General features: G+C 63.5%; 51 protein-coding genes (2 of these 51 only partly in view). 30 read left to right on the top strand and 21 right to left on the bottom strand.

What is annotated here, in order from left to right; all coding sequences use genetic code 11:
* From LI72_RS15975 to LI72_RS15920, 13 genes are all read left to right on the top strand, one after another.
* Positions 1-947 carry the 3' portion of a conjugal transfer protein TraG gene (locus tag LI72_RS15975; RefSeq protein ID WP_033926897.1) on the top strand. The gene continues 1,087 nt to the left of window position 1, outside the view, so 947 of the gene's 2,034 nt are visible here — the last part of the coding sequence; the start codon falls outside the window, past its left edge; it ends in the stop codon at positions 945-947.
* Complete coding sequence (locus LI72_RS15970; RefSeq protein ID WP_033926896.1) at positions 944-1,327, top strand: hypothetical protein; 384 nt, start codon at positions 944-946, stop codon at positions 1,325-1,327. The genes LI72_RS15975 and LI72_RS15970 overlap by 4 nt, the downstream gene beginning before the upstream one ends.
* 277 nt (positions 1,328-1,604) lie before the next feature.
* Positions 1,605-2,582, top strand: a complete 978-nt coding sequence (gene trbB / locus LI72_RS15965) for a P-type conjugative transfer ATPase TrbB (protein ID WP_052130020.1) — start codon at positions 1,605-1,607, stop codon at positions 2,580-2,582.
* Positions 2,583-2,584: 2 nt separating this feature from the next.
* Entirely contained in the window at positions 2,585-2,917 is a 333-nt protein-coding gene (locus LI72_RS15960; RefSeq protein WP_033926980.1) for a TrbC/VirB2 family protein, read from the top strand.
* Positions 2,917-3,192, top strand: a complete 276-nt coding sequence (locus LI72_RS15955; protein WP_033926895.1) for a VirB3 family type IV secretion system protein — start codon at positions 2,917-2,919, stop codon at positions 3,190-3,192. Before LI72_RS15960 ends, LI72_RS15955 begins: the two co-directional genes overlap by 1 nt.
* Before the next feature lie 5 nt (positions 3,193-3,197).
* Positions 3,198-5,642, top strand: coding sequence for a conjugal transfer protein TrbE (gene trbE / locus LI72_RS15950; RefSeq protein ID WP_033926894.1), 2,445 nt, complete (start codon positions 3,198-3,200; stop codon positions 5,640-5,642).
* 23 nt (positions 5,643-5,665) lie between these two features.
* Positions 5,666-6,436, top strand: coding sequence for a P-type conjugative transfer protein TrbJ (gene trbJ, locus LI72_RS15945; RefSeq protein WP_052130018.1), 771 nt, complete (start codon positions 5,666-5,668; stop codon positions 6,434-6,436).
* 5 nt (positions 6,437-6,441) lie between these two features.
* Positions 6,442-7,758: a P-type conjugative transfer protein TrbL gene (trbL, locus tag LI72_RS15940; RefSeq protein ID WP_033926893.1), complete on the top strand. Its 1,317-nt coding sequence runs from the start codon at positions 6,442-6,444 to the stop codon at positions 7,756-7,758.
* 2 nt (positions 7,759-7,760) lie between these two features.
* Positions 7,761-8,444, top strand: a complete 684-nt coding sequence (gene trbF, locus LI72_RS15935) for a conjugal transfer protein TrbF (protein WP_033926892.1) — start codon at positions 7,761-7,763, stop codon at positions 8,442-8,444.
* A complete protein-coding gene (trbG, locus tag LI72_RS15930; protein ID WP_443018128.1) occupies positions 8,441-9,415 on the top strand; it encodes a P-type conjugative transfer protein TrbG in 975 nt (324 codons plus the stop codon). Before trbF ends, trbG begins: the two co-directional genes overlap by 4 nt.
* Positions 9,412-10,599: a TrbI/VirB10 family protein gene (locus tag LI72_RS15925; RefSeq protein WP_033926891.1), complete on the top strand. Its 1,188-nt coding sequence runs from the start codon at positions 9,412-9,414 to the stop codon at positions 10,597-10,599. Before trbG ends, LI72_RS15925 begins: the two co-directional genes overlap by 4 nt.
* Positions 10,596-10,829, top strand: a complete 234-nt coding sequence (locus tag LI72_RS19685) for a DUF2274 domain-containing protein (protein ID WP_081985120.1) — start codon at positions 10,596-10,598, stop codon at positions 10,827-10,829. The genes LI72_RS15925 and LI72_RS19685 overlap by 4 nt, the downstream gene beginning before the upstream one ends.
* Positions 10,830-10,917: 88 nt before the next feature.
* Complete coding sequence (locus tag LI72_RS15920) at positions 10,918-11,637, top strand: thermonuclease family protein (RefSeq protein WP_052130016.1); 720 nt, start codon at positions 10,918-10,920, stop codon at positions 11,635-11,637.
* On the opposite strand, the gene LI72_RS15915 is transcribed toward LI72_RS15920, so the two are convergent.
* Positions 11,627-12,700 carry a LysR family transcriptional regulator gene (locus LI72_RS15915; RefSeq protein ID WP_197051937.1) on the bottom strand — a complete coding sequence of 358 codons (1,074 nt, stop codon included), beginning with the start codon at positions 12,698-12,700 and terminating at the stop codon, positions 11,627-11,629. The genes LI72_RS15920 and LI72_RS15915 overlap by 11 nt on opposite strands.
* 795 nt (positions 12,701-13,495) lie before the next feature.
* On the opposite strand from LI72_RS15915, the gene LI72_RS20350 reads away from it, so the two are divergent.
* The 4 genes from LI72_RS20350 to LI72_RS15895 all read left to right on the top strand — a co-directional run bounded on the left by LI72_RS20350 (position 13,496) and on the right by LI72_RS15895 (position 20,722).
* Positions 13,496-14,017, top strand: a complete 522-nt coding sequence (locus LI72_RS20350) for an RNA polymerase sigma factor (RefSeq protein WP_052130014.1) — start codon at positions 13,496-13,498, stop codon at positions 14,015-14,017.
* Positions 14,014-14,997 (top strand): FecR family protein, encoded by a 984-nt coding sequence (locus tag LI72_RS15905; RefSeq protein WP_081985111.1) that lies wholly within the window; start codon positions 14,014-14,016, stop codon positions 14,995-14,997. Before LI72_RS20350 ends, LI72_RS15905 begins: the two co-directional genes overlap by 4 nt.
* A gap of 133 nt (positions 14,998-15,130) precedes the next feature.
* Entirely contained in the window at positions 15,131-18,208 is a 3,078-nt protein-coding gene (locus LI72_RS15900) for a TonB-dependent receptor (RefSeq protein ID WP_081985108.1), read from the top strand.
* A gap of 51 nt (positions 18,209-18,259) precedes the next feature.
* Positions 18,260-20,722, top strand: a complete 2,463-nt coding sequence (locus LI72_RS15895; RefSeq protein ID WP_033926888.1) for an alpha/beta hydrolase family protein — start codon at positions 18,260-18,262, stop codon at positions 20,720-20,722.
* 465 nt (positions 20,723-21,187) lie between these two features.
* On the opposite strand, the gene LI72_RS15890 is transcribed toward LI72_RS15895, so the two are convergent.
* From LI72_RS15890 to LI72_RS15880, 3 genes are all read right to left on the bottom strand, one after another.
* Complete coding sequence (locus LI72_RS15890) at positions 21,188-21,889, bottom strand: RES family NAD+ phosphorylase (RefSeq protein ID WP_052130012.1); 702 nt, start codon at positions 21,887-21,889, stop codon at positions 21,188-21,190.
* Entirely contained in the window at positions 21,876-22,313 is a 438-nt protein-coding gene (locus LI72_RS15885; RefSeq protein ID WP_052130010.1) for an antitoxin Xre-like helix-turn-helix domain-containing protein, read from the bottom strand. Before LI72_RS15885 ends, LI72_RS15890 begins: the two co-directional genes overlap by 14 nt.
* 208 nt (positions 22,314-22,521) lie before the next feature.
* Positions 22,522-23,034 (bottom strand): helix-turn-helix domain-containing protein, encoded by a 513-nt coding sequence (locus LI72_RS15880; protein ID WP_156139655.1) that lies wholly within the window; start codon positions 23,032-23,034, stop codon positions 22,522-22,524.
* A 263-nt stretch (positions 23,035-23,297) separates the two neighbouring features.
* Between LI72_RS15880 and LI72_RS15875 the strand changes: the two genes are divergently transcribed.
* From LI72_RS15875 to LI72_RS15865, 3 genes are all read left to right on the top strand, one after another.
* The gene (locus LI72_RS15875) at positions 23,298-23,951 is read left to right on the top strand and encodes a GntR family transcriptional regulator (RefSeq protein ID WP_081985105.1); all 654 of its coding nucleotides are present in this window, start codon (positions 23,298-23,300) and stop codon (positions 23,949-23,951) included.
* Positions 23,952-24,187: 236 nt separating this feature from the next.
* A complete protein-coding gene (locus tag LI72_RS19170) occupies positions 24,188-24,832 on the top strand; it encodes a lasso peptide biosynthesis B2 protein (protein WP_052130006.1) in 645 nt (214 codons plus the stop codon).
* Positions 24,833-24,890: 58 nt separating this feature from the next.
* On the top strand, positions 24,891-26,585 hold the full coding sequence (locus tag LI72_RS15865) for an asparagine synthase-related protein (RefSeq protein WP_033926886.1): 1,695 nt from the start codon (positions 24,891-24,893) through the stop codon (positions 26,583-26,585).
* Positions 26,586-26,653: 68 nt separating this feature from the next.
* On the opposite strand, the gene glmU is transcribed toward LI72_RS15865, so the two are convergent.
* From glmU to trmB, 3 genes are all read right to left on the bottom strand, one after another.
* A complete protein-coding gene (glmU, locus tag LI72_RS15860; RefSeq protein ID WP_033926885.1) occupies positions 26,654-28,012 on the bottom strand; it encodes a bifunctional UDP-N-acetylglucosamine diphosphorylase/glucosamine-1-phosphate N-acetyltransferase GlmU in 1,359 nt (452 codons plus the stop codon).
* 293 nt (positions 28,013-28,305) lie between these two features.
* The gene (locus LI72_RS15855) at positions 28,306-29,511 is read right to left on the bottom strand and encodes a tyrosine-type recombinase/integrase (protein WP_033926884.1); all 1,206 of its coding nucleotides are present in this window, start codon (positions 29,509-29,511) and stop codon (positions 28,306-28,308) included.
* Between the two features lie 140 nt (positions 29,512-29,651).
* The gene (trmB, locus tag LI72_RS15850; RefSeq protein WP_033926883.1) at positions 29,652-30,347 is read right to left on the bottom strand and encodes a tRNA (guanine(46)-N(7))-methyltransferase TrmB; all 696 of its coding nucleotides are present in this window, start codon (positions 30,345-30,347) and stop codon (positions 29,652-29,654) included.
* A gap of 147 nt (positions 30,348-30,494) precedes the next feature.
* On the opposite strand from trmB, the gene LI72_RS15845 reads away from it, so the two are divergent.
* From LI72_RS15845 to LI72_RS15830, 4 genes are all read left to right on the top strand, one after another.
* Entirely contained in the window at positions 30,495-32,216 is a 1,722-nt protein-coding gene (locus LI72_RS15845) for a long-chain-fatty-acid--CoA ligase (protein WP_231562497.1), read from the top strand.
* Between the two features lie 107 nt (positions 32,217-32,323).
* On the top strand, positions 32,324-32,722 hold the full coding sequence (locus LI72_RS15840) for a hypothetical protein (RefSeq protein WP_052130004.1): 399 nt from the start codon (positions 32,324-32,326) through the stop codon (positions 32,720-32,722).
* Between the two features lie 50 nt (positions 32,723-32,772).
* On the top strand, positions 32,773-34,119 hold the full coding sequence (locus LI72_RS15835) for a TldD/PmbA family protein (RefSeq protein ID WP_033926882.1): 1,347 nt from the start codon (positions 32,773-32,775) through the stop codon (positions 34,117-34,119).
* A gap of 5 nt (positions 34,120-34,124) precedes the next feature.
* Positions 34,125-35,597 carry a DUF4403 family protein gene (locus LI72_RS15830; protein ID WP_033926881.1) on the top strand — a complete coding sequence of 491 codons (1,473 nt, stop codon included), beginning with the start codon at positions 34,125-34,127 and terminating at the stop codon, positions 35,595-35,597.
* A 41-nt stretch (positions 35,598-35,638) separates the two neighbouring features.
* On the opposite strand, the gene fghA is transcribed toward LI72_RS15830, so the two are convergent.
* Positions 35,639-36,490 carry an S-formylglutathione hydrolase gene (gene fghA / locus LI72_RS15825; protein ID WP_033926880.1) on the bottom strand — a complete coding sequence of 284 codons (852 nt, stop codon included), beginning with the start codon at positions 36,488-36,490 and terminating at the stop codon, positions 35,639-35,641.
* Positions 36,490-37,602, bottom strand: a complete 1,113-nt coding sequence (locus LI72_RS15820; protein WP_033926879.1) for an S-(hydroxymethyl)glutathione dehydrogenase/class III alcohol dehydrogenase — start codon at positions 37,600-37,602, stop codon at positions 36,490-36,492. Before LI72_RS15820 ends, fghA begins: the two co-directional genes overlap by 1 nt.
* 224 nt (positions 37,603-37,826) lie before the next feature.
* On the opposite strand from LI72_RS15820, the gene LI72_RS15815 reads away from it, so the two are divergent.
* The gene (locus LI72_RS15815; RefSeq protein ID WP_156139649.1) at positions 37,827-39,851 is read left to right on the top strand and encodes a GAF domain-containing hybrid sensor histidine kinase/response regulator; all 2,025 of its coding nucleotides are present in this window, start codon (positions 37,827-37,829) and stop codon (positions 39,849-39,851) included.
* Between the two features lie 17 nt (positions 39,852-39,868).
* Here LI72_RS15815 and LI72_RS15810 read toward each other — a convergent pair whose 3' ends face one another.
* The 3 genes from LI72_RS15810 to LI72_RS15800 all read right to left on the bottom strand — a co-directional run bounded on the left by LI72_RS15810 (position 39,869) and on the right by LI72_RS15800 (position 45,454).
* The gene (locus LI72_RS15810; RefSeq protein WP_033926878.1) at positions 39,869-42,133 is read right to left on the bottom strand and encodes an NADP-dependent malic enzyme; all 2,265 of its coding nucleotides are present in this window, start codon (positions 42,131-42,133) and stop codon (positions 39,869-39,871) included.
* Positions 42,134-42,303: 170 nt separating this feature from the next.
* Positions 42,304-44,172 (bottom strand): alpha/beta fold hydrolase, encoded by a 1,869-nt coding sequence (locus tag LI72_RS15805; RefSeq protein WP_156139648.1) that lies wholly within the window; start codon positions 44,170-44,172, stop codon positions 42,304-42,306.
* Between the two features lie 94 nt (positions 44,173-44,266).
* Entirely contained in the window at positions 44,267-45,454 is a 1,188-nt protein-coding gene (locus LI72_RS15800; protein WP_033926876.1) for a hypothetical protein, read from the bottom strand.
* Positions 45,455-45,584: 130 nt separating this feature from the next.
* Here LI72_RS15800 and LI72_RS15795 point away from each other — a divergent pair, with 130 nt between their 5' ends.
* The 3 genes from LI72_RS15795 to LI72_RS15785 all read left to right on the top strand — a co-directional run bounded on the left by LI72_RS15795 (position 45,585) and on the right by LI72_RS15785 (position 48,088).
* Entirely contained in the window at positions 45,585-46,361 is a 777-nt protein-coding gene (locus LI72_RS15795; protein ID WP_156139647.1) for an enoyl-CoA hydratase, read from the top strand.
* 116 nt (positions 46,362-46,477) lie between these two features.
* Positions 46,478-47,632 (top strand): acyl-CoA dehydrogenase family protein, encoded by a 1,155-nt coding sequence (locus LI72_RS15790; RefSeq protein WP_033926875.1) that lies wholly within the window; start codon positions 46,478-46,480, stop codon positions 47,630-47,632.
* A 21-nt stretch (positions 47,633-47,653) separates the two neighbouring features.
* Positions 47,654-48,088 carry an acyl-CoA thioesterase gene (locus LI72_RS15785; RefSeq protein WP_033926874.1) on the top strand — a complete coding sequence of 145 codons (435 nt, stop codon included), beginning with the start codon at positions 47,654-47,656 and terminating at the stop codon, positions 48,086-48,088.
* 16 nt (positions 48,089-48,104) lie between these two features.
* Here LI72_RS15785 and LI72_RS15780 read toward each other — a convergent pair whose 3' ends face one another.
* Together LI72_RS15780 and LI72_RS15775 are read right to left on the bottom strand one after the other, a co-directional pair.
* Entirely contained in the window at positions 48,105-48,686 is a 582-nt protein-coding gene (locus LI72_RS15780; protein WP_033926873.1) for a YqaA family protein, read from the bottom strand.
* Between the two features lie 169 nt (positions 48,687-48,855).
* Positions 48,856-49,224 (bottom strand): PRC-barrel domain-containing protein, encoded by a 369-nt coding sequence (locus LI72_RS15775; protein WP_033926872.1) that lies wholly within the window; start codon positions 49,222-49,224, stop codon positions 48,856-48,858.
* Between the two features lie 257 nt (positions 49,225-49,481).
* On the opposite strand from LI72_RS15775, the gene LI72_RS15770 reads away from it, so the two are divergent.
* A complete protein-coding gene (locus LI72_RS15770; protein WP_156139646.1) occupies positions 49,482-51,308 on the top strand; it encodes a cyclic nucleotide-binding and patatin-like phospholipase domain-containing protein in 1,827 nt (608 codons plus the stop codon).
* Here the strand turns inward: LI72_RS15770 and LI72_RS15765 are convergent.
* The 7 genes from LI72_RS15765 to LI72_RS15735 all read right to left on the bottom strand — a co-directional run bounded on the left by LI72_RS15765 (position 51,296) and on the right by LI72_RS15735 (position 56,011).
* Positions 51,296-51,682 (bottom strand): YidH family protein, encoded by a 387-nt coding sequence (locus LI72_RS15765; protein ID WP_033926870.1) that lies wholly within the window; start codon positions 51,680-51,682, stop codon positions 51,296-51,298. The two genes, LI72_RS15770 and LI72_RS15765, sit on opposite strands and share 13 nt — an antisense overlap.
* Positions 51,683-51,767: 85 nt before the next feature.
* Complete coding sequence (locus LI72_RS15760) at positions 51,768-52,070, bottom strand: SemiSWEET family sugar transporter (protein ID WP_033926869.1); 303 nt, start codon at positions 52,068-52,070, stop codon at positions 51,768-51,770.
* Positions 52,067-53,122, bottom strand: a complete 1,056-nt coding sequence (locus LI72_RS15755; protein WP_033926868.1) for a mechanosensitive ion channel family protein — start codon at positions 53,120-53,122, stop codon at positions 52,067-52,069. Before LI72_RS15755 ends, LI72_RS15760 begins: the two co-directional genes overlap by 4 nt.
* A gap of 30 nt (positions 53,123-53,152) precedes the next feature.
* Entirely contained in the window at positions 53,153-53,749 is a 597-nt protein-coding gene (locus LI72_RS15750) for a Crp/Fnr family transcriptional regulator (RefSeq protein ID WP_052130001.1), read from the bottom strand.
* Positions 53,750-53,948: 199 nt separating this feature from the next.
* A complete protein-coding gene (locus tag LI72_RS20345) occupies positions 53,949-54,635 on the bottom strand; it encodes a hypothetical protein (RefSeq protein WP_052129999.1) in 687 nt (228 codons plus the stop codon).
* Positions 54,636-54,798: 163 nt separating this feature from the next.
* Positions 54,799-55,650, bottom strand: a complete 852-nt coding sequence (locus LI72_RS15740) for an SDR family oxidoreductase (RefSeq protein ID WP_033926867.1) — start codon at positions 55,648-55,650, stop codon at positions 54,799-54,801.
* A 145-nt stretch (positions 55,651-55,795) separates the two neighbouring features.
* Positions 55,796-56,011: a hypothetical protein gene (locus LI72_RS15735; protein WP_156139645.1), complete on the bottom strand. Its 216-nt coding sequence runs from the start codon at positions 56,009-56,011 to the stop codon at positions 55,796-55,798.
* A gap of 232 nt (positions 56,012-56,243) precedes the next feature.
* Between LI72_RS15735 and glf the strand changes: the two genes are divergently transcribed.
* Positions 56,244-57,000 carry the 5' portion of a UDP-galactopyranose mutase gene (glf, locus tag LI72_RS15730; protein ID WP_052129997.1) on the top strand. 1,583 nt of this gene lie beyond the right edge of the window, so the window shows 757 of its 2,340 coding nt (coding positions 1-757); it begins with the start codon at positions 56,244-56,246; its stop codon lies off the right edge, out of view.

Raw genomic sequence — 57,000 nt, 5'->3', positions numbered from 1 at the left:
ATCTTGTGGTTCCGCCCTCGGACATCAGCCGCACCAAGCCGCTCATCCGCCTCATCCTCAATCAGGTCGGGCGCCGATTGACCGAAGAACTGGACTCCAACCGCAGAAGGCACCGTTTGCTGCTGATGCTCGACGAGTTTCCGGCACTGGGCCGGCTCGACTTCTTCGAAAGTGCCCTCGCCTTCATGGCCGGATATGGGCTCAAGGCTTTCCTGATTGCACAATCCCTCAACCAGATTGAAAAGGCCTATGGCCAGAACAATGCCATCCTCGACAACTGCCATGTGAGGGTCTGCTTTGCCACCAATGACGAAAGAACCGCCAAGCGTGTTTCGGATTCGCTGGGGACCGCTACCGAACTTCGAACCATGAAAAACTACGCCGGTCACAGGCTGGCACCGTGGCTCGGGCACCTGATGATATCCCGTACCGATACGGCCAGGCCGTTGCTGACGCCCGGTGAAATCATGCAGCTGCCCGATGATGAAGAGATCATCATGGTGGCAGGCCGTCACCCCATCCGCGCCAAAAAGGTGCGCTACTATCTCGACTCCAGACTCAACATGCGGATTTTGCCGCCTCCGCAGGAAAAACGGGTGGAAGATCGTCGCGGCTCGGGTCATGACTGGTCCATCGAACCACCAGCGGTCCGGTCCGCGCCGCCAGAACCAGTCGCTACACCTGCAACACCTGAGCCACAATCCGAACCAGACCCACGAACCGATGCAGTGCCGACACAGAGCGGGCAGAATGACGGCGGTCATCAGCACGAAATGTCGCTGGACGAACCGTCGCCACCTGACATTTCGCCCGAGCAGCAGGAATTTGAACACGCACAAGACATACCCTCGCCCAATGACGCCAACCTGACGCACAGGCGGTTCTCGCAGCAGAGCTTGTCGTCGCGCCAGGCCGCCATGGACCCGGCAGATGGGATCGACATGTGAAACGCACCCGCCACACCATCCGTCTGCGCCCTGACCTCGCCCGCCAGCTCGCCGAGTTTGCGACCCACAAGCGGGTGTCCCAGGCCGCCGTTGTGGAGGCAGCGCTCGCCGCTTTCCTGTCGCCCGAGGGGCCCGAGCGGCTCGAGGCTGCATTCAGCCGCAGGCTCGATCGGCTCTCGAAGCAGATCGACAGGCTTGGATACCATGTAGAGGTCGGTAACGAATCGCTCGCCGTGTTCGTCCTGACCTGGCTCACATCCAACCCTGCGCTGCCGCCAGAGGAGCGACCAGCTGCGCAGGCTCAGGCGCAAAAGCGCTTTGCGGCATTCATTGAAGCTGTCGGGCGAAGGATGGAAAAAGACCACTCCGCGTCCCCCTGATCATCGCGGCCATCCGCCACCTCTGCGGATTCCAGCCGGCTCGTTCGCAGCAGAAAGTCGAAGCGACTCGGACGCGCATCCTGACGAGCCCAAGCGAAATACCGGTCCGCACAGGTCCGGCTGAACGCGCTCTCCCGTCAAAGCCCCACGCCCTTTGTGTCCATCCCTACGCCAGCGTTCGCGCCCGACAATTTGCTGTTGCCGGGCGACCGATAGCTGTCCTCTTAGTTCGCCTCGACGTTCTTCCAGCCGGCTGCTGGGCATTTTCGAGGTGGCGATGAGTGTGGTTCCCATCCTTTCAGTGTCAGGCGAGCGGGGCGCCCGCATGCTGCGCACTGCGCTCGGACCGCATATCGGCGCATGGCTCGATGATGCAGGCGTCATCGAGATCATGCTCAACCCCGATGGCCGCCTCTGGATAGACACGCATGATGGCGGGCTTTCAGATACCGGCGTTTGCATGAACGCCGAGACCGGCGAGCGGATCATCCGTCTGGTCGCCCATCATTCCGGAGACGAAGTCCACGCCGCTTCACCGCTCGTCTCCGCCGAACTGCCGATAACAGGCGAACGATTTGAAGGGCTGCTGCCGCCGGTGGTCACGGCGGCAAGCTTTGCCATCCGGAAACAGGCCGCGCGGGTGTTCAGCCTCACGGAATATGCCCAAGTGGGCATCATGTCGGATGAGGCTGCAGCGATCCTTGCAATGTGCGCTGCACAGCGCGACAACATTCTCGTTGCCGGGGGGACCTCATCTGGCAAAACCACCCTTGCCAATGCGCTGCTCGCTGAGATCGCCAGGACGCAGCACAGGGTCGTGCTCATCGAAGACACCCGCGAACTGCAGTGTGCCGCACCCAACATGGTTGCGTTGCGTTCCCGGCCCGATGTGGCGTCGCTGCGCGATCTAGTGCGTTCGGCGCTCAGGCTGCGGCCAGACAGGATACCGATAGGGGAGGTCCGCGGCGCCGAGGCTCTCGACCTCATAAAGGCCTGGGGTACCGGGCATCCGGGCGGTATCGGAACCATCCATGCGGGATCAGCCTTGGGCGCGCTGCGACGGCTGGAGCAGCTTGTCCAGGAAACCGTGGTGACCGTTCCCAGGTCCCTGATCGCCGAAACCATCAACATCATTGCTGTTCTGTCCCGCGGCAGCGCCGGGCGCAGGCTGACGGAGCTCGTGGCCGTCGCGGGTCTGGATTCCGCCGGAGACTACCGCCTGATCTCTCTTTTGACCTCAACCCAAGGAGAATGACCATGACGTCTACCCATTTGCATGCCCGCCGCAGCGCCACCGTCTGTCTGTCGGCAACCGTTTGCGCGCTGCTCATTGTCTTGCCCGCTCAGGCCGCAGGCTCGTCCATGCCCTGGGAAGCGCCACTCCAGGCCATTCTCGAATCGATCCAGGGGCCTGTCGCGAAGATCATCGCCGTCATGATCATCATTGCAACGGGGCTGGCACTCGCCTTCGGAGACACGTCGGGTGGTGCCCGCAGAATGATCCAGATCGTTTTCGGGCTCTCGATTGCCTTTGCTGCATCGTCCTTCTTCCTCTCCTTCTTTTCCTTCGGCGGCGGAGCTGTGGTGTGATGACCGAACTGTCACCTGCCATCGCGAACCTATTTGCAGCACCCGTGCATCGCGCTCTGAGCGAACCGATGCTGCTGGGCGGAGCCCCCAGGGGACTGGCCATCGCCAATGCGACCCTGGCTGGCGCGATCGGGCTGGGCCTGCGCCTCTGGATAGCCGGCCTGCTGTTTCTGGCGCTTGGCCATCTGGCGTCTGTCTGGGCAGCGCGACACGACCCGCAGTTTGTCGATGTCGCCAGGCGCCATATCCGTTTTCCCGCCTATTTTGGAGTCTGATCGCGATGATGTCGCTGCGCGAATACCGCCAAAAGGCCGCTCGGCTCGCCGATTTCCTGCCATGGGCAGCCCTGATCGCGCCAGGTGTGGTGCTCAACAAGGACGGCAGCCTCCAGCGATCTGCCCGCTTCAGGGGGCCCGATCTGGACAGCGCAACCCCAGCCGAACTGATTGCCGCGTCGGGCCGCATGAACAGTGCTCTCCGGCGGCTGGGGTCGGGATGGGCGCTGTTCGTCGAGGCTGTGCGCAGCCCCGCTCTCGATTATCCGCCAGGCATATTTCCGGATCCTGCATCCGCTCTGGTCGACCAGGAACGTGCCGCACAGTTTGCCGAGCGGGGCTCCCATTTCGAAAGCCGCTACTATCTGACCTTTGTCTGGATGCCGCCGGCCGAGGATACCGCGCGTGCCGAAGGCTGGCTGTACGAGAACAAAAGTCGCAGTGGCAGCGATCCACGCCAGATGCTTGCGCTCTTCACCGACCGCACCAGCCGTTTGCTCAATCTGATCGAAGGATCGATGCCCGAGGCTGCCTGGCTCGATGACGGCGAGACACTGACCTATCTTCACAGCTGCATTTCCACCCGGCAACAAAAGGTCCGGGTTCCCGAAACGCCGATGTATCTGGACGGGTTGCTGGCAGACTTGCCGCTGATCGGGGGTCTCGAACCCAAACTGGGGCAGGCCTATCTGCGAACGGCAACGGTCAACGGCTTTCCCAGCGCTACCTTTCCCGGAATTCTGGAGGAACTCAACGCTCTGTCCTTCGAGTATCGCTGGTCGACGCGGGCCATCATGCTCGACAAGACCGACGCTGGAAGAGTCGTCGGCAAGATCCGGCGCCAGTGGTTCGCGAAGCGCAAATCGATGGCTGCCATCTTGAAGGAGATCATGACCAACGAGGCCTCGGTTCTCCTCGACAGCGATGCCTCCAACAAGGCCGACGATGCCGATCTGGCGCTGCAGGAACTGGGCGCTGACATGAACGGCATGGCCTATGTCACGGCCAGCATCACTGTCTGGGACGAGGACCCGCTGGTTGCGGCCGAGATGCTCCGGCAGGTCGAAAAGGTCGTTCAGGGCCGGGATTTCACGCTGGTGATGGAAACCACCAATGCGGTCGAGGCCTGGCTCGGGTCGATTCCAGGGCATCTCTACGCCAATGTCCGCCAGCCTCTGATCAGCACGCTGAACCTGGCGCACATCATACCTGCATCGGCCATATGGGCAGGGCCTGAGCGCGATGAGCATCTGGGTGCGCCAGCGCTGCTGCACGCCCGCACCCAGGGATCTACCCCGTTTCGGCTGTCGCTGCATGTTGCAGACGTAGGCCATACCCTCGTTGTCGGTCCGACAGGTGCCGGAAAATCAGTCCTGCTCGCGTTGATGGCGCTCCAGTTCCGCCGCTATGCAGGTGCGCAGATCTTTGCCTTTGATTTTGGCGGCTCTATCAGGGCGGCCACCCTCGCATGCGAGGGCGACTGGAATATTCTCGACCATGGCGACGCGGCTGTCCCGCCCGATGTGCAACTGCAGCCGCTCGCGCGTGTCGACGATATCTCCGAACGGTCCTGGGCAACCGAATGGCTCCAGGCGATGCTGGCGGGGCAGGGCATCAAACTCGACCCTTCGACCAAGGAACACCTTTGGTCTGCGCTGACATCGCTGGGTTCCGCGCCCGTCGCCGAGCGAACACTGACCGGGCTTAGTGTTCTGCTGCAATCGCAAAAGCTCAAACAGGCTCTTTCCCCGTTCTGCGTCGGCGGGCCATATGGTCATCTGCTTGACGGTGAGGCTGAGCACCTGGGCAGTAGCCGGTTCCAGACCTTTGAGACCGAGAGCCTTGCCAATTCCCCTGCCGCTCCTGCCGTCCTGATGTACCTCTTCCACCGGATCGAGAGCCGACTGAACGGGTCTCCCACCCTGATCGTGATCGATGAAGGCTGGCTCGTGCTCGACAGCCCGGAATTCACGGCCAGACTGCGCGAGTGGCTCAAGACATTGCGCAAGAAAAACGCAAGCGTCCTGTTTGCCACGCAAAGTCTTGCCGATATCCAGGTGTCGCCGATTGCACCCGCGATCATCGAAAGCTGCCCCACGCGGATATTCCTGCCCAACGAAAGAGCGAACGAACCGCAGATCCTGGAAATATACCGCAGCTTCGGCCTCAACGACCGACAGATTGAGCTCATCGCCCAGGCAATGCCCAAGCGCGACTATTACTGCCAGTCGGCACCCGGCAACAGGCTGTTTGAGCTCGGTCTCAACGAGGTCGCGCTCGCCTTTTGCGCCGCATCTTCCAAAAACGACCAGCAGGACATCACCCGGATCTGCGCGGCTCATGGCCGCCGGGAATTTGCACGTCGCTGGCTGCTGCATCGTGGACTGGAATGGGCTGCGGACCTGCTTTCCGCACAGGAGATAACCCGGGGCCTGCCGCAGCGAGGCTGAACCCATTCCAAGGAGACACTGTCATGCCGACGCATCGCTCGAACCATCGCCATCCTTGCTGGCTGAGCATTGTTTTCGCGGTGTCCGCCACCGGCCTTTGCGCCGCGCAGCCAGCGCAAGCCCAGTTCGGTTTGGGCGGGATCGTCTACGACCCGACAAATTACGCGCAGAATGTTCTCACCGCTGCCCGGACGCTCGAACAGATCAACAACCAGATCCGCATGCTGCAGAACCAGGCAACGCAGCTTCTCAACGAAGCCCGCAACCTCGAAGCGCTCCCGCTCAGCGTGCTCGAACCCCTCCAGCAGCAGATGCGCCAGACACAGCAGCTGCTCGCCCGGGCGCGAGGCATCGCGCTTGATGTGCAGGCCATCGAACAGGGTTTCGGCAAGACCTACCGGGACATCGATCTGACCGAAAACCAGCGCCAGATGGTCGGCCGCGCGCAGCAGCGCTGGCAGGACAGCATTACGGCATTCGAGGATGCGCTCAAGGTCCAGGCTGGCGCAGTCGGCAACATCGAAGGGTCTCGAGAAGCCATCGATACTCTGCTCTCTGCCAGCCAGTCGTCCACCGGAGCGCTGCAGGCAGCGCAGGCTGGCAACCAGCTTCTTGCGGTACAAGCCCAGCAGCTTTCCGATCTGATTGCGACCTTTGCGGCGATGGGCAGGGCCCAGTCGCTGGAGGCGGCCAACGCCGCTGCCGCAAAGGCGCAGGCGCGTGAGCAGCTTCGCCGCTTCCTGACCCCGGGCAGGGGATATGTTCCGCTACGCTCGGCACGACCAAAGGATTGATGACCATGGGCGGCACAGGCGTGGTCGACCGGTTTCTCGACGTCTTTTCACGGTACATCGATTCAGGCTTCGGCCTTGTGGCAGGCGAGGTCTCGTTTGTCGCAACGACACTGATCGTGATCGACGTGACACTTGCCGCGCTGTTCTGGGCCTGGGGCGAGGCAGACGATGTTCTGGCCCGGCTGGTGAAGAAGACCCTCTTTGTCGGGGTGTTTGCCTATATCATCGGCAACTGGGCCGTGCTCACGCAAATCGTCTTCGAAAGCTTTGCAGGGCTTGGTCTGAAGGCCAGTGGGACCGGCTTCAGTGCCGAAGAGCTGCTTCAGCCCGGCAGGGTCGCACAGGTCGGGCTCGATGCTGCGCGGCCCATGATCGATGCGATTGCAGACCTGGTGGGCTTTGTCAGCTTTTTCGAGAATTTCCTGCAGATCGTGATCCTGCTGGCAGCATGGGCACTGGTCGTCACCGCCTTTTTCATCCTCTCGATCCAGCTGTTTGTCACCTTGATCGAGTTCAAGCTGACCACCTTGGCAGGCTTTGTCCTGATTCCGTTCGGGCTGTTCGGCAAGACTGCCTTCATGGCTGAGCGCGTGCTCGGCAATGTCGTGTCCAGCGGCATCAAGGTTCTGGTGCTGGCAGTGATCGTCGGGATCGGATCAACACTTTTTGCCCAGTTCATCAGTGCCATTCCAGAAGAACCCACGATCGAAGACGCGCTGTCGATCGTTCTGGCAAGCCTGACGCTGATGGCGCTTGGCATTTTCGGACCCGGAATTGCCAATGGAATCGTTGCAGGAGGTCCCCAGCTTGGCGCCGGTGCAGCCGCAGGAACAGCGCTGCTCGCGGGCGGAGCCGCCACCGCAGCTGCAAGCGGCGCGAGGCTTGTCGCGGGTACCGCAGCTACAGCTGCCAGCACAGCCGTCATGACCACCTCCAAGGCCTCAGGTGGCGCGGTGACCGCTTATGCCATGGGTTCAGCCGGCCGAACCGGCCCGCAGGCAGTCGGCGCAGGCCTCAAGGCCGTCGGCGAAGCAGCTGGCGCAACTGCCATGTCGCCCCTGCGCAAGGCGCGCACCTCGGTGCAGCAGGCGTTCCGCGAGGGAGGACGCGCAGCCATCATCAATACCGGCGGGACCATCAAGTCTGGCGGCAAAGATCCAGCAGAAGCCCAGGTGCCCGCAGACGCCGCCGTTCCGGCATGGGCGAGATCCATGCGGCAACGCCAGGCCATAGCCCATGGCGCCACGATTGCAGCGCACACGCTCAAGTCGGGCGACAGCGGCGGCCTGGGAGCTTCCATCGACCTTTCACAGAAGGACTGACCATGTTCAGACGCGCATCGATCCGCTATGGAAAGACACCCGAGGCCGAAACCCCCTACCAGCGAGCCCACCAGATCTGGGACGAGCGGATCGGATCGGCGCGGGTCCAGGCGCGAAACTGGCGATACGCCTGCTTTGGCGCGCTGGGCCTGTCCTGCATCCTGGCAGGTGGCATCATCTGGCAGGGCGCGCGCGGCACCATCGTGCCCTGGGTCGTCCAGGTCGACAAGCTGGGGGACGCACAGGCCGTAGCCCGCGCCGATAGCGGCTATACCCCCACAGACCCGCAGATCGCGTTCCACCTGGCCCGGTTTGTCGAGCACGTCCGGAGCCTTCCTGCTGATCCCGTGATCGTCAGACAGAACTGGCTCAGAGCCTATGATTTTGTCACCGATCAGGGCGCGCTCGCGCTCAACGCGCACGCCAGAGCCCAGAACCCGTTCACCCGAATAGGCCGCGAACAGGTCGCCGTCGACGTGACCAGCATCATCCGGGCCTCGCCGTCGAGCTTCAGAATTGCCTGGGCCGAGCGCAAGTACCGCGGCGGCAGCCTTGCGGAGACCAGCCGATGGAGCGCCATCGTGACGGTGGTGGTCCAGACCCCGACAAGGCCGGACATGCTGCGCAAGAACCCCCTGGGAATCTTCATCCATGCCATCAACTGGTCAAAGGAGCTTGGGTCATGAACCGCCCACATATCGGCAAACTCGTGTTTTCCGCCCTCCTCGTGCATGCGTCAGGGATGGCTGCCCATCCTGCCCTGGCCGCGGCAGGCTCGATCGGACCAGGACACCTCCCGGCGCGATGGGGCGCTCACGATGCTCCTGCAAGCCTGATCCATTCGCAGCGCGTGCCTCCCGCAGCTGCGAGCCGCTCCCGCCCGTCCCAGAGCCGCCCTGCTCCGGTCGACAGGGTGGGAGCGGCCAATGACGCTGCCCGGATAGAGCCCGATCGTGCAGGCTTTGCCAACGCGATCCAGCGCTTTGCCTTCACCGAGGGATCTCTCTATCAGGTTTACGCAAAGCCCGGTCAGGTTACGGATATTGCGCTGCAACCCGGAGAAAGCCTGGTGGGGCCGGGCCCGGTGGCGGCAGGCGACACGGTACGCTGGTTGATCGGAGATACGGTCAGCGGAACAGGAGCTGCCCAGCAGGTCCACATCCTGGTCAAGCCGACGCGCAGCGACATCTCCACAAACCTTGTGATCAACACGGACCGCCGGACCTACCATGTCGAGTTGCGGGCCAATGCCAGCGTCTACATGGCGTCCGTTTCATGGAGCTATCCGCAGGATGACCTGATCGCGCTGCGCCAGGCCGAGGTCGCTGCACAGAACGCTGCGCCGATTGCGGCAGGTCTCGATATTTCCAGTCTGGATTTCGATTACGTCATTACCGGAGACAAGCCAGGCTGGAGACCCGTCCGCGCGTTCGATGATGGGATCCGTGTCTATGTCGAGTTCCCGGCCAGCACCGGACATGAACTGCCGCCCTTGTTCGCTCTAGGTCCTTCCGGCGATGCCGAGCTCGTCAATTACCGCGTGGCTGGCCGCTACATGATCGTCGATCGCCTGTTCGCGGCAGCAGAGCTCAGGCTTGGCGGACGCAAGCGGCAGGACAAAGTCCGGATCGTTGCCCGCCGAAGGAAAGCCTCATGAACACAGAGCCGCCAGCCGATGCGGACGCAACCGGCAAACAGCCCGGGAAGGACGAAAAGCCCGTCAGCCTGGCTGCTGACGATGTCGTCAGGTTGCGTGATGATCCACCTCGCGTCATGCGCCTGTCCCGCAAAGCCATCGCGTCTGTCGCCGCCATCGGCAGCTGCCTCTTGGCCGGCGCGCTCATCTATGCCCTGCTGCCCGAAGCAGAACGGCCATCGCAGGAGCTGTACAAGATCGGCGGTGTCGCGATTCCCGAGGCGCTGACAAGCGCTCCTGTAGATTATACCCATGTTCCCAAACTGGGTCCGCCGCTTCCAGGCGACCTGGGAAGACCCATTCTCGATGCCAGTGGGCGTGAACAGATTGCCAGCCTGCCACCGCCTGTCAATCCGGCACCATCCGTCGCGGTGCAGCCGTCCTATGCGTCAGCACGACGCGACACGATTGGCGAGGAACGCGATGCCGCGCGGGCCAGCCGACTGTTCTTTGAAGGTCGCGGTGAAACGCGTGCAAACCAGGCGGGGCTCGAGCAGCAGGCCAGCACAGCCCCGCCGGGGCCCCACACAGAAAGCCTGCCACAGACACAGCCTGCCGGCGGCCCCCGGCACGTTCAGGCCACTGCGAGAACAGGCGTCCTGCATGCGGGCTCCGTCATCGCCGCTGCGCTGATCACCGGAATCAAGTCCGATCTCCCAGGGCTGGTAACAGCGCAGGTTACCCAGGACGTCTACGACAGCGCGACAGGCAGAAGCCTTCTCATACCCCAGGGAACACGGCTGCTGGGAGAATACAGTTCCGGCGTCAGCTTTGGTCAGAACCGGGTCCAGCTTGCCTGGACGCGCATGATCCTGCCTGATGGACGTTCGGTCACGCTCGACATGCAACCGGCAGCAGATGTCTCGGGATACTCCGGACTGGCCGACAAGACCGACTATCACTGGGCAGGTGTCTTCAGGGCAGCCCTGGTCTCAACGTTGCTCGGCGCTGGAGCAGAATTTGGCGCAGGCGACGACGACAATCTGACCCGCGCCTTCCGGCGCGGGTCCCAGGACAGCATCAACCGGGCAGGCGAACAGATCGTTTCGCGAGAACTCAGCGTGAGGCCAACCCTCACCATTCGGCCAGGCCATCCCGTCAGGGTCATGGTCACCCGCGACCTTGTGATTGGAGACGCTCGATGACCCGGATTTCCCTGGCCGACATAGCCGATGAAAAGCCCGTCCGGCTGACCATCGAGATCCCCGCCCGGCTTCACCGGGAACTCCTGGCCTATTGCACAGCGCTTGGCGCTGGCCAGAATGCCGCGTTGCCGCCGCCGGAACGGGTTGTCCCTGCGATGATCGAAAAATTCATTGCAACAGATCGCTCCTATGCCAGACAAAGAAAAGCAGCCAGGACCCGGTCAGATTGAGCAAAGCTTTCAGACGAGCTGCACCTGGTCACTATCCGTCAACACTTTGGGCCCTATCATTCTCCCGATACTTGCCATGGGGACACGAATGATTGTGCAAATTGACCGAATTCTCGCATATCTGTTCATGCTGGGCATGATCTTGACCGCAAAGCCGCTGTTTGCTCAGAGCGTAACCGGGGTGGCGCAGGTCAGTGACGGCGATTCGCTCGTGATCGCTGGGCACAGGATCAGGCTGTTCGGCATTGATGCGCCCGAACTTTCGCAGACCTGCAGCACCAATGCAGCGGCCTGGGCATGCGGCGAAAGTGCAAAGCGCGCCCTTGAAGGTCTCGTCGACGGCCAGACCATCGCCTGCCAGGTGCAGGGATATGATCAGTACGAGCGGGGCCTGGCAGTCTGCTCGACCGAGTTTCTCTCACTCAACGAGGCGATGGTCGAACTGGGTTGGGCGCTTGCCTATACCCAGTTCAGTGCAGACTATCTGGATGCGCAGAACCGGGCAAAGGATCGCCGCGCTGGTCTTTGGGCCTCGACCTTCACACCCCCCTGGGAATACCGGACGGGGAACGCATCCCAGGAGCAGCAAAGAGAACGTGAAACTGCACGCCCTGCCAGGCGCAATCCGCCGGCGTTAGCCCGGCACACGGGCGGCTGCACGATCAAGGGGAACCGCAGCCGCAGAGGGGAATGGATATACCATCTGCCAGGCATGCCCTATTATGACGTAACCCGCCCCGAGGAAATCTTCTGCAGCGAGGACGAAGCGCGCGCCGCCGGGTATCGCCGGGCCATTGTCAGGCCGTAATGGCAGGCGTCTCATTTGCCAGCATCGCGCGAAACCGGCGGAAAACCGGATTATCGTTGTCCCGGTGCCAGTAGAGAACATAGCCCAGACTGGCATCTGCCCCATCTGCCTCGATTGTGCGCAGCGTCAGCCCGGATACGCATTTGCCAAAGGCGCTCGTACCTTCGATGAAGACCATGCTGCCCAGGGCAATGACACGGCAGATCGTCTCGTTGCTGGCATCCTGGATCGTGATGTGCGGAGGATCCGGACTTCCGGCACACTGCTTCCGGACCAGATCCAGCAGAACTGGGCCTGCGCCCGCGCGCGTCACGACGAGATGTTCGGATGCCAGGTCGGCCCAACGAAGGACCGGCAGGGCCGACAGCCGATGACCGGTCCCGAAACAGGCCCGCAACGACTCCTTCCATAGGGGCATGCTGGCAAACTTGGCGTCCCCGCATCCTTCAGGCACGATCACGGCATCGACATCACGCCGAGCGAGGGATTCCAGCAACTCTTCAGGTTCCCGCTCCACGCCATCGAACACGATATCAGGATGATCGGAGAGAAAGGCCTGCAGGAGATCGCCGATGCGACTGCGAAACAGCGCGCCGCTGTAGCCAAGCGCCATATGCGCCCGGCATCCACTTTGCAGCGCGCGTGCGCGCAGTTCGAGCCGTGTGGCCTGATCAACAAGTCGTCTCGCATCCTCCAGAAAGGGCCGCGCCTTTGCCGTGGGCCGGGCGCCGCGGGTGGTTCTGTCGAACAGCGCAAAGCCCAGTTCGTCTTCAAGCCGCATGACCTTTCGGCTGAGGGTGGACTGCTTCATCCGGAACTGACTGGCCGCGCGGGCAAAGCTGCACTGGTCGGCAGCGGCAAGAGCATAGAGAAGCTGACGCAGCTCAATCATGCCAGCCAGACCGCGCGCTGGGCAGACCGGCAGCCAGACGAGGGGTCGGGCCTCGGGCGCCCCCTGGGACGCGAGATGGCGCAAAAGCAAGGCATGAGAGCCATCATTCCATGCCGGACTGGTCACGGCAAAGCTCTGCCGCGACCTGCTGCAGCCGATAATGGCGAGCATCAGGCAGGCACCATGACGACGCGCTGGCCGCAGAGCCCGCAAACATGGGCGATCGGGCGCATCATGCTGATTCGCCCCACCCGCCTGTCCGGCCAGACGATTGCCGGCAATCGTCCGGCATCCTGCCGACGGCCCGCCCTTCCTTAGCTGGCAGTGCGCACGAGCTGCCATTTTCGCGCCGAGTCTTGGCGAATCATTCTCGAACGGATGCCCATTCCCGCACCACAGGACTTATGGCCTGGTGACCGGCGTTTGGCAGCCCTTTGGCGTCCGATACTCAGATTTTTGCCAAGATCGCGCCAATTTCTGGCGGCAGTCGTTCATGTTGTCGCGAACCCCGGCCCAGCGCCATGGAATATTTTGGGCTTTCGGCGCGGAGGTTCGCATGGCGCGCTGAAGGCGGTATGGAGGGTGAGCCGGGTGCCGTGAAACAGGTTTGGATGCTGGAAGCCGGGGGACATGGGCGGTTTTGCGCTGCATGTCGGCGGCGCACCCAAAGCAAATAGCGGGCCTTTCTGTACGCAAGGTTCCAACACCCGGCCCCTTTCTCCTCCGCACGCGCGGTTGCGCCTGGTCCCGGTTCGGGTGAATCTCCAGATTGCTGCCGGTTGGTCCGGGAGCGGGGCGTGGAAACCCTTGTACAGCTGTTGGAGCAAAGAGCCGGCAAGCCGGGCTTTGCCTGTTCCGACACCCGGACAGATCCGTCGCACGGTGGCGGCCTGTCACAGCCAACAGGATTCCGGGCAGCCGCCCAGGCTGCACATGCGCCCCTCGTCAGGAGGGATAGTCGCTGCCATGGCCGACCAGCCTATGCATCCGGAAAGCCGGGATACGCCGGCGATTGCAGCATCAAACCCGGGGCTGGAATGCCTTTATCGCAGCCATCTTGCATGGCTGAAGCGAGCCCTTCGCTACAGGCTGGGCGGCGGTGCAATCGAGATCGATGATGTAATCCAGGACACCTATATCAGGGTTGCCCGGTACACCGATGCGGACACGCATCACCGGCCCAAGGCTCTCCTTCTGCGTATCGCGCTCAATCTTGCCAGAGACCAGTTTCGGCAGAAAGCCCGCATGCCGGCCAACGACGTTGACCGGACCGAGGACATCTCCGTCGAGGGCGACCAGGAATATCTGCTGGCCCTGAAACAGACGATTCTCAGTCTTCCTCCGGATCTTCGCAGCGTGTTTCTTCTGTCGAGATATACCGCCATGACCAATGCCCAGATCGCCAAGCATCTTGGCGTTTCGGTCAAAACAGTCGAATATCGCATGCGCAAGGCACTCCTGCATTGCTCGGAACAGCTGGAACGATGAGCGGCACTCCCACCGAGGGTCAAGACCCGCAAGCCGAAGACATGGCTGATGAGGCCGCCACATGGCTGGCGCGCCTGAATTCCCGCACCGTCGGTACCGCCGACCTCGAGGCGTTTTTTGCCTGGAGGCGCATGCCTGGGCATGCCGAGACTTATGACCGACTGGAAGCCCATTGGCGCCAAAGCCTCGATCTTTCCGGCGATCCCGACATTGCAGCGGCCGTTACCCACACGCTGGCGACAGAAGCCCAACCAAGCCGGAAATGGACATCTCCCCAGGCTGCGATCGCGGCGGTTCTGATCGTCCTGGCGGCGTGCGCTTCGTTCCTGTTCATCACCAGGGACACCATCTACGAAACCGCCACAGGCGAGCAGAGACTTGTTCGCCTCGAGGATGGAACCCGCGTCCATCTCGATACCGATACCCGGCTGCGCGTGGCATCGGGCGGGAGCCGGACGCTGGTTCTGGAAAAAGGGCGGGCCCTGTTTGGCGTCGCTCACGACCCGCAAAACCCTTTCAGCGTCACTACCCGCCACACCAGGGTGATAGCGCTCGGCACCAGTTTTGAGGTCGAGCAGATCGGCGATGAGGTCGCAGTAGCGATGGTTGAAGGCAAGGTTGCTGTCGAGATGACCCCGCCTGCTGCACGCGGAGCTGTGCTCAAGCTCTCTGCAGGCCAGGCGGTGCGGGTCTCGCCTGGCGGGCCGGGCCAGATCACCGCTGCTGACACGGCGAAGATTTCCGCGTGGACCCGAGGGCGGCTCGAGTTCCGCGACACCCCGCTTGCAAGCGCAATTGCCGAAGTCAATCGCTACACCCGGACCAAGCTGGCGCTCAAGAGCCGCCAATGGGCCGAGCAGCGGGTCAATGGTGGCTTTGCCGTCGGCGATTCCGAGGCTTTCGTGGATGCGGTCACCGCCTTGTATCCGCTGCGAGCCGTGACGCTGAGCGACGGGACAGTCGAACTGCAGGACCGGTGATGCCGAGCGCCTCGGGATATTTTTGAAGAGGGCATTAGGGTGACCCCCCGCTCGCATCGTTGAAGGCTCGCAGGAGAGGCGCACAGAACAACCGGCGCCCTCCCGAAAGCAACAACGAGGGAGGCCAAGGGACATGACCAATCGCAACAGACTGCATTCACAGTTTCCCATGATCGCGGGCGCGATGCTCGCGACATCCAGCATTTTGGCACTGGCACCGGTCCAGCCGGCATCCGCCCAGACCGGGACACAGATCCACCAGTTTGACATTGCAGCAGGCTCGCTTGACCAATCGCTGCGCCAATACATCGCCCTGACAGGTCGCCAGCTGCTTTATCCTTCCTCGCTTGTCACCGCCCGCAAGGCGCCGGCGCTCAAGGGTCGGATGGATGCCGACGATGCCCTTCGGATCCTCCTGGCAGGCCAGCCCATTGCGATCCGCAAGCGGGGCCGCAACGTCATCGTGCTGATGGCGCAGACGAAGCCCAGGACAACCGGACCCGTCGAACGTGCAAGGCAACGTTCCGTACCCGCCATGGCCGCAAAGACCCCGCCCCCGCTTCCCCGTGATCGTGAGCCGCTGGACGAGGCTCCGATCATCGTCACAGGCAGCAATATCCGCGCATCGGGCGTCGCGGTCTCCCCGCTCATCGAACTGACCGCCGAGGATATCGAGAGAAGCGGAACCGGGACTGTCGCAGAAGCTCTCGCACTGCTGCCCCAGAACTTCGGTGGCACTGCCAACGAGGACACCAGCCTGACCGGCAGCGACCGGACCATCAACAATCTGGGCCTGGGATCCAGCGTGAACCTGCGCGGACTGGGTTCGGATGCCACACTGACGCTGGTCAACGGGCGACGGGTCGCGGGATCGGGCGGGCGCGGTGATTTCACCGATCTGTCGACCATCCCGCTGGCCGCGGTTGAACGCATCGAGGTGATGCCCGATGGCGCATCGGCACTTTATGGATCCGATGCAGTCGGCGGAGTCGTCAACCTTTTGCTCCGCCGCAACTATGAAGGTGCCGAGACGCGCTACAGACTGGGCAGCGTGACACAGGGCGCAAGCCAGGATGTGCAGCTCGGCCAGCTGATCGGAACCCGTTGGAAAACCGGCCATGTCCTGGCTGCCTACGAGTTCCAGCGGCGCGAAGCTCTGAGCTCGTCATCGCGGGACTATACCCGCTCGGCAGACCTGCGGCCGCTGGGCGGCAATGACTACCGCCTGTTCTTCTCGTCTCCCGGAACCGTCGTTGCCCTCGATCCGGTGCGCCGGACGTTTGTTCCAGCCTTCGCCATTCCGTCCGGCCAGGATGGGACCGCGCTGCGTCCACAGGACTTCGTGCCTGGTCAAAATCTGTCGAGCCCCCGCGAACAGGTGGACCTGCTGCCCAGACAGACACGGCACAGCCTCTACGTAACCGGCGAGCAACAGCTTGGCGATGGCATCATTGCCTATGCCGAGGGCAGGTATGCCCACCGCCGTTTTGAGCATCTTGCGCAGCCATCGGTCACCGTGATGTCCGTCACCCGGGCCAATCCCTTTTTCGTGTCGCCGAACGGCAGTGCAGTGACCAACATCGCCTATCTGTTCGATCGCGACCTGGGGCCCTTGCAGGCACGCGGCAAGGTCGAGGCCTGGTCGGTGACGGCTGGCCTTCGCGCAGATCTGGGGGGTGACTGGCAGGTAGACGGCTTCGTTTCGGCCGCACGCCAGACCGACCAGCGCCGCAACGACAACATCCTCAATGCAACCGCGCTCAACGAAGCGCTCGGCGCAACACCGGACGACCCGCTGACCCCCTTCAGCACAGCACGGGACGGATTTTTCAATCCGTTTGGCGAGGGACGCAGCAACAACCGTGCGGTGCTCGACTTCATCGGTTCGGGTTTCATCGACGAACGCTTCAGCAGCGGGCTCCTCAATGGCAGCCTGATTGCAGACGGGACACTGTTTGATGGCCCAGGCGGTGCCATCAAGCTCGCGGTCGGGGTGCAGGCGCGCAGCGAGGATTTTTCGCGCGACACGGTCAGCTTCCTGTCGGGACGCACACCGACCTCGGTTGTCCCCATCGATGCAGACCGGACGGTCCTGGCGGCCTTTGCAGAGGTGGCCGCCCCGCTGGTCGGCGCAGACAATGCCGTTGCGGGTGTCGAGCGCCTTGATCTGTCGGCAGCGGTCAGGGCCGAGCGCTATTCCGATTTCGGGACCACGATCAACCCCAAGATTGGCCTTGCCTGGCAGCCTGTAGCCGGCCTCACGCTCCGCGCCAGTGCCGGCAGTTCGTTCCGGGCGCCCGCGCTGTTCGAGGTGCGCGATGGTTTCCGCATTTCGAACACGCAGTTGCCTGCGCTGGGCGGCGGCAACCGGCAGGTCATCTCGCTGGGCGGCGGAAATGCGGATCTGGAGCCCGAGACCGCCAGATCGCTGACGATGGGTGCGACCATTGCACCACCAGACTGGCCAGGCTTCTCCCTCGAGACCACCTATTTCCAGACCCGCTTCAGCAATCGTATCGGACAGCCTGCCAACGAGAACATTCTCCAGGCTTTGACCAATCCGATCTTCGCGCCGTTCGTCACCTTCATCGATCCTGTGAACAATCCCGATGACCGGGCCCGCGTGGCAGCGCTGATCGCAAACCCCAATTCGACGATCCAGCCAACGCTCAACCCTGCCGTGTTCAGTGCCATTGTCGACGCAAGGTTCGTCAACTCGGCGCGGGTAGATGTCAGAGGCGTGGATCTGGCAGCCAGATATCGTCTGTCAGTCGGTGAACACCGGCTCTCCTTCAGCGCGAACGCGTCGGTCCTGATCGACTTCAAGGATCAGATCACGCCCGTCTCGCCGCTGATCGAGCGGGTCGGAACGCTCGGCAATCCTGTCGACTTCAGGCTGCGAGCGACGGCGGACTGGTCCTGGCGTGATCTTGGCGTCAACCTCGCCGCAAATCATGTGGGTGGCTATACCGACAACATCAGTGTTCCGTTCAGGTCGATCGATGCCTGGACCAGTTTCGACGTCCAGTTCCGTCTTGCACCTGCCAACGCCACCGGCTGGCGGCGCGGGCTCAGCGCCGCAGTGACGATCCAGAATCTGTTCGATCGCGACCCGCCATTTGTCGATCGGTCGCTCGGCTTTGCCTACGACCCGGCCAATGCCGATATCCTGGGCCGTTTTGTCGCCGTCCAGGTGAAGAAGCAGTGGTGACACACCCTCGCCCCTGAATCTCCCTCCCCCTTTTGCGACAAAGGACGTCCCATGCGTGGTTCATGGATTGCAGCGCTGTGCCTGTGCATCGCAAGCCCGGGGTTCGCCGGGCAATACGCGATCGACGACATGTTGTCGGTCGAGAGTTACGGCAAGGCGATCATGTCCCCCGACGGCAAATGGGCGATCATCGAGCGGTACCGGCGTTACGACCAGGCTGCCGCTTATCACTTCGATGCATTCAGCAAGCGGATGCTGGGCGAGATCATGCTGGTGGATCTCGTCAACCGAGGTGCGCCGCGACCGCTGTTCGCGCAGACAGGCAATGCAGGCTATTGGGCTGGCAACCTGTCTCCGGATGGTAGCCACCTTACGGTGTTCAGGCTCGAGCGCGACAATATCGCACTGGGGATCGTGAGCATCGGCAACGGATCGGTACGCTGGCTGGATATCACACCGGTCACGGCATTGCTCAATCCCCTGCCCTTATGGCGGGACAACGACCATCTGCTCGTCCTGACCTCAGACGCAGCACATCTGCCCTATCCCCTGGATTCAGGCAGCCGGCTTCAGCGCGAGTTGCCCCAGAGATGGGAACGGACGGCGTCCGGCAGGCTCGCGGGCATGTCAGTAACATCGAGCCGGCAGATCACGGATGCTGCCAGGCGTCCGAGGCACGTGCTTGTCGAGATCGACATCAGGTCGCTTGCCAACCGGCCTGTGACGGCTGGGGCCATTGCCGATATGAACCTGTCCGGAGATGGCCAATGGATCGCAGTGCTTGAGGAAAGCGACGATGCCCGCCCCCAGGTGGATTTGCCTGTCTCGCCTAATGCGCGGCCCCGGCGCCACCAGCTTCGGATTGTCTCGACACGGAACGGGCAATCGACGTCGCCATGCGAGGACTGCGATGTCCAGCCGGGCCTGCTGGCATGGCCCGACAAGGGGCGCGCACTCCTGTACTATGCTCGTCGCAAAGACGAGCCGTCGAAGACCGGGAGGCTGATGGCATTCGATACCCGAACCGGCGAGAACAGGGTGCTGACCGACACGACGCAGGAGCCATGGCTCCCCGAAAACGACAGTGGCGCACACATCGTCCGCGCAGGGTGGCACGGTCAGGCCGCACACATGCTGACAAAGGACCACAGCAGCAACAAAGCCCGCTGGCTCGCCCTCAGCGACAAGCCTTCCATTCTCGAGCGCGCTCCCTGCCAGGCCTTGCAGTTTGCCACTGACGGGCAGGACCTGCTGGCCCCCTGTCCGGACGGGATCTGGCGCATGTCTCCCGACCGGGCACCTGTCAGGGTCGTTGAAGGCGAGGTCCGCCTCGACCAGCCCTTTGACGAGACGTTTGATGTCGGCATAACCGCGCGGTACCGGCCCTTTGTCCCTGATCAAACCCGATCTTTTCAGGTCAGGCATGCGGCAGGCGCAATGTCTGCGACGGTGCTGCTCCAGGATCGCTGGCTCTCTGCACCGCTTCCCCCCGACACCAGACGACTGGTGGCATTGTCTCCCCGAAGCGGCCGTGGGTTGGCCATATCGCGAACCCGCAAGGGCATGAGCCAGCTATGGCTGATAGGCGATGGTGCAGAACCAGAATCGCTCGATAGCATCAACACCCATCTCGAACAGCGGGACAGTCCGACGGTGATCGCGGTTCCGTCCCGGCATGCCGGATTGATCGACTGGCTTCTGCTGCCGCAAGGCACACCCACGCAAACCAGGCTGCCGCTGGTGATCATGCCTTATCCCGGAGCTGTCTTTGCTAAAGACACACCGCCGCCCCTCGCCCCAGACATGGTCTCAGGCGCGGTCAACCCGCTCTTGATGCTGAGCCTGGGCTATGCCGTGCTTTTGCCCAGCCTTCGCCATGACCGGACATTGAACGAACCTGCGCAGGATCTTGTCCAGCAGATCGAAGATGCGGCCGACCAGGCTATCGCCACAGACCGGATCGATGGCGGACGCATGGCAATCTACGGACACAGCTTTGGCGGTTATTGCGCCCTTCTGGTGGCAAGCCGGACCAACCGGTTTCGTGCCATCATTGCAAGCGCATCGATTCCGGACCTGACACTTCAGCATGGACCCTTGCTTCCTTACGACAGCATCGATCTCGAACAGGGCTTTCCCGTCGGCCCTGCTTTTGGGTGGACCGAGCTTGGCCAGGCCAGCCTGCTCTCGCCGCCATGGCAGGATCATCAGCGCTACGTGCGCAACAGCCCCTATCACGCGCTGGATCGCATCCAGTCTCCTGTTCTGCTGATCCATGGCGATCTCGACCCCGTGCCGGTGTTCAGTGCCGAGAGAATGTTTTCCGGGCTGTACCGAGCAGGTGCAGACGTTTCGATGATCCGGTTCTGGGGTGAAGGCCATGCCGTACGCAGTCCAGCCAATATTCGCGCGATGTGGGAGCATATCCGGACATGGCTTTCGCAAACGCTGATGACGCAAGCGAGCACCGGTTGCGAGGGCGAGCCCTGCAAGGCGCAGGGTTTTGATCGCTAGGAAATGCTGCCGGCTCGCGCCATCGTCCGAAACGGTCTGACCAATGGCCGAGCCCTGGACGTCGCTCGCCGCAAGCCACCGAGCGTCGTGCGCGCGCTTTGTCGGTGGCTCACGGCAAGCTGAAGCTAGCCGATGGAGGACAGATCAGCGCGACTGGCACAGGAGGACCCCAGGCTGGTTCAACGAGGCTGATGGTCTCCAGACGTGGTCATTCGTGCCGAAAGAGGGCAGAGCCAACAGAATTGCCAGAACGGCGGCATCGGCATCACCATTACCAATGGCGTGACTCGGCCTGCAGGATGCCATGCGCAAACATGTAGGACCTGTTCTTCAACCTGTTGATACTGCCATTACGGCTATCGGTGCGAATCCTGTTGCCCAAGGCGAGGCAACCAGCTGGTGACGCGCAGGGCTCAATCTGTTCGGCAAATGGGATTTGAAATACCAACAGCCTCGCGCACAATGCTAGATCAGTTCCCAAGCATAGTCCGATGTGCCCGACCAGATCAGCCGAACCATGGCACCTTGGACCACCGACTGCACGACATTGGGCCAGAGCGCAGCGATGCAGGTCCCCCCCGCATGACGGACCGAGGGGTAAATGATACCATTATGCCCCTCGGAGCGGGCCTGCGCGGCCAGCACATTGCCAGCGGCATAACCGATCGCGGGATTGGCAACGAGTGCGGGATGATCCGCTGCCCCGCGCAGGTCGACGAACACGCCTGCCATGCTCGCCAGCATCTCGCCATATTCGACCACCGCGTTGAAATCGCCTGCATCATCGAGCGCCTTGGTCAGGTGATGCCCAACCTCGGCTATGCAGGTTTCAACCGCCAGTGCCGCGTACCAGGCGCCGCGGTCCGCAGGGCTGAAGCGCATCGGTTCACGCGGTTTGGCATAGGCGAAGCTGGCATTGATGAAGCGGGCATGCGGCACGCCATGAACCAGTTCTGCCGGGCTCAGTGCACCAAGCCCTCGTTCCTCGGCAACCAACCGCCCGCTTGTAGCGCCTTCGATCTCCGCGAGCAGCGCCAGTTCGTCGGGATTGTCCGCAAGGGGCGCGAGCACAGGTTCACGCAGCCGCGCACTGGCCACAAGCCTGATCGTGCGGGGGAATGCCTCCCGCACCAGCGGCAGCGCGAAAGCCGGCTCAGAGCCCGCCACGCAGTGCGTCGATATACTGCCGGGTCTCAAGCATGCGGGGAATGCCGCCTTGAATCATCGCTTCCACCGGCGACATCGCGCCGAATACCGGCGCCCGGTTGGGCTGTCGCGGCCAGCGGTCGGCCATACCATCGGCAAACAACAGGTGCAGGCCCTTGAACACGCCGATCAGCGCGGAAGCTCGGGTCAGCTGGTCCTGGTTCAAGGTGCCGTCCCATTTGCCGGCCTTGATCCGGTCCCAGGTGCTCTCGGACACGCCTAGCAGCGCCGCACCCTCGGCATTGCTGCCACCCCAGGCATCGACGAGCCGCAAAACGGCCTTGACCGCGGCGCTGGTCAGCCGCCTGCGGTCTCCGTCATCCGAAAAGGTCTGCAGCCCCACCGCTCCTGGAACGGGCTTGAGCCTTGTGACCGAGCTTGCCATAGCCGTTTCTCCTGAAGCGGATATACGCATCACATGGTGCGATTGTCAAGATTGCAGGCAAACGAGGGCTCCGGCGTGCCGCTAGGGTAATGGGTCTTCCAGTGGAACCTTGCGCCACGTCGTAACGGTTTTGGGCGCAAGCTGAGCAGGGATTGCCCGCGCATCGTTGACTCAGAACCAGGAAAAGACCCGCACTGCTAACAACTGCTTACCGGGACGTGCGCGGCTTCAATTGCGGGAGATGCACCGTAGATGGCCGATTGAGCCTGGGCGCATGAGCTTCCAGCCAGTTTTCCGCAAACGTGTCACGCTTGCGGACATGTTCGGCAAGATCACGACACAGCCGCGTGATGCCGCCAATGATCGCGCCCGATTCAAGATAGACAATATCTTCGCCCAGATCCTCATTGAGTTCGCTCAAGGCGATCATGAAGATCTGCATCAGCTTGTTATCTGCACAGCGCTCTGCAAACTCGGGCGATCCCATCGCCATGACAGCCAGCAGGGCTACCGGATCACAGTTTGTCGCCTCGGCAAAACGCACAAGCCGTTCATACGTCACCTTGCCCTGACCCGCCTCGAAATGCTCATAGGATCTCAAGGGCATGTCCATGGCACGCGCGACCTCGGAGCTTCTCATTCTGCGAGATTTCCGGATGCGTCGGAGGGCCGCTGCGATGAGAGCGTTGTCGGAGGATCCCTCTGTTGCTTTGTCAGCCATGTGCGCACCCGCCTCGCATGACGAGCCGGTTGACCGGCCATTGAAGTCAAGCATCTATGGTATCTTTTCCGGCGATTTTTGCAAAGTCACAAATAATTCGCAAATTTCTGGAGCAAGACCGGCAGTTTATCCCGAGAAAGCACAAGACTGGGGTGAAAAGTGCGCATTTCCTAGCGCCAACCTATTCACATCGCAGCTTATGGCATCAAGTGTCAGCAGAATTTTGATGATCGATAGGGCCATTCGGGTTCCTCTCATACACAATGTCCGGCCTGTTCCCTCTGTCTGAACGGAGATGCAATTTGCTGGAAAAGAATCAAGCCTTCGAAAAGGCCTATGGAGCCCTGTATCAAAGCCTGCGAACTGGCCGCTTCCCGCCCGGAACGAGAATCCAGGCCGCAGCCCTTGTGGGGCAGCTCAGGATCAGTGCCACGCCAGTTCGCGAAGCGCTCTCCAGACTTGCCGGCCAGGGATTGCTGATTGATCGCCCTGCCATCGGGTATTTTGTTCCCCCGATCGATCCCATCGTTCTTCAGCATCTCTATTCACTCGCGTCCATGCTCGCCTTGTCAGCTTGCAGGAATTTCAAGCTCGATTGGCCAGAGCATGCTGCCGGCCAGGAATATCGCGGCGCTGGTGAACTGCTGCGCGTGATCGCGTTCCTGACCCCGAACACCGCATTGCAGCACGTCGCATGCTATCTGGATGACCAACTGGCCAGGATCATGCATGCTGAAATCACGCTTTTCAGCGAGTTTGACGCGGCCCAGGGCACCTTGCGCGATTGGCTCCAGACCGGCAACCGCCGCTTCTGTGCCGACAACTTACGTCGCTTTTATGCGCGCCGGATCAACTCCGTCCTGGATATCGCAGCGACAGCAAGCAGGCTTTCGCAAGGCCCAGACAATATATTCTGAATATGCTTTGAGTAGTGCGCCCTCCTGACGTCTCATGAGACTGCCGCATAGGCGGTGATCCAACCAAGGAGGCTACAATGAAGCAAGAAACACGTTCCAAGCTGATCCGTCTCGGCAGTATCCGGCGTGATACCAAGGCGATCGTGACAGCCGGGCAGCAGGAAGAATTCCTGCCGATTCTTTCCTACATGTGACCCTGGGCGGGGCGACTTTCGGGTCGCCCCGCTTGATCTGCCATGCCCTTAGCGCCCCCGCCTCATGTCAGGCTTGCCAATGTTGATGGCGACCTTGTCGTATTCGATTTGCGTCATGACGCGTATCTCGCCGTCGCACGCGACAGCGCCGCTCCGATTCTGTCCGCCTTGTCCGAAGATCCCTTTGATCACTTCGATCCGGTCCTTGCCGAACTGCTGGAAAGCGGTCTTCTCTTGGATGGCACCGCGTGCTGGCAGCCAGATACCGGGTGCCGTCCCGCTGCTCTTCCAGACCAGGCGGCCGAGGCAGGAGAATGCCGGCTGGGGCTGGCGCTCCCTTTCCTGCTGGCGCTAGCCAAGACATTGGCCTCCTATGGACGCAGAAAAGATGTCGGGTCTCTCCTGCGGCAAGCACCGGTCGCAGCATTTGCGCCATCTCCCGAGACGATGGCAGTGATCGTGGCGCAGTTCACTCGGCTGCGCTGCCTTGTCCCCGGAACTGGGCGCTGCCTGATCCAATCGATGCTCCTGACCCGGCTTCTCGCGCAGCTGGGAATCAGGTCGGAGCTGGTGTTCGGGGTTCGTACACACCCGTTTGAGGCGCACTGCTGGGTTGAGTGGGACACCTATGTGCTGAACGACAGTCCAGATCATTGCAGCTGGTTTACAGTCATTGCCCGCTTCTGACTCCCCTGTTCTGTGCGCGCTCGTCGCAAAGCGACCCGGCGTTGCTGCGCTTTCGGCGATGAACGAAATGGCGGCACGTCTTGTCGAGAAGATTCCGGAGCTTTGCACGGTATTGTCGATCAACCGGGCTATCGTGCTGGTTCAGCGCGACGCCCCGATCCTGTTGTCAGATGACAAGAGCGTGGTGCTGATCGGTGATGCCTTTCCTGCGAGCGGCAGGACTTTGCGCAGTGTCGTTCAACCCCTGGTTGCCGAGGACCCGATGGACGCCGCCCGAGCGATCACGCATGCCCTGTGGGGCCGGTATGCCATGATCTGCGCAAGCGCCCATACGGACGAGGCAGCCTGGCTGCGCGACCCTTCGGGAGCCCAAAGGCTTTATGCCTGGCATTGTGATCCACTGGTGGTCGTCACCGACCAGGTTCATCCAGGACTTATCGAATGTCTGGATGCGCAGCCCGCAATCGACTGGCACCGTCTGTCACAGCTGGTCAGGCAGACCGAGATGTCGGCAGCGTTCAGCGCCTTGCATCAGGTGGATATCGTGGTGCCTGGAACACTAGAGTGCATGGGTCCGCGTGGTGTCGAACGAACTGTCATATGGTCACCCGAGCGATTTGCGCAGGGCACTGAAAACAGCGACGGCCACGATCTGCCCGGAATCGCGAGCTACTGCATGGATCACTGGCTTTGCAATCATGACAGGGTCACGCTGGAACTGTCGGGCGGCCTCGATTCCTCGATTGTCGCTGGCCTTGTAGCGAGCTCACCCGAGCAACCCTATCTGCAGGCGCTCAACATTGCCCCGGACTCTCCGGGCGGCGATGAACGGAGCTATGCCAGGGCGGTTGCCAACATGTGGAGTTTCGGGTTGATCGAGACCCGCGTATCACCCACTGAGCTTGATTATCTCCAACTGCTGGATACGCCTCAGACCGTAGAGCCGGCCGTCTACGGCCTGGATCTGCTAGCCGATGGCTTGTCATCGCAAATGGCAGACGCCTTCAACGCAACATGCATTTGCAGCGGGCAGGGCGGCGATGCCCTATTCTTTCAGCCTCATTCCCCGCTGATCGCAGCCGATTACCTGCACAGGCACGGCCCCAACCTTTCATTCTTCGATCTGGTGAATTCGAACGCCGCAGCGACCAACAGCTCGATCTGGGGAGTCATGCAGAGTTTGTGGCGCGCAGAACCGGCGCTCGAACGGAGATCCATGTCCACCGCGCTCGCCGGGCCTGTCAGCCGTCTGGCATGGCAGGATGATCCATTGGTGCATCCATGGACGCGCGGTGCAAGCCATCTGCCCGCTGGAAAGCGCATGCAGATCGCAATGCTCGCCAATTGCCAGCTTTTCCATCGAGCCACCAGCACGAGCCGGAGTAGGCGGCTTGTCCATCCACTGCTGTCGCAACCACTCGTCGAAGCGTGTTTGGCGATTCCATCATGGCAATTGGTGCCTGATCGGCGCGAGCGTGGGCTGGCTAGGGACGTGTTTGGTCATCTGCTGCCTCCGGAAATTCGCAATAGACGCGGCAAAGGGGAGGCATCAGGCTTTTATAACCGGGTTATCGCGACGCATCTGACCAGCCTGCGTCCTCTGCTTCTTGATGGCGTCCTGGCCAGCAAGGGACTGATATCGCCTGACGCTGTTGCAGGGATGCTCACCTCAGAACACCTCCTGTGGAAAGACGATCACCCGATCATCGGTTCGCTCGTTGCACTGGAATTATGGTCGCGCTCTTGGTTGTAGCGCCCTGCAAGCGAAACAGCAGAAAGTGACGCTCGTGGGACGGATACAGCCTTCACACCCGATCTCAATCAGTCACTGTTGGATGTCTTATTGCTCATGGTGTGGTGGAAGCGGTCTGCCCAACCCGGCTTGGTAGCCTGTTCGGCGCGGACAAGGCGGAGCTCGCCATCGGCAACATCGCGGGAAACCGCACTGCCCGCTGCCACAATCGCATCGCGGCCGATATTGACCGGCGCGATCAAAGCACTGTTTGATCCTATAAAGGCATTTTCACCGATAACGGTCTGATATTTGAAATAGCCATCGTAATTGCAGGTGATGGTACCTGCGCCGATATTGGCATTTGCCCCCACGATCGCATCGCCAAGATATGTCAGGTGGCTGGCTTTGGCGCCCGCTCCCAGCACCGCATTCTTCACTTCGACAAAATTGCCGACCTTCGATCCGGTCTGCATTTCTGCACCAGGGCGTAGCCGAGCGAATGGACCGACCGAGCAACCGCTGGCGATGGTTGCCCCCTCAATGTGGCTGAAGGCGTGGATGACGGCACTGGCGGCAATGGTCACCCCGGGCCCAAACACCACATTGGGCTCGATCACCACATCGCGGCCGATCACGGTGTCATGTGCAAACCATACCGTGTCCGGTGCAATCAGCGTGGCGCCTTCCGCCATCGCCTGCGCGCGGCGGCGGGCCTGCCAGATGCTCTCGGCCTCGGCGAGTTCGGCGCGGCTGTTGATGCCGATCAGTTCGTCGGGATCGGTTTCGACCACCACCGCACGGTCGCCATCTGCCAGCGCCAGCATGACGATGTCGGGCAGATAATATTCACCTGCGGCGTTATCATTGCCCACGCGCTCGAGCAGCGGCCAGAGGTCAGAAGTCCGCACCGCGGTGACGCCCGAATTGCACAGCCTGACGGCGCGCTCCTCGGCGCTGGCATCCTTGAATTCGACCATCTTGGCAATGTTGCCGCTGTCATCGGCGATGATCCGGCCATAGGCTTTGGCGTCTTCCGGAACGAAGCCGAGCACCGCGACACGTGGTGCATCCCCGGCCAGCAGCCGTTGCTTGAGCTTCGAAATGGTTTCGGGTTTGAGGAACGGCGTATCGCCGAAGCAGATGATCGCAATACCGTCAAAATCGGCAAGCGCGGCCTTGGCCTGCAGCGCCGCATGGGCGGTGCCCAGCTGTTCGGCCTGATGCGCGATTTCGACACCGCGCGGGGCAACCGATGCCTCCACCTGCTCGCGCCGGGCTCCCACAACGACGACCTGGCGTGCGGCCCCCGCCGCCGTCAGGCTTTCCAGCAGATGATGCAGCATCGGCAGCCCGGCAACAGGGTGTAGCACCTTGTGCAGATCGGACTGCATCCGTGTGCCCTGGCCTGCCGCCAAAATGATTGCGGCCAGCGTCTGCTCACTCATGCCCACACTTTCGACTCCGTTGAACGACAGGCTTACCCCATGTGACTTCAGCTCTTTTTCTGCAACACCCGCCTGATCCAATGTGCGTCTAGGTCGGTTGGGTATGGCTATCTCAGCGGAAACTCGCGGCAAGGCCTGCTTGCAGGTCATGGATTTTGCATTCTTGTGCTGGTTCCAGACGGCTCATTCCTTTCGACCGATGGCAGTCCCCCCGTCGTAACCGCAGTGAACTTGGCAACGGCGACCGAAAGCCTTCGACAGAACTTCATCTGCGACAGTACCACCTGACAGACTCAATCTGAGCGGACCAAGATGCTCGCGACATGGTCACTCCACATATTCATCGCCTCGCGTTTTTCCTGCTTCCAGTCATGCCGCTGGTACACACCGGCCACTCCAGCTCGTGACCCCCCCACATGGTTCAGAACCGCTTCGGTCACTTCAAACCGGACGCCTAGTCGCTGAAAGCCGGTCGCGAGCGTGCGGCGCAGATCGTGCAGACGCCAGGGTTGCAAGGGTTCACCACCATCTTCAGCCACCAGGCGATCAAGTTTCAATTTGCCTTTGTGATACGCCGTAAAGCCGGCTCCAGATGACGTAGCAAAAACCTTCCCGCGGCGCGGCCAGACGGCGGAGCCAGCAACGTCGTTGAGCACGGCAACGGCGAGAGCATTGAGCGGAATCACATTCGGCTCTCCGTTCTTTGATCGAACGCCCGGCAACGTCCAGATCAATTCGGACTGATCGAGTTCTTCCCACGCTAGCGACGCAACTTCCTCACGACGCTGCCCGGTGACAATCAGCAGCCGCACAATCGGGCCAAAGCATGGATGGGTGTGATAGGTCTGGCGCCAGATTCGACCGACCTCGTCGTCAGACAACCATCTGTCCCTTGGTCTTACTGCTGGCGGCGTCTCCATGCCCTCCATCGGGCTACGATCGATGTCGCCTCTGCTGACAGCCCAGCGAAACAACCTCCGCAATACGGCAAAGACATTGCGCCTGTTTGCAACCTGTGTCTGAGGCATGCGATCAAATACAGCGACGATATCAGATCGCTTGATCTTGGGCAGCGGACGTTTCCCGAGTACCGGTGTAACATGCAGCCTCAAAGACCGGGCCACCTGGTCTTTCCAGCCGAACTTAACGACCGACCGCTCAAACCGAAGCGCATAGTTATCAAATGCCAGGTCAACGGCTTCGCGGCGACGCTGCCTGTCAGCCTCCGCAGGATCGGTCCCCTGAGCAATCAGGATAAGCAGACGCTGCGCTTCGTCTCGCGCGGTGGTCGGTGTCCACGGAGATCCGTGACTTCCGATCGTATAGCGTCGCGTGCTGGACTCCCGCCCCCCCATTCTGAACTGCAGCACATACACGACAGCTCCGCTCTTCGAGAACTTGGCGCCAAAACCTTTGATGCCGTCGTCCCAAACGAAGCCTTCGAACTTCTGCGCAATCCACGCATCCACTGACCTTTTGGTGATCTTTCCACTCGCCATTTCGGGTCCTCCAGGCTCTCGCTCAGCAATCACCCAGCAATCACCGAGTAATCACCGAAGCGGAAAACACCGCCAATGAGCGAAAACCATAGAGGACCTAAGACACTGGAAAAACGTACTTTTCGTACTCTAGGCTACGCTCAAATGCGCCTGTACCTAAAGTACCACACCTCGTGGCCCTGGGCGCGGGCCTTGGCCTCGTAGCGAGTCTCGGGCCAGCCGCCGGGGCGGGTGAGGAAGTCCTTGGGGCGTTCGCACAGCCAGTCGAACGCCGGATGGCCATTCATCACCATCATCGCATGCGCGACATAGATGGGGTGGTCGGTGCCGAAGCGGAATTCGCCGCCGGGCTTGAGCTTGCGGGCGATCAGATCGACCGGGCCGGAGTTCATCATCCGGCGCTTGGCATGGCGCGCCTTGGGCCAGGGATCGGGATGGAGCAGATAGACGAAGCTCAAAGACCCATCGGGCACGCGTTCGAGCACGTCGATGGCATTGCCCATGTGCAGCCGGACATTGGGCAGATGCAGCTCGCGCACATGCTGCAACGCGCCGACGACACCGTTGAGAAAGGGCTCAGCCCCGATGAAGCCGTGATCGGGCAGCATGTCGGCGCGATAGGCCATGTGCTCGCCTGAACCGAAGCCGATCTCGAAATGCAGCGGCCGATGATCGCCGAACAGCCGTTCGGACGTGATCTCGCCTTCTTGCGGAACGCTGATCTGGGGGAGAAGCTTCTCCACCAGCTCGGCCTGGCCCAGGCGCAATTTGTGGTTCTGCTGACGGCCATAAAGCCGCCGCACCGAAACGGGATCTCCGGGTTTGTACGCGGTCATGGGCGAAAGCGCTTAGCGAACGTCGTCCGCTATGCAAGCGCTTAGACGCCACCTGCGGGGCTGATTGACGCATTCTATCGGTGCGCTGCGGCGGTCTGAATGGCTAGCGGCTTGTGCCCGACGCGGCTCTTATTTACAGGAGTGTCAATGACTGACGCCCTCGCCTCCGCTTCGCCCCTCGCCGCTCCGCTCGCTCAGGAGGGCGCGCCGATCTGGACAACGCATTACAACCATCCGTGCGCGTGGGATCAGCAGTTTGCGCCGCTGTCGCTGCCCGACATGTTCTTCCGCTCGGCCGGACGCAAGGGTAGCGCGCCGCTGCTCGATTTCATGGGCCGCAAGTACAGCTATGCCGAAACTGCCTCGGGCGTGTGCCGCGTCGCCAAGGGACTGCAGGCGCTGGGCGTCGGCAAGGGCGACCGGATCGGTCTGTTCCTGCCCAATGTGCCGCATTATGTCGCCGCTTATTACGGCGCGATGGCTGCGGGCGCGACGGTGGTCAATTTCTCGCCGCTCTACACCGTGGACGAGCTCGCGCATCAGGTCGCCGACAGCGGCACCACGATCCTGTTCACGCTGTCTGCCGCAGCCTTGCTGCCGACCGCGCTCAAGGTGCTGAACCAGTCCGGGCTGGAGCGGCTGGTGGTGGGATCGGTCGCAGGTGCGCTGCCTTCGGGCAAGGCACTGTTCTACCGCCTGTTCAAGGGCAAGGAGACCGCCGAACGGCCCAATGACCCGCGCATCACCAGCTTTTCCGACCTGATCGACAATGATGGCGCGTACACGCCGGTCCCGATCGACCCGGTGCGCGATATCGCCCTGTTCCAATATACCGGCGGCACCACCGGCACCCCCAAGGGCGCGATGCTGAGCCACCAGAACCTGTCGGCCAACGCGCGGCAGGTCAACGCAATCGATCCGCGGGGTGGCGACGGCGATGACCGCATCCTGGGCGTGCTGCCGTTCTTCCACGTGTTCGCCAACACCTGCGTGCTCAACCGCACCGTGCTCAACGGCGGCGAGATCGTGATGCTGCCGCGCTTCGAGGCGGTGGCGGCGCTGAAGGCGATCACCCGCACCAAGGTCACCGCGCTGCCCGGCGTTCCGACGATGTACCAGGCGCTGCTCGACAACCCGCAGATCGCGCACACCGATTTTGCATCCTTGCGCGCCTGCATCTCGGGTGGTGCGCCTCTCGCGGTCGAGGTCAAGGCGCGGTTCGAACAGGCGACCGGAGCAAACGTGGTCGAAGGCTATGGCCTCACCGAAAGCAGCGGCGTCGTCTCGACCAACCCCTATGAGGGGCTCAACAAGCCCGGCACCATCGGCCAGCCATTGCCTGGAACGATCGTGCGGCTGGTCGACAAGGAAGATCCGACCAAGGATGTGCCGCCAGGCGAGCCGGGCGAGATCATCTTTGCCGGGCCCCAGGTGATGCGCGGCTACTGGAACCGGCCCGATGCCGATTCAGAGGTGTTCATCGGCGAATATCTGCGCACCGGCGATGTCGGGCAGATCGACGAGGACGGCTATATCCGCATCGTCGACCGCATCAAGGACATGATCGCGGTGGGCGGCTTCAAGGTCTTCCCCAGCCAGATCGAGGAAGTCTTGTACCGGCACCCGGCGGTGAAGGAGGCGTTGGTGATCGGCATTCCCGACCCCTATCGCGGTGAAAGCCCCAAGGCGTTCGTTGCGCTGCAGGAGGATGCCGAGGTCGATGGTGCGGCGCTGATGGCCTGGCTCAACCCGCAGCTCGGCAAGCACGAGCGCGTGGCGGCGGTCGACATCCGCGAGGCGCTGCCCAAGACACTGATCGGCAAGCTCGACCGCAAGGCCCTCCGCCAGGCCGAAGGCATTGCGGCATAAGGCGCAGGATTCCGACCGGTTAACGCCTCTTGCCAACCTGTCATCTCAGTGACACACTCACTCAATTGCAGGGGTGGGGCCCTGCATGGAAAGGCAGGGGAACGCCGATGCCCAATGCTATCGAAAAGCGGTTTGAGGCCGCTCGCTACAATTCCGCAATCGTCACGCCCGTTGCGCCTGAAAGCGTGTGGGAAAAGCGCATCAGCAATCATGTCGCTTATGCGCTGCTCGCCTATACCGGGCTGCAGATCTTCGTCGTGATGGGGGCCATCAAGGGCGAGGGCATGTCGATCCTGCCCTATCTGGGGCTGATCGCGCTGGTCGGCATCGTCATTCCGCTCTGCCGCCGGGTCGAGAAGCGCTGGCAGCGCCTGTCGCGCAGCGGCGTATCCGAAGCGGAACTGACCGCCGCCTACAGCAGCGATCGCCTGGGAATCTGGTTGTTTGCCATCGGCTTTCCGTTTGCGTTCGTGCTGCTGGTCAAGGGGCTGGCCGCGCTGTTCTGATCGGCGGCGGTTCGATTGACCATCTCCTGCCAGCAGCTTAAACGCGGCTGATGCAGACCCCCGAACAAGCCAGAGACCTGGCGCAAGACCTTGTCGCCCGCGCCATCGCAGCGGGGGCAAGCGCCGCCGATGCGGTCTTCGCCTGCGATGCTTCGACCGATGTGCAGATTCGCCTGGGCGCGCTCGAGGACGTCCAGCGTTCGGAAAGCGCGGCAATCGGCCTGCGGGTGTTCCACGGCAAACGCTCGGCCAGCGTATCGGGCGCGGATGTCACGCCTTCGGGGCTGGCGACGCTCGCCGAACGCGCGGTGGCAATGGCGCGGCTGGCGCCTGAAGATGCCTATGCGGGCCTCGCCCCCGAAGAGATGCTGGCGCGCGGCCCCCTGCCCGACCTGCAGCTCGATGACCAGGGCGATCCCGACCCGGCGCTGCTGCGCACGCTGGCCGAGGCCTGCGAAGAGGCCGCGCGCGCGGTCCCCGGCGTCACCAACAGCGAGGGCGGATCAGCAGGCGCGGTGCGCTCGTTGATGGCGCTCGCCACCAGCCACGGCTTTGCCGGTAGCTATGGCGGCAGCCGCTATGGCATCGGCGCCAGCGTGCTCGCAGGCAGCGAAGGCAAGATGGAGCGCGATTCGGCATCGCACAGCGTCCGTTTCCTGGCTGATCTCGAATCCCCCGAATCCATCGGCCGCCGCGCGGGCGAGCGCGCGGTGGCACGGCTGGGCGGTGGCAGGCTGGAGAGCGGGCCGATGCCGGTGATCTATGACCGCCGCGCCGGCGGATCACTGATCGGGCCGCTGCTCGGCGCGATCTCGGGCGGAGCGATCGCGCGCAAGACCAGCTTCCTGCTGGAGAAGCGCGGCACCGCAATCTTCGATTCGATGGTCTCGATCATCGATGATCCGCACCGCATCCGCGGCCTGCGTTCGCGCAGCTTCGATGGCGAAGGGCTGGCAACCGCCCGCTTCCGCGTGATCGACCAGGGCGTGCTCACCGGCTGGATGATGGACAGCGCCTCTGCGCGCCAGCTGGGCGAGGCCCCCACCGGTCATGCTGCGCGCGGCCTCAGCGGCGCGCCGTCGACCGGATCGAGCAACATCCATATGGAGGCCGGGCGCGACAGCCCCGCCGCCCTGATGGCAGGCATCACCACCGGATTGTACGTCACCGAGCTGATCGGTATGGGCGTCAACGGCGTGACCGGCGATTACAGCCGCGGCGCCAGCGGCTTCATCATCCGCGATGGCGAGCTGGCAGAGCCGGTCAGCGAAATCACGATCGCGGGCAATTTGATCGACATGTTCGCAGCGCTGATTCCGGCGGACGATCTGGAATTCCGCTATGCGGTCAACGTGCCGACGCTGCGCGTCGACGGCATGGTCGTCGCGAGCAGCTGACCCTCATGGCGCGCATCCCCTCCCGCCTGTTGCTCACCGTGCTGGCAGCGTCGCTGCTGAGCGGCTGCGGCGGCTGGCGCGACCAGGGGCGGCCGCCCCGCACCGACGATGCGATCACCATCAAGCCGCAGGCCTCGCTGGTGTCTGTTCCGGTCGAGGCGGAGCTGGGCGATCTGGCGCGCGCGCTGGAGCGACGCGTGCCGCGCCAGCTGTGGCGCATCAACGAACCCGGCCAGACCTGCGTTGCCAGCAAGGCGGTCGACCTGGGCATCGCCAAGCTCAAGACGCCCACGATCAAGTGCAACATCGTCGGCGAGGTGACCCGCGGTCCGGTGCGGGTCGCAGGATCAGGCAAGGCGCTGCGCTTTTCCTTCCCGATCACTGCCGTCGTCCGCGCCGAAGACATTGGCGGGGTACTGAAGCGCGAAACCGCCACGGCCAAGGCGATGGCCCATGCGGTCGTCCGGATCGATCTGCAGAAGGACTGGTCTCCCCGGGGCACGGTCAGCCTGAGCTATGACTGGATGGCGGAGCCGCATGTCGAGTTTCTGGGCCAGCGCATCAAGCTGACCGAGCCTGCCGAACGCGAACTGGCCCCGATCATCGCCAGGCTGGAGCGCGAGCTGCCCGGCGAGCTGGGACGGATCGGAATCCAGAAGCAGATCGGGCAGGCCTGGGCCAGCGCCTTCACTTCGGTGGTGCTCAACGAGCGCAACCCCGAGGTCTGGATGCGGATCACCCCTCGCGCGCTGCAATATGGCGGCTACGAGGTCAGGAACGGGCGGCTGCTGCTGCGCCTGGGGATGCGTGCGCTGACCGAAACCTATGTCGGCCACCGGCCGCGGCCGCGCGCACCCACGCCGCTGCCGCAGATGCAGCCGCTCGATGCCAAGCCCGGCGAGCTGTCGTTCTTCCTGCCGGTCTTCGCCGATTATCGCGCGCTTGAGCCGGTGCTGGTCAAGGCGCTGCGCAAGCGATCGCAGCGGCCGTTCATGGTGCCGGGGCTCGAACCTGTCGACGCGAAGTTCAAGTCGGTGACGATCTACGGCACCACTGGCGGCCGGATCGCGGTGGGACTGACCTTCTCGGCGCACGAGCGCGGCAGCAGGACGCCCACCAGTGGCACGGTGTGGATGACGGGCAAGCCGGTCAATGCCGAGGATTCGCGCCGGGTCGGCTTCACCGACTTCGCGGTGACCGGAACCACCGACATGACCGGGGGCGACCTGATTCTCGATCTGGTCAACGCGCCGGGCGTCGCGCCGATGATCGCCGATCTGCTCGCACAGAATTTCGAGCGCGACTATGCCGAGCTGCTGGGCAAGGTTGATCGCGCCATCGAGGCCAAGCGGGCTGGCGACGTGATCATCCATGCCGAGGTCAAGCGCGCCAGGACCGGGCAGCTGCAGGCCGCTGGCGCGGGGCTTTACCTGCCGGTCTGGGCGACCGGGACCGCGAGCGTCACCATCGTTCCCTGAAGCGCAGAAGCGCGCCGCGCGGCCATCATTCTGTCAGAGCGTCAGGCCATCAGGCGCGCGGCATGCCAGCGCAGATGGTCTTCCATGAAGGTCGAGATGAAATAATAGCTGTGGTCATAGCCCGGCTGCATCCGCAGCATGAGGTCAATGCCCGCGGCCTCGCAGGCATGCGCCAGCAGCTGCGGCTTCAACTGTTCGACGAGGAAATTATCCGCCTCGCCCTGATCGACCAGCAGTGCAGGCACGCGCGCGCCATCCTCGATCAGCGCCACCGCATCGTGCCGGCGCCACGCGGCGGCATCATCGCCCAGATAGCCGCCCAGCGCCTTCTGACCCCAGGGAACCTGCGAGGGCGCGACGATCGGCGCGAAGGCCGAGACCGCCTTGAAGCGCTCAGGCAAGGTCAGCCCGATGGTCAGCGCGCCATGGCCGCCCATCGAATGGCCCATGATCGACTGGCGATCCATGTCCGCAGGAAAGCAGTCACCGATGATCTCGGGCAGTTCCTCGGTGACATAGGTCCACATCTTGTAGTGCTGCGCGAACGGGTCCCGCGTCGCATCGACATAGAAGCCCGCGCCGAGGCCGAAATCATAGGCGCCTTCCGGGTCATCGGCGACGCCTTCGCCCCGCGGGCTGGTATCGGGCGCGACGAAGATCAGGCCGAGCTTGGCGCAGGCGCGGCGATAGTCGCCCTTTTCGGTGACATTGGCATGGGTGCAGGTGAGGCCCGAGAGATACCAGACCACCGGCAGCTTCGCCCCTTCGGCATGATCGGGCACGAACACCGAGAAGGTCATGTCGGTGCCTGTCGCCTCGGACGCGTGGCGCAGCACCGCCTGCTCGCCGCCGAAGCTCCTGACCGACGAGAGGGTTTCGACAGGCACCGGCATCAGAACACCACCACGGAGCGGATCGATTTGCCCGCGTGCATCAGATCGAACGCGGTGTTGATCTCTTCCAGACCCATCACGTGCGTGATCATCGGATCGATCTCGATCTTGCCGGTCATGTACATGTCGACGATCTCGGGCACATCGGTGCGGCCCTTGGCCCCGCCGAACGCGGTGCCGCGCCAGTTGCGGCCGGTCACCAGCTGGAACGGACGGGTGGCGATCTCCTTGCCGGCCTCGGCCACGCCGATGATGATCGAGGTGCCCCAGCCCCGGTGGCAGGCTTCCAGCGCGGTGCGCATCACCTCGGTATTTCCGGTCGCATCGAAGGTATAGTCCGCGCCGCCATCGGTCATCGCGACGATCTTCGCGACGGTGTCCTCGCGGCTCAGGCCCTTCGAATTGAGGAAATCGGTCATGCCGAAGCGGCGGCCCCAATCCTCGCGATCGGGGTTGATGTCGACGCCGATGATCTTGTTCGCGCCGGCAAGCTTGGCACCCTGCAGCACGTTGAGACCGATGCCGCCGAGGCCGAACACCACGATGTTGTCGCCCGGCTGGACCTTGGCGGTCTTGGTGACCGCGCCGACACCGGTGGTCACCCCGCAGCCGATATAGCAGGCCGACTGGAACGGCGCATCCTCGCGGATCTTGGCGACGGCAATCTCGGGCAGCACGGTGAAGTTGCTGAAGGTCGAGCAGCCCATATAGTGATAGATCGGCTGGCCCTTGTAGCTGAACCGCGTCGTGCCATCGGGCATCAGGCCCTTGCCCTGCGTCGCGCGGATCGCGGTGCACAGGTTTGACTTGCCCGAGAGGCAGGTTTTGCATTGGCCGCATTCGGGGGTGTACAGCGGGATGACATGGTCGCCGGGCTTGACCGAGGTCACGCCCGCGCCGACTTCGCGCACGATGCCTGCGCCTTCATGGCCCAGCACGCTGGGGAACAGCCCCTCGCTGTCCAGCCCGTCGAGCGTATAGGCATCGGTGTGACAGACGCCCGTTGCCATGATCTCGACCAGAACCTCGCCGGCCTTGGGCCCTTCAAGGTCAAGCTCGACGATTTCGAGCGGCTTCTTGGCTTCAAAGGCAACGGCGGCACGGGTTTTCATGGGTCGCAGGCTTTCTTGCATGGGGGTGCACTTTTGCCGGGCTCTAGCATCATGAGCACCCGGCGTTAAGGCGCAACTTGCACGCTTGCAGGGTCGGTCCAGGCCAGCGGAACCGTGCGCAGACGCGAACAAAATCCACCACCCCGCTGGCGCTCGCGCATCAGCGGCCTATATTGGCCAGCAACCGGGCGCGCAGCAACGCCGCCAGACAAGCGAACGGGTCGATGCTGCTCAATCTCAGCCATGCCAGTTTCCGGAATGACGATGAGGCTGCACGGCTCGCTGCCCTGCGCACCTATCAGCTCACGCCCGATGACAGTGACAACGGCCTGTATGCCGATCTGGTTGCGCTCGCGCGCACGATCGGCAGCTGCGAGACCGCCTTCATCTCGATCGTCGAGGAAGAGCGCCAGTGGTTCAAGGCCTCCGAAGGGCTGGACATCGACCAGACGCCGCGTTCGATCGCCTTTTGCGACCACGCCATCCGCTCCAGCGAAGTCATGGTGGTGCTCGACGCCGCGCAAGACCCGCGCTTTGCCGACAATCCGCTGGTCACCGGGCCGCCACACATCCGCTTTTATGCCGGGGCACCGGTCATCAACAACGATGGCTTTGCGCTGGGGACGATCTGCCTGTCGGACAGCCAGCCGCGCGACCGGTTCGACGGCGCCCCGCTGCTGGCGGCGCTGGCACGGCAGGTGGCCGCACTGCTGGAGCTGCGGCGGCAGCTGATCCACCAGCAGCTGGCAGCAGACCTTGCCGCCGATCAGCGCGACCGGCTGTGGGATTCGTCGCTCGACATGATGCTGATCACCACCAACGACGGGGTATTGGTCGCCGGAAACCCCGCCTGGGAGAAGGCCTTCGGGCCGGTTCCTGCCGATGGCAGCGGGAAGATCGGACACTATTTCGCCGAGCCGCAGCAGGGCGAACTGGTGCAGCTGGCCAGCGGCCAGAGCGATGTTCAGGTCGAGCGCGAGATGCGCGGACGCGACGGCCAGCCGATCTTCGCAAGCTGGAGCCTGGCGCGCGAGGGCGACCTGGTCTTCGGCATCGCGCGCGACATCACCCGCGCCCGCGCCGCAGAGACCCAGCTCGCCCAGGTCCAGCGGATGGAAACGATCGGCCAGCTGACCGGCGGCATCGCGCACGATTTCAACAACCTGCTGACGATCATCTCGGGCAATCTCGATATCGCGCAGAAGCGGATGGCATCGGGCCAGGTCGAGCGCGCCGGGACGGCAATCGCCAACGCGCGCGACGGCGCCAGTCGCGCGGCCAATCTGACCCAGCGGCTGCTCGCCTATGCGCGCCGCCAGTCGCTGACGCCGACGCGGATCAAGCCGGCCGACCTCATCCGCGACCTCGAGCCGCTCGCTGCGCAGGCACTCGACGAGCGGCACACGCTCAAGGTCGAATGCCCCGACAGCCTGTGGCCGATCACCGTCGATGCGAGCCAGCTCGAAAACGCGCTGCTCAACCTGGTGGTCAACGCGCGCGATGCGATGGAACAGCCTGGCACGATCACCGTGCATGCCGCCAATGCCCATCGCGGCCCCGACGATCTTGATGACGGGCACGATGCGCCAACCGGCCGCTATGTCCGCTTCTGCGTCAATGACACCGGATCGGGGATCGCACCCGATATCGCCGCGCATATCTTCGAGCCGTTCTTTACCACCAAGGATATCGGCAAGGGCACCGGCCTGGGGCTGAGCCAGGTGCAGGGCTTTGTCGCGCAATCGGGCGGCTTCGTGACGCTCACCACCGCGCCGGGCGAGGGCACCACGCTCAGCCTGTGGCTGCCGGTGACCGAGGATGCAGCAGACGATGCCGCGCGGGACAGGCTGCCGCGCGAGGCCGGTGACGCCTGCCGCGCCGGGTGCACGATCATGCTGGCCGAGGACAATGCCGAGCTGCGCGCGCATGTCAGCGATGTGCTGCAGGATGCCGGGTTCAAGGTCGTCGAGGCCGAGGACGGCCAGCAGGCGCTCGACATGATGCGCGCCGCCGAGCCCCGCCCCGATCTGCTGCTGAGCGACATCACGATGCCGCGCCTCGACGGCCGTGCCTTGGCGACCGAGGTTCACCGCGCCTGGCCGGAGATTCCGATCGTGCTGATGACCGCTTATGCGGGCGGCGCGATCGAAAGCGGCTGCCCGCACAACCTGCTGATCACCAAGCCGTTTGCGCCCGATGATCTGGTGGCGCTGGTCCGGCGGACACTCGCCGCCGTCCCAGCCGCCTGATCAACCCACAGGGCCGATCAACCCACCACGCCCGACGAGGCGAGCAGCGCCAGCGTCAGCAGATCGCCTGCCGTCGATGACATCGCCGCGATCTGCACCGGCTTTTCCATGCCGATCAGCATCGGCCCGATCATCGCATCGCCGCCCAGTTCGCGCAGCAGCTTGGCCGACAGGTTGGCCGATTGCAGCCCGGGCATGATCAGCACATTGGCCGGGGCCGACAGGCGGCAGAACGGATAGTTCGCCATCAGCTTGGGGTTGAGCGCAACGTCGGGCGACATTTCGCCTTCATATTCGAACGTTGCCCCGCGCTGATCGAGGATGCTCACCGCGTCGCGGATATTGTCCAGCCAGCGCCCCGAGGGATTGCCGAAATTGGAATAGGACAGGAAGGCGACCCGGGGTTCATGCCCCAGCCTGCGCGCGACATGCGCGGTGTTTTCCGCGATGCAGGCCAGTTCCTCGGCATTGGGCCGCTCGTTGACCGTGGTATCGGCGAGGAACACGGTGTGGCTCTTGCCGACCATGACATGGATGCCGAAGGGCGTCTCGCCCGGCTTGGGATCGAGCACGCGGCGGATCTCGCGCATAGACTGGCCGAAGGTGCGGGTGATGCCGGTCAGCATCGCGTCCGCCTCACCCAGATGCAGCAGCGCCGATCCGAAGATGTTCCGGTCCTGGTTGACCATGCGCTTAACGTCGCGCTTCAGGTAGCCGCGCCGCTGCAGCCGTTCGTACAGCACATCGACCATGCGCGGCACCAAAGGCGAGTTGACCGAATTGTGCACCTCGAACGCCATCGGATCATCGACCGCCAGCTCCTTGAGCTTGTCGCGCACCCGCTGCTCGCGTCCGACCAGCACCGGCGTGCCATAGCCGCCATCGCGGAACTGGATCGCGGCGCGCAGCACCACTTCTTCCTCCGCCTCGGCAAACACCACGCGCTTGGGATTGGCGCGGGCATCGCTGTACACCTGGGTCAGCACCGCGGTCGTGGGGTTGAGCCGGCTCTTGAGCGAATGGCGATACGCGGCCATGTCCTCGATCGGCTTTTGCGCCACGCCGGTATCCATCGCCGCCCGGGCAACGGCTGCCGACACGCGCTCCATCAGCCGGGGATCGAACGGTGCGGGGATGATGTAGTCGACCCCGAACTTCTGTGTCGCGCCGCCATAGGCTGCCGCCACCTCTTCGGGTACCTGCTCGCGCGCCAGCTCGGCAATTGCCCGGGCCGCGGCGATCTTCATTTCCTCGTTGATCGCGGTCGCGCGCACGTCGAGCGCGCCGCGGAAAATGAACGGGAAGCCCAGCACGTTGTTGACCTGGTTGGGATAATCCGACCGGCCGGTGGCGATGATCGCATCGGGACGCGCCGCCTTGGCATCGGGCGGGGTGATTTCCGGGTCGGGATTGGCCATCGCGAAGATGATCGGCTGCGGCGCCATCTTCATCACCATCTCGGGCTTGAGCGCGCCGGCGGCCGAAAGTCCCAGGAAGATGTCGGCACCGTCGAGCGCTTCTTCGAGCGTGCGCCGGTCGGTCTTGGCGGCGTGCGCGGACTTCCACTGATCAAGATCGTCGCGGCCCTGATAGATCACGCCCGATCGGTCGCACATCAGCACGTTGTCGTGCCGCACGCCCATCGCCTTGATCAGTTCGGTGCACGCGATCGCTGCGGCGCCCGCGCCGTTCACCACCATCTTCACATCGGCAAAATCGCGGCCCGTCAGGTAGCAGGCGTTGAGCAGGCCGGCAGCGGAAATGATCGCGGTGCCGTGCTGGTCATCGTGCATGACCGGAATGTTCATCCGCTCTTTCAGCGCCTGTTCGATGATGAAGCACGCAGGCGCGCCGATATCTTCCAGGTTGATCCCGCCGAAGGTCGGCTCGAGCAGTTCGACGCACTCAATGAAGCGCTGGACGTCCTCGGTGTTCACCTCGATATCGATCGAATCGACATCGGCAAAGCGCTTGAACAGCACCGCCTTGCCTTCCATCACCGGCTTGGCGGCGAGCGCACCCAGATTGCCGAGACCCAGGATCGCGGTTCCGTTGGAGATCACCGCGACCAGATTGCCCTTGGCGGTATAGTCATAGGCGGTCGACGGGTCCTCGGCGATGGCGCGCACCGGCACCGCGACGCCCGGCGAATAAGCGAGGCTCAGGTCGCGCTGGGTCGCCATCGGCTTGGACGCGATGATCTCGATCTTGCCGGGTCGGCCCGAAGAGTGGAAGTACAGCGCCTCGCGCTCGGTGAACTGGACGTTGCTCTTCTCGCTCATCGACAGGCCCTTGTCTGGCGGGTGCGTGGGCGCAGCCGCTGGTGGATCGGTTTATCTGTGTGCCGGTTTCCGGCCAGGTTGGTTGAAGACGCCCCGTACCCCTGTGCATAGCCGTGACGGTACGGATTGAGCAAGTATTAGCGCAGGCAAATGTTGCGCAGCATGGTGCATCAATCGCACGCAGCGCCGCGCAGCGCGGCCGCGATCAGGTCAGGCCGCTGGAACAGCAGCATCCGCCCGGCCCCTTCCACCACCTGCGCCCGGGCACCCGGCCAGATCGATTGCCAATAGGGAACCGAATCCGCCGACGCATACATCGTGTCCTGCTCGCCGCACAGGATGGTGATCGCGCTGCCATCAGCGATTGCCACCACGCTGTCGTGCGGCTCCGACCGGGCGATGGCCAGAAAACCCGCGCCCCCCTGCATCGCACTTTGCTGCGTCGCGCGGACATAGCCGGACAGGATCTCGGGGTCTGCGAGGGTCCGGCGATCGGCCTCCGATCCGCCGACGACCTGTATCACCAGCCGCTCGACCGTGCGCGCCGAGGCGCGGCGCGACAGATGCGTCGCGAGCGGTCCGACCAGCCCCGGGCGCGAATAGACCAGCTGCTTGACATGGCCGTGCAGCCCCTGAAGCCGCCCGTCGCGCTGCGGCGGCGGCTCCGGGTTGAGCACCACCGCGCGGTTGAGCCGCTCGGGGTGATGCGCCGCGACATAGGCCAGCACCATCGTGCCGCCGCGCGCCAGGATGCACGCGCGCTGCAGCCCAAGGGCATCAAGGATCTCCAGGATATCGCGCGCATTGTGCGCCAGATAGTCGCCCTCGACCATCGCGGTCAGGCCGAAGCCGGGCCGGTCGAGCGTGATCGGTCGAAGGCCCTCCGCCTGCAGCGCGGCAATCGCCTTGGCCGGAAGATGCCGCCCGGTGGTCGCGGTGTGCAGGCAGACCATGGGAATGCCGTCTCGCGGGCCATGGTCGGCAAAGGCGATGCGCCCCGTCCGGTCGCGGCGGGGCAGCAGCCGCAGCGGCTCTGCGCCGCGCGTCGCCACCGAAAGATCGATATCGGTCGCGTCGGCCAGCGCCGCCACCGCCTGGATATGCGCGACCAGCGTGGTCAGCTGGACCAGCGATGCCAGCTCGCAGCTCGCAAAGATCGCCTTGAGTTCGGCCTTGACGATATTCACCGACAGCGCCAGCTGCTGCGCGCATTCCTCTCGGGTCAGGCCACGCGCGATGGTGTGCGCGATGCGCGCCTGCCGCTCGGTGAGCCCGAAAATGTCGCGCAGCACGGGCTCGATGACGAGTCCGCCTGGCTGCTCGCCGCTTTCGATCTGCAGGCACAGCGCGACGAACTCACCCTGGCGGTGACAGCCTGCCTTGGCCATCGCCGCCTTGATGACGTCGCGCCCGGTCTCATAGCCGATGCCCTCCATCCGGGCGGCCGTGCGCACATCGCCGCCGCGCACCAGAGCCTCTGCCATGCTCGCCTCGCGCGCGGTAAAGCCGAACAATCGCGCTGCCGATGCCAGCCCGCGCGGCTGCAGCGTCGGCGGCAGGTGCGCGACCAGCGCATAATCCGCCGCACCGCTCTCAAGCGCACGGCGCACCTCAGGGGCGAGCGGCCAGTGGCGTGCAGCGGCCAGCGGTGCTGCGGCCACCGCGATGAACTTGCCTCCATGCCCCTGTCCTCCGGAAACGTCCTCGAGCAGATAGGACACGCTGGCCTTGCCCGCCTTGAGCGCGCCGAGCTCGGCCCGGCCGCGGTGAAGCGGCGCGGCCCAGGCCGCGAAGGCCGGGTCGGCGCAGACGACATCCCCCTCGGCATCGCACGCGGCAGAAGCATAGGCGCGGGGATTGACGAACGCGGGGCCGGCGGGAGCGAGATCGGCATCGCGCGTCATCGCCTCAGCCAAAGCCTCGGGCGCTTCGGCGAGCAAGGCACCGAAGCCATCGGCATCCTCGTGCAGCATATCGAGCGGATTGTGATCGTTGCCCGTGGAGCGGAACCGCTCCAGAAAGCGCTGTGCGCGGGACACGGCAAAGTTCCCCTGCCTGAAGCGCGACCCCAAGGCAGCATCACTGTGTCGGAAGGTCCGCGCCAAGGCAAGCCCCGGCGCGGAATCGACAGCCTCAGCTCGGCACGGTCGGGGCGTTTGCCTGCCGTGGAGGTGCCACGGTCAGGTCGATCTGCTCGAACCGGGGATTGGCAGCACGGCGACGGATCATCGAGTTCTTGGGAACAACGAAATCAGCAGTCAACGTGTAGCGTTCCACCCGGTAACGCCCCACCAGGTCGTCGGAATCGGCAGCCGGGGTGTAACGCCGCCGACCTATCGCCTCGACCAGCGGCTTGGACCACTGCCACCGGGGCGATCCCCGCAGAACATCGACACTTTCCACACGGCCATCCGGTCCGATCTGATAGCCGATATCGACCCATTTCAGGCCGACCAGATCCGCACCAAAGGGCTGCAGTTGATACAGCAGGGGATCGCTGGGCGCCAAATCCCCACCACGCGGGACGGGAAGGTCAGGCGCCCACACCAGGGTCGGGCCAATCCGCTTCTGGTCTTCGGTGAGCCGGGCAATCAGCGCCTCGACGGCCTGCATGTCGCCATCGCGTGCTGCAAGCCGCATTGCCAGCACTTCGGACGCCAGCTTCAATCCGGTGGTCTGGGGCAGATTGCTCGCCTGGATGGCATTGAGCAGTTCCATCGCCTGCTCGCGGCGATTGGCCCGATACAGCATGGCCGCCCGGCCCAGATCGGCGCGCATCGCGATCAGCGGCTGGTCGGCGTCGGTGGCGCGTGCGGACAGATCTTCCAACTGGGCGATGTTGAAGGAAGGCCCGTCGATCTGATACTGCGCCTGGATCAACCGCATCCGCGCCATCAGCGCATTGGGCGATTGCGGGGCGTGCCGATCGAGCAGCCGGGTGGTCGCGCCGGTCGCGCGCAAAGCCTCGCGCTGGTCGCCGAAATGCCAGGCGACGGTCGCACGCGCCGTATGCAGCTCTGCCACCGCGAACGGATCACTGTCTGCATTCTTCTTGGTGCGCGAGACCGCCTTGCCCAGCGCAGTGCGCGCGTCGTGATAATTGCCTTCACGGAATTCCGCCTCGGCATAGCGCACGGTGGCGATCACATCCTCGCGTACCGAGCACCCACCCGCCTCGCACCGGGCGACATCGGCCTTGAGATCGGCAAGCTTTGCGCCGACAACAACGATCTCGTCTCGCTGAAGCGGGCCCGGGGGTTGTGCCTGGGTGGCGGAAGCAAGGAGGAGCAGCGACGCTCCGGCGAGTAGCTGATTGACCATCGTTCACTCCAATCGCAAGACTGAACACCCGAAGGTGAGCGTATCAAGAAAGATCGGGATTGAAAATCCGGCTGCGTTATTTTGCGACGAACCGTTTTGACAAGATAATCCACCCAATCTGGAGAGAAAAATGCTGGTGACAACAGACATTCAGGACAGTGTCGCGATTGTAACATTGAACCGGCCCGAGGCGATGAACGCTTTGTCATCGGCTCTGCGGGCAGAACTGGCCGAAGCGATGCGGGCGGTTGCTTGTGATGACACGGTCCGCGCGGTGGTGCTGACAGGGGCGGGCACGCGCGCCTTCACCGCCGGGCTGGATCTCAAGGAACTGGGTGCGAACACGCAGGGGCTGGGCGCGGCCAATGCCACCGACCCGCGCGACAATCCGGTCAAGGCCGTCGAACAGTGCGCCAAGCCCGTGATCGGCGCGATCAACGGTGTCGCGATCACCGGCGGGTTCGAGCTGGCACTGGCCTGCGATGTGCTGATCGCGTCAACCAACGCCCGTTTTGCCGATACCCATGCCCGGGTCGGCATCATGCCCGGCTGGGGGCTGTCGCAGAAATTGTCGCGAATGATCGGCCTGTCGCGCGCCAAGGAGCTGTCGCTGACCGGCAATTTCCTCGACGCCGCCACGGCCGAGCGCTGGGGGCTGGTCAACCGCGTGGTAGAGGCCGACGCGCTTCTGCCCACCGCCATCGCGCTGGCCCGCGACATGGCGAGCATCGATCCGGCGATGAGCGCCGCCTACAAGGCGCTGATCGACGATGGCTTTGCGCTGCCCTTCGGCGAGGGCCTGAAGCTCGAGGCCGAACGATCGACCGCCGCCAACACCCAGGTCGCGCCGGAAGCGGTCGAACAGGCGCGGCAGGCGGTGATGGCGCGCGGGCGATCGCAGGGCTGAGGCTTCTTAACCGCGCGATTAAATACCGGTTGACGTTTACGTTAAGGCAGCGCTAGACCTTGGCCGTCGCCGCGCGGCATGAATCGCACGGCCGAGACATCCACCGGAGAGAAGCCATGTCGCTCGATGCCCTTGCCCGCACCGCCTATACGCCCGATCACGAGGCGTTTCGCCAGACCGTCCGCCGCTTCATGCAGGAAGAGGTCGCGCCCAACGCGGTGAAATGGGACGAGGAAAAGATTGTTCCACGTGAAATCTGGCCCAAGGCAGGCGAGCTCGGCATGCTGTGCCCGACCGTGCCGGAAGAATACGGCGGCCTGGGCCTGGACTTCGGCTACAACGCCATCGTCAACGAAGAAGCCGCCTATTTCGGCGGATCGCCGCTCGGCTTCTCGCTGCAGTCGGACATCGTGGTCAACTATCTGGTCCAGTACGGCTCTGAAGAACAGAAGCAGAAGTGGCTGCCGCGTCTCGTCTCGGGCGAGACGATCACCGCGATCGCGATGACCGAGCCGGGCACGGGCTCCGACCTTCAGGGCATCCGCACGACGGCCAAGAAGGATGGCAACCACTATGTCATCAACGGCTCCAAGACCTATATCACCAACGGCCAGAACGCCGACCTGATCCTGGTCTGCGCCAAGACCGATACCGAAGTGCAGCCCGCCTGGAAGGGCGTATCGATCATCCTCGTCGAGGCCGATCGCGAAGGCTTTGCCCGCGGCCGCAACCTCGACAAGATCGGCCAGGATGCCGCCGACACCTCGGAGCTGTTCTTCAACGACGTCCGCGTGCCGATGACCAACTGCCTCGGCGAAGAAGGCAAGGGCTTCATCTATCTGATGAGCGAGCTGCCGCAGGAGCGCCTGTCGATCGCCGTCTCGGCCCAGGCTTCGGCGCAGAAGGCCTATGACGATACTGTCGCGTTCGTGAAGGACCGCAAGGCGTTCGGCAAGACCGTGTTCGATTTCCAGAACACCCGCTTCGTGCTCGCCGACCTCAAGACCAAGCTGCAGGTCGGCTGGGCGCATCTCGACTGGGCGCTCAATCGTCACGCGACCAAGGAACTGACTGCGGTCGAAGGCGCTGCCGCCAAGCTGTGGCATACCGAACTGCAGTGGGAAATCATGGACAAGTGCCTACAGCTGCACGGCGGCGCCGGCTACATGAACGAATATCCCATCGCCCGCGCCTGGCGCGGTGCGCGCGTGACGCGCATCTTCGGCGGTACCAATGAAATCATGAAGGAGCTGATCGGTCGTTCGCTGTAAGGCGCGACCGGAACCTTCCTCATGCCCAAATCAGAATCCTGGCAGCGCGATCCGGAAAGCTATCCGTTCAGCACCGTAACCGAAACGCGCTTCCAGGATCTGGACCCGCTGGGCCATATCAACAATGTCGCGATGGCGGCGCTGTTCGAGAATGGTCGGGTCCGGTTCAACCGCAATCTGGGGCTGGAACGCCGCCAGCCCGGCGAGCGCTGGCTGATCGCCTCGGTGTCGATCGACTATGTTGCCGAGGCGCACTTTCCCGATCCGGTCGAGGTGATGAGCGGTATCGGCCGCATCGGATCTTCCAGCTGGGATATCTATTCGGCCGCCTTCCAGCAGGGCGTGTGCGTGGCGACCTGCGTTTCCACCCTGGTGCTGACCGACAAGGCAGGCCCCAAGTCGATCCCCGATCCGCTGCGCCAGCGTTATGGCGAGCTGCTGGTTCGCCGCTCCTGAGCCGGACCTGTCGGGGTCAGAAGACGAATTTCAGCGCCGCAAACCCGCCGACGAACAGCACGCCGACCACGGTGGTAGCGATCGCGAAATGCTTGTCGATCCAGTCCTGCATCGGCTGACCGAATTTCCACAGCAACGCGCCGACCAGAAAGAACCGCGCCGAACGCGCGATGATCGAGGCGATGACCAGAATGTACAGCGGCATCGCGGTGGCGCCGGCGGCGATGGTGATCACCTTGAACGGCAGCGGCGTGAAGCCCGCCAGCAGCACGATCAGCCAGCCTTGCTCGTTGAAGTTCACCTTGAACGCCTCGAACTGGTCGCCCAGGCCATAGAAGTCCAGAATGGCGCTGCCGACCGTCTCGAACAGGAAAAAGCCGATCGCATAGCCCAGCAGCGCGCCGAGCACCGAGGCGATCGTGCAGATCAGCGCATATTGGAATGCCTTGTGCGGCTTGGCCAGGCACATCGGTGCCAGCATCACGTCGGGCGGGATCGGGAAGAAGCTCGATTCAATGAAGCTGACAGCGGCCAGCCAGTGCGGGGCCTTTTCATGCGCCGCCTTGGCGAGCGTCCAGTGGTAGAGCCGTTTGAGCATCCGGGTGCGGAACCTTTGAAAGCATCGCTGCTCCCGACCGGAGGCAACGGGCGCAAGCGCCGCGTCCCTTAAGACCAGCGCCGCTGCCAACGCAAGCGGTTACCACAGAATACGGGCCGGAGAGCCAGATGACTCCCCGACCCGCAGTGCCTGGGTGGGACCGGCGCGATTACCAATACGGCTTAACTGCCCAATAATCGTAAACGCTGGTCTGATATTCGCGATCATAAGCGCGGTCGCGCTCGCTGTCCGAGAAGCTCGGGGCGTTCTTGAGCTGGTCGGCTGTGACCGAAACCAGATAGCCGCCGAGTTCGGTATCATAAGTCAGCTTCGACCAGGGCAGGCTGTGCAGTTCGCTGCCAATACCCAGAAAGCCGCCGACCGACACGATGACGTCGGTCACCTTACCTTCGTGCTTGCTGATCAGCATGTTGGTGACCGATCCGATCTTTTCGCGGTCCGATCCGTAAACGGCGGTCCCGTCGACGCGATCGCTGGAAATGGTGTCCTGGCCGCGTTCAAGCGTGCTGTCGTGCATGATGGAAACTCCTCTCGATGGTCCGCCTGTGTCCGCCCGCAAGGGTGTGGGCTGCTGACCGGACCAAGAGGCGGTTTGGGGGGCGGCCCGGCCAGCATCATACCTAGCGATGAGCGGACAAAGCGTTGCTCGGCTGGTCGCAAAGCAGCGATGCCCTGCCGACGGGCTTCTGTTTTGCGAATCGCTGGTCTAGTCTGCGCACGCAACCCCGCGGCCAGACATGGCGCTCGATCGGGGCCGAACCAGGAGGGACAGGTTTGACGTCGGAGCCGATGGAGCACAGCGCGGACGGTAGCTTGCGCGACTGGATGCAGTCAGGGCTGTTTGCTGGCGTCGACCAGACCGCGATCGATGCGCTGAGCGAACGGGCGCACCGGCTGGAGCTGCCCGCCGGCAGCATCCTGGTGCACCAGGGTGATTTTGCCGATTCGCTCTATTTCCTCGAGACCGGGCGGCTGCGCGTGCTGATCGAGACCCCGTCGGGCCGCAAGGCGGTGGCGCAGATCGAGGCGGGCGAACCGGTGGGCGAGCTCGCCTTTTTCGGCGGCGGCACGCGCACCGCGACGCTGCAGGCCAGCCGCGACAGCGTGGTGATGGTGCTTGATCGCGAAAGCTATGACGCGGTCGTGAGCGAATTTCCCCAGCTCGTCCCCGCCATCCTGACGGCGGTGACGCAAAGGCTGGCGGCGGTGACCGCCAAGACCCCGCCGATGGAGGCGCGGCTGCCGCGCGTCATCGCTGTGGTGCCATGCGGCAGCAGCCGGATCGACCCTGCGCTGCTCGACCGCCTGACCGATGCCATCCGCCGCACCGTGCCGGACGACCGGCAGGTGATTCTGGTACGCGAGTCAGATGTGCCGCAGGGGCCGGCCAGCGCCTATCAGGCCTGGCTGCGCGAGCACGAGGCCCGGCGCGGATATCTGCTGATCGACGCGGGCGGCGATCCCGAATGGGGTGCATTGGTCTGCCGCAATGCCGACGGTCTGCTGATGATCGCCGAGGCAGGCGCCAGCCCCGCGCTGAACCCGCTGGAGCAGGCTGGGTGCGCAGCGATCGAGCCGCCCAACCGCACCTTGCTGGTGGTGCGCGACAGCGCCGACCGGCCGATCTCCGGCACCGCCGCCTGGCTGGCGGGGCGCGACCCGCATCTGCATCATCATGTCGCAAAAGACACGAAAGGCGATTTCAGCCGGGTTGCGCGGTTCCTCACCGGGCGCGCCGTGGGGCTGGTGCTGGCAGGCGGCGGCGCGTTGGGCTGCGCGCATCTGGGCATTGTCCGCGGGCTGCAACAGGCGGGCATCCCCATCGACCTGATCGGCGGGACCAGTGCCGGCGCGGCAATGGGCGCGGCGATCGCGCAGGGCCTGTCCGTACCGCAGACACTCGACCAGATGGAGGCGATGTTCATCGACGCCAAGGCGATGCGGCGCTTTACCGTGCCGATCCATTCGCTGCTGGACCCGGCCGTGTTCGATGCGGAGCTGGAAACGCGCTATGGCACGGCCGACATTGCCGACCAGCCGATCAACTTCTTTGCCATCTCGACCAACCTGTCGACCAACGACCTGCACGTCCACCGCAATGGCCCATTGTGGCATGCCGTGCGTGCGTCCGGCTCTCTCCCGACCATCCTGCCGCCGTTCATCGATACCGATGGCAATATCCTGGTCGATGGCGGGGTGCTGGACAATGTTCCCGTGGTCACGATGCGCGCGCTCAAGTCCGGGCCGAACATCGTCGTGACATTGGGCGAGGCCGGACAGACGTGGCGGATCAAGGCGGCCTATCACTCGCTCCGGCGGCGCGGCCAGCTGATCCGCGACCTTTTGCTGCGGCGCAAGTCCGACAGCGATTTCCCGTCGATCGTCGAGATCATGCAACGCTCGATGGTCGTCGCCAGCCGAATCGCCTCGCGGTCGATGCTGCGCGATGGCGATATCCTGCTCAGCCCGCCGATCGTGCAGGGCATGCAGATCCTGGACTGGCACCTGGGCCGCAAGCAGGCCGAACAGGCCGCGCGCTATGTCGCGCAGGAGGTCGCCGCCAACCCCGCGCTGGCAGGGCTTGCCAATCAGCCCGACTGATCGCCGATCAGCAGCCAGATGGCGCCGACCAGCGCGATCGTCGCGGCGCTGAGCATCCAGGCGAGCAGACGGATGCGCAAGGGTTTGAGCTCGGACACGCTGTGGGCATCGAGATTGTCCAGAATCCGCCGCGCGCGGCGATCGGCAGACAGGAAGATGTAGATGGCGACCAGCAGAAAGGCGGTCGCGATCGCCTTGGCCACCCAATCGGGTTCGAGCGAGCGGAACAGCGCGTTGAAGCCGAGGCCGATACCGACTGCGGCCATGCCGGTGCGCATCCACCCGGCAAAGCTGCGCTCATGCGCCAGGATCGTGCGATCCTCGGCAAAATCGGTGCGGTCGCGGGCCATGTCACGGCGGTGTTCGGCGCTCATCTACGGGTTCCTTCCGCCGCCAGTACGGCGCACCTATCCGCAGTGCGCGCCAACATAGGCTGGCTTGCGCCGGATTCGGCAGGTTTCAGGCCGCAGGATCCAGCTTTTCGGCGACTTCCCTGGTCTTGTGATCGGGCAGCATGATCATCGCCAGGATGAACAGCGCAAAGCACAGGCAGATGGCATTGGGGATGATCAGCGTCCATTCGCCCTTGAGCAGGCCGAAGCTGACCCATGCGGCAAAGGCGAGGCTGGTCAGCGCGAACATCCGCAGCGACAGGCCTTCGGTCGAACGGCTGCGGATGATCTTCCAGGCCTGCGGGGTAAAGCTGGCGACCGAGGCGCAGGCGCCGATCGTTCCTGCAACGGTAATCCAGTCGATGGTCATGCAGCCTCCATGGGTTCCAGCGCCAGGCGGCTGCGATTGAGCGCGCCCGGCATTTCGGCGGAGATGAAGCGCAGCACCGTCTCGCGAACATCGCAACGCATGTCGAACAGTTCCGATCCGTTGCGGCCGCTCATCAGGATGCGCAGTTCCAGGGCATGGGCTGTCATGTCGGTCACCTGCAGCAGGGCAGCGCGCCCGTCCCACAGCCGGTGGCTCCGCACCGCATCCAGCGCGGCGGTGCGCACTTTCTCGACATCGGCGGAATGGTCGAGATGGATCATCACCGTGCCCAGCAGGTGGCTAGTCTCGCGGGTCCAGTTCTCGATCGGCTCTTCGAGCAGTTTCGCCACCGGGATGACCAGTCGCCGGTCGTCCCAGATCTTGAGGACGATATAGGTCAGCGAAATCTTCTCCACCCGGCCCCATTCGCCCTGATAGACCACGACGTCGTCGATCCGCACCGGCTCGGTAAACACCAGCTGCATGCCCGCGACGAGGTTCTTGAGCAGCGGCTGCGCGGCGACACCAAAGGCAAGCCCGGCGATACCCGCCGATGCCACCAATGCCACGCCGATCTCGCGCACCTCGGGGATTTTCAGCAACAGGAGCCCGCAGCTCACCAGCACGACGATCACCGTTGCGATCCGCGCCATGATCTCCGCCCGCGTGCGGCGACGGCGCGCGGCGAGATTGTCGGTCGCCGCGACATCCGAACGGGAATCGACATAGCCATGGACGAAGCGGATGATCGCGATCACCAGCCAGCCCCAGAGCAAGGGCATCACGATACGGATCGCGCCGACCAGATTGTCCGCAATGACATCCCCGCGATCGACCAGATCGTCGATCCACAGCAAGGCGAGTGCAACCATGATCCAGCGCAACGGGTGAAACAGGCACGCCAGCAAGGCCTCGTCCTGCGTGGTCCGGGTCCGCCGGGCAATGCGGATGGCAATCGCCATCGCGATCCGGTGCAGCACGAGCGCACCCGACACCAGCAGCAAGGCTGCCGCCGGTGTCCATAGTGCATCCCAGAGTTCGGCCCGATCCATTACCGGACTACGAGGGACTGGCAGACAGGTTCAAAATAATCGCTGATAGTTGACCGTTTCGGCGAGCCCGTCGCGGTTCCGAAGGCTCAGCCTGCCGTGGGCCAGACGGATCACCCCATCGGCGCGCATCTGCTGCAGCGTGCGGTTGACGTGCACCGACGAGATGCCCACCAGATCGGCGAGCAGTTCCTGGGTCAGCGGCATCTGGTACTGGTCCTCGTCGCCGTGACCGCGCATCGCCAGCCGCTCGCCCAGTTCCAGGAACAGATGCGCCATGCGCTCATAAGCGCTGAGGCAGCCCAGGCGGAAAATGCTGTTCTCCAGCTGGCGCTCGATCAGCGCGCATTCGGTCTCGAGCACTTCGCTGGTGGGCAGCGAGTTGAACTCGACCAGCGACAGCCGGCTGACCGACATTACCGCATGATAGAAGCTGGGCTGGCTGGTGCGCCACACCCCGATCAGCTCTCCGGGCAGATAGAGATTGGTCAGCTGACGGCGGCCATCCAGCGTGATCCGATAGCCTGCCGCCCAGCCTTCGAGAACCAGACGGGGACGCACGATGGTGTCGCCCTGCTGGATGAAGTCGCAGCGCGGTTCGATATGGCTGGAACACGCTCGGGCGTGCATGGGAAATGCGACCGGCAAACTCGCATGTAGTGTCATAAGCTGTGACTTTCGAAAGACCCCTCGTCTCACAAGCTTTCATTTTGTTCATCCACAGGTGCTATACTGGTATAAGTGCCGGCTACATTTACGACGAACGGAAAACAAACGGGGGACAAAACGCCCCCCGCCGTCCAAAATACTTCAGTCAAATCAACATGTGTTAAGTTTTCTTGTCGCCAATCGTGCTGAGGCGTGACGTCGATTCGGATTCTTCACCGGTCTGCTGCTGGGCTTCGTCCCGATTTTTGGAACGCCAGTCGTTGAATTCCTGATCGAACTGGCTCTGCCGCTGCTGGTTGAAGCGTTCGTAATCGCGATCGAGCTGCTCGATCTGTTTCTGGCGCCAGCTGGAATAATGCGGATCGTGCTGATGCTGATGCTGGCCGCCACCGCCCTGCTGGCCCTGACCACCCTGATACTGGCCCGCCTCGCTCTGGCGGCCTTGGTCCGGATCATGGAACTGGCCGGAGGAACGATCACGTCCCTGGCCTGCGCCACCCCAGCCACCGCCTTGTGCAAAGCCGCCGACCTGGGCGTAGTCCTGACCGCTCTGGCCGAACCCGCCACCGCCGCCATAGCCGCCGCCCGATCCGCCCTGACCATATTCGGCCAGATCGGCAAAGCGCCCGCCGGGCTGATAAGGCTGACCGCCGCCCTGATTGCCACCGGACGGCTGATAGTCGCCCTGCCCGCGCTGACCATAGCCGCCCTGCTGCTGGGGCTGACCGGCTCCGTTGCCATAACCGCCGCCACGATGGTCGGCAGAGCGCGCGCTATCGTTTTCCGACCGCCGCGAACCGAGGAGATTGGTGTTGCTGTTGTTCCAGTTCTGATTGTTATCAGTCACTTGCTGCTTCCTTTCCTGTCATGGCGGCTGCGTATCCTGGGGACCGGGATACAGGCGACGCCGCTGCCCCCTTTGTCAGCGACCAGGTCGGCAGTGGCCCTTGCACAGGTTAGGAACGGTGCCATTCGTCGCACGCGCGCCAGCAAACACCGCGCACCAGGGGTCAACTGCCGACGATCACCCCACCATTGGGGTGCAGCACCTGACCGCTCATGTAGCTGGAATCCTCGCACGCCAGGAACAGGAAGCAGGGCGCAACTTCGTTGGGCTGGCCGGGGCGGCCCATCGGCGTCGATTCGCCGAAATGCTCCAGCTTTTCCTCGCTCGCTCCGCCACAGGGATTCAGCGGCGTCCAGATCGGCCCGGGCGCCACCCCGTTCACCCGGATGCCCTTTTCGACAAGGTTTTCCGACAGGCTGCGAGTGAACGCGGTGATCGCTCCCTTGGTGGCGGAATAGTCGAGCAGCTCGTCGGCGCCCTTGTACATCGTCACCGAGGTGCAGTTGATGATTGCCGCGCCGGGCTTGAGATGCTCCATCGCGGCCTGCACCATGTAGAACATGCCGAAGACATTGGTCTGGAAGGTGCGCTTGAGCTGCTTGTCCGAAATGTCGGTGATGTCCTTGTCGGGATGCTGTTCACCGGCATTGTTGACCAGGATGTCGAGCCGGCCGAAGCGGCTGATGGCAAGGTCGATGATCTTCTGGCAATGGTCGGGCTCGCCGATATCGCCTGCGATGATCGCGGCCTTGCTGCCCTCGTGCTCGACCATGCGCGCCGTATCCTCGTCGTCGCGATCCTCTTCGAGATACGAGAGGACGACATTGGCGCCCTCGCGCGCGAACAGGACGGCCACAGCGCGGCCGATGCCCGAATCGCCACCGGTAATGACCGCGACCTTGCCATCGAGGCGGCCCGATCCGGGATAGCGCGGTTGCCATTCGGGCTTGGGATCAAGCCCGGCCTCGAGCCCGGGAAGCTCGCCTTCGTGCATTTTCGACAGTGTTTCGGTCATGGGGAAATCCTCTGGTTCGTGGTGAAATGCGACCCTGGGGACAGATCGCATCGACAGACATCACGGCGACCCAACCCGCCATCGGCGCAGACGTTGCAGGCGCGCTGCCGGTCTGGCGCAGCAGGCAGCGCGCCCGGCCAGCCGATCAGCCGCGCGAATAGGGCGCTGCCGTACCCTCGACAGGGGCTGCGCCCAGCTGCGGCCTGTCGCCATGCGTCGCGGCGAAATGCTCGTCGCGGCGGCGCTGGCGCGGCATGGTGTTCAGACGCGGCGCGGGCATCGCGAGGCTGATCAGCGCACCGATGAGAGGCGCGCCCATGATCCACAGCGCAAGCAACGGAATTCCAAGAAAGCTGGTCATGTTGTTCACTCCATCAATCACCGGACCATCGGGACCGGCGGGTGAGTGCAAGACTGAGCCAGCGGGCGGCAAAGGCCCATAACATGGGTCAAAGCTCTTCAATTCCGTCAAAATCGCGCTGGTTTACCTATGTAAGACCGCGCCTCTTCACGCTGGGCTAGGTGCCGGACTGTCCACTGAAGACTCGTCCCCCCGCTCCGGGCCGGACGACACCCCGATCCGGAGACTCCCGATGCACCGCCCTGTAGAGCAAAGCCTTTCCGCTGCCCAATCGGCGCGCCCGGTGATTGTCTGCTTCTCTCATCTGCGCTGGGATCTGGTGTTCCAGCGGCCACAGCATATCATGACGCGGCTGAGCCAGAGCTTCGATATCGTCTATTGGGAGGAACCCCGGTTCGATGCCGAGAGCGACCGGCCCCGGCTGGAGCGGTTGGCGATGCGTCAGGGGCTGGTTCGTGCGATCCCGGTGCTGCCGGCGGGGCTCGATGCCGCTGCCACCGACAAGGCGCTGCGCAGCCTGTTGCAGGCCGAGGTGGCTGGCCACGCCTGCCCGCGGGTGTTCTGGTATTACACGCCGATGATGCTGGCGTTCAGCGCGCCGGTGCGCGCGGACCTGATCGTCTATGACTGCATGGACGAACTGGCGAATTTCGCCTTTGCCCCCGGCGACATCGCCGAGCGCGAGGCCGATCTGATGGCGCGCGCGGACATCGTGCTGTGCGGCGGACGCAGCCTGTACGAGGCGCGGCGCGGCCGCCATCCGAACATCCAGTGCTTCCCTTCGGGCGTGGATATCGCGCATTTCGCGCGCGATGCGGCGCACACCGTAGAACCTGACGATCAGGCGGCCCTGCCGCTTCCGCGGCTCGGCTTCTACGGGGTGATCGACGAGCGCATGGACCTTGCGCTGCTGGCAGAGATGGCACGCCTGCGCCCCGACTGGGCATTCGTGATGATCGGCCCGGTGGTCAAGATCAGCCCCGACGACC

Source organism: Sphingomonas sp. 35-24ZXX (assembly GCF_000786215.1).
Classification (GTDB): Bacteria; Pseudomonadota; Alphaproteobacteria; order Sphingomonadales; family Sphingomonadaceae; genus Blastomonas.
This window is presented reverse-complemented; position numbering and strand designations above follow the sequence as displayed.

What these genes read in the sequence shown, in the direction of transcription:
- trbB (WP_052130020.1), top strand. Translation starts at nt 1,605, where the DNA reads ATGAGTGTGGTTCCCATCCTTTCAGTGTCAGGCGAGCGGGGCGCCCGC.
- LI72_RS15960 (WP_033926980.1), top strand. Translation starts at nt 2,585, where the DNA reads ATGACGTCTACCCATTTGCATGCCCGCCGCAGCGCCACCGTCTGTCTG.
- LI72_RS15955 (WP_033926895.1), top strand. Translation starts at nt 2,917, where the DNA reads ATGACCGAACTGTCACCTGCCATCGCGAACCTATTTGCAGCACCCGTG.
- trbE (WP_033926894.1), top strand. Translation starts at nt 3,198, where the DNA reads ATGATGTCGCTGCGCGAATACCGCCAAAAGGCCGCTCGGCTCGCCGAT.
- trbJ (WP_052130018.1), top strand. Translation starts at nt 5,666, where the DNA reads ATGCCGACGCATCGCTCGAACCATCGCCATCCTTGCTGGCTGAGCATT.
- trbL (WP_033926893.1), top strand. Translation starts at nt 6,442, where the DNA reads ATGGGCGGCACAGGCGTGGTCGACCGGTTTCTCGACGTCTTTTCACGG.
- trbF (WP_033926892.1), top strand. Translation starts at nt 7,761, where the DNA reads ATGTTCAGACGCGCATCGATCCGCTATGGAAAGACACCCGAGGCCGAA.
- trbG (WP_443018128.1), top strand. Translation starts at nt 8,441, where the DNA reads ATGAACCGCCCACATATCGGCAAACTCGTGTTTTCCGCCCTCCTCGTG.
- LI72_RS15925 (WP_033926891.1), top strand. Translation starts at nt 9,412, where the DNA reads ATGAACACAGAGCCGCCAGCCGATGCGGACGCAACCGGCAAACAGCCC.
- LI72_RS19685 (WP_081985120.1), top strand. Translation starts at nt 10,596, where the DNA reads ATGACCCGGATTTCCCTGGCCGACATAGCCGATGAAAAGCCCGTCCGG.
- LI72_RS15920 (WP_052130016.1), top strand. Translation starts at nt 10,918, where the DNA reads ATGATTGTGCAAATTGACCGAATTCTCGCATATCTGTTCATGCTGGGC.
- LI72_RS15915 (WP_197051937.1), bottom strand. Translation starts at nt 12,700, where the DNA reads ATGCTCGCCATTATCGGCTGCAGCAGGTCGCGGCAGAGCTTTGCCGTG.
- LI72_RS20350 (WP_052130014.1), top strand. Translation starts at nt 13,496, where the DNA reads ATGGCCGACCAGCCTATGCATCCGGAAAGCCGGGATACGCCGGCGATT.
- LI72_RS15905 (WP_081985111.1), top strand. Translation starts at nt 14,014, where the DNA reads ATGAGCGGCACTCCCACCGAGGGTCAAGACCCGCAAGCCGAAGACATG.
- LI72_RS15900 (WP_081985108.1), top strand. Translation starts at nt 15,131, where the DNA reads ATGACCAATCGCAACAGACTGCATTCACAGTTTCCCATGATCGCGGGC.
- LI72_RS15895 (WP_033926888.1), top strand. Translation starts at nt 18,260, where the DNA reads ATGCGTGGTTCATGGATTGCAGCGCTGTGCCTGTGCATCGCAAGCCCG.
- LI72_RS15885 (WP_052130010.1), bottom strand. Translation starts at nt 22,313, where the DNA reads ATGGCAAGCTCGGTCACAAGGCTCAAGCCCGTTCCAGGAGCGGTGGGG.
- LI72_RS15880 (WP_156139655.1), bottom strand. Translation starts at nt 23,034, where the DNA reads ATGGCTGACAAAGCAACAGAGGGATCCTCCGACAACGCTCTCATCGCA.
- LI72_RS15875 (WP_081985105.1), top strand. Translation starts at nt 23,298, where the DNA reads ATGTCCGGCCTGTTCCCTCTGTCTGAACGGAGATGCAATTTGCTGGAA.
- LI72_RS19170 (WP_052130006.1), top strand. Translation starts at nt 24,188, where the DNA reads ATGCCCTTAGCGCCCCCGCCTCATGTCAGGCTTGCCAATGTTGATGGC.
- LI72_RS15865 (WP_033926886.1), top strand. Translation starts at nt 24,891, where the DNA reads ATGAACGAAATGGCGGCACGTCTTGTCGAGAAGATTCCGGAGCTTTGC.
- glmU (WP_033926885.1), bottom strand. Translation starts at nt 28,012, where the DNA reads ATGAGTGAGCAGACGCTGGCCGCAATCATTTTGGCGGCAGGCCAGGGC.
- LI72_RS15855 (WP_033926884.1), bottom strand. Translation starts at nt 29,511, where the DNA reads ATGGCGAGTGGAAAGATCACCAAAAGGTCAGTGGATGCGTGGATTGCG.
- trmB (WP_033926883.1), bottom strand. Translation starts at nt 30,347, where the DNA reads ATGACCGCGTACAAACCCGGAGATCCCGTTTCGGTGCGGCGGCTTTAT.
- LI72_RS15845 (WP_231562497.1), top strand. Translation starts at nt 30,495, where the DNA reads ATGACTGACGCCCTCGCCTCCGCTTCGCCCCTCGCCGCTCCGCTCGCT.
- LI72_RS15840 (WP_052130004.1), top strand. Translation starts at nt 32,324, where the DNA reads ATGCCCAATGCTATCGAAAAGCGGTTTGAGGCCGCTCGCTACAATTCC.
- LI72_RS15835 (WP_033926882.1), top strand. Translation starts at nt 32,773, where the DNA reads ATGCAGACCCCCGAACAAGCCAGAGACCTGGCGCAAGACCTTGTCGCC.
- LI72_RS15830 (WP_033926881.1), top strand. Translation starts at nt 34,125, where the DNA reads ATGGCGCGCATCCCCTCCCGCCTGTTGCTCACCGTGCTGGCAGCGTCG.
- fghA (WP_033926880.1), bottom strand. Translation starts at nt 36,490, where the DNA reads ATGCCGGTGCCTGTCGAAACCCTCTCGTCGGTCAGGAGCTTCGGCGGC.
- LI72_RS15820 (WP_033926879.1), bottom strand. Translation starts at nt 37,602, where the DNA reads ATGAAAACCCGTGCCGCCGTTGCCTTTGAAGCCAAGAAGCCGCTCGAA.
- LI72_RS15815 (WP_156139649.1), top strand. Translation starts at nt 37,827, where the DNA reads ATGCTGCTCAATCTCAGCCATGCCAGTTTCCGGAATGACGATGAGGCT.
- LI72_RS15810 (WP_033926878.1), bottom strand. Translation starts at nt 42,133, where the DNA reads ATGAGCGAGAAGAGCAACGTCCAGTTCACCGAGCGCGAGGCGCTGTAC.
- LI72_RS15800 (WP_033926876.1), bottom strand. Translation starts at nt 45,454, where the DNA reads ATGGTCAATCAGCTACTCGCCGGAGCGTCGCTGCTCCTCCTTGCTTCC.
- LI72_RS15795 (WP_156139647.1), top strand. Translation starts at nt 45,585, where the DNA reads ATGCTGGTGACAACAGACATTCAGGACAGTGTCGCGATTGTAACATTG.
- LI72_RS15790 (WP_033926875.1), top strand. Translation starts at nt 46,478, where the DNA reads ATGTCGCTCGATGCCCTTGCCCGCACCGCCTATACGCCCGATCACGAG.
- LI72_RS15785 (WP_033926874.1), top strand. Translation starts at nt 47,654, where the DNA reads ATGCCCAAATCAGAATCCTGGCAGCGCGATCCGGAAAGCTATCCGTTC.
- LI72_RS15780 (WP_033926873.1), bottom strand. Translation starts at nt 48,686, where the DNA reads ATGCTCAAACGGCTCTACCACTGGACGCTCGCCAAGGCGGCGCATGAA.
- LI72_RS15775 (WP_033926872.1), bottom strand. Translation starts at nt 49,224, where the DNA reads ATGCACGACAGCACGCTTGAACGCGGCCAGGACACCATTTCCAGCGAT.
- LI72_RS15765 (WP_033926870.1), bottom strand. Translation starts at nt 51,682, where the DNA reads ATGAGCGCCGAACACCGCCGTGACATGGCCCGCGACCGCACCGATTTT.
- LI72_RS15760 (WP_033926869.1), bottom strand. Translation starts at nt 52,070, where the DNA reads ATGACCATCGACTGGATTACCGTTGCAGGAACGATCGGCGCCTGCGCC.
- LI72_RS15755 (WP_033926868.1), bottom strand. Translation starts at nt 53,122, where the DNA reads ATGGATCGGGCCGAACTCTGGGATGCACTATGGACACCGGCGGCAGCC.
- LI72_RS15750 (WP_052130001.1), bottom strand. Translation starts at nt 53,749, where the DNA reads ATGCACGCCCGAGCGTGTTCCAGCCATATCGAACCGCGCTGCGACTTC.
- LI72_RS15740 (WP_033926867.1), bottom strand. Translation starts at nt 55,650, where the DNA reads ATGACCGAAACACTGTCGAAAATGCACGAAGGCGAGCTTCCCGGGCTC.
- LI72_RS15735 (WP_156139645.1), bottom strand. Translation starts at nt 56,011, where the DNA reads ATGACCAGCTTTCTTGGAATTCCGTTGCTTGCGCTGTGGATCATGGGC.